Raw genomic sequence first — 40,502 nt, 5'->3', positions numbered from 1 at the left:
GTGGCGGTAGCGTGGAATTATCTGGATGCGTTGAGTAAATTTCATTTTACCCTGCTGATATTACTGAAAATGGTTCTGGATAAACTGTTTAACATTATCTGTGTCTGCGAACAGAGTGATAAAAATAATGAAGCGTAATAAGATATTAATTGTAGGTGCTGGCCTTTCAGGCGCAGTAATTGCACGCCAGTTAGCTGAGCAGGGACATATAGTCAATATTATTGAACAACGTTCACACATCGGAGGTAACGCTTATGATGCCCGCGATGAGCAAACGGGTATCATGGTGCACGTTTATGGTCCTCATATTTTTCATACTGATAATGAAACTGAATGGAGTTATATGAGTAACATACGTAAATAAATCTTACGTGAATAAGCTTAAAACAACACCACTCGGAAATATATTTTCATTGCTTATTAATTCTCATACAATTAATCAGATTTAGAGTACGGTGCCGGCGAGGGCTGTGCCCCAGCCGGAAAATCACATGCCTGATTATTACAAACATATTTTTTTAGTGCCTTTAAAAGAAGTGAATTATGATTTATTGAATAAAATAAAAGAGTTGTCGCGCTATAAAACACAGCAATTTGGTTTTTTAGTCAGTATACAGGACGTGGATAGTTATAAGCAATGCCTGGCATTCTTTCACTCAAATCACAATATTTATGTTATTAATCCTGAGCAAAGCTATAACAGAACTCATCACTGGGGCTATATTATCCAATATGCCAAAGGAAATATAAAATTCGATACTTTTTCATACTATTTTTTTGGTGATGAAATTAATCTTGATAAATTTCCAAATATAACATGTCGGAATGATATATATATTAACGATTATTACATCGATAACTGGGGAAACGTTAAAGAGAATGCTTCCGCGAAGCAGTTGGCTAGTAAATCATTTACATATGTGCTAAAGAAAAACTTTCTTTTTGGTAAGCCCATGCTGGCTCCATTGCAAAAAATTATCTTTAGCCGGACAATGGCAGGTTCTATCTTTTTTGATAGCCAGCATTCTTATGTCAGTGATCAGTTGATGATCTATCATTTAATTAACGATGGGGCAAAAGCAAAGTTTATTAAGCAGCCTTTTTATAAGCTTAATAAAAAGGCTAGAGCATTTTCAAATTGTATAAGCCTTATAGATATGCTTAAGCAGCAAATTTACCTCTATATTAAATTACGCTGCTTCGCTGGGGTCCCCATGATTATGCTACGCACAATAGCAAAGCATATTTTTTACAGAACTAATTAAGAACTATCAGCTATGAAAAAAATTATTATTGATATTGACATGACCTTAACTAAGGGAAAAGGACCTGGAGGTTATGAAGATGCGTTGGTAAATAAAGACCTTGTTGTTAAATTAAAAGAATATAAAGAACAAGGTTTCATGATTGTATTGAATACTAGCCGTAATATGAATTCCTATAATAATAATATCGGGTTGATTAATAAAAACACCCTGCCAATACTTATTAAGTGGCTTGAAGTGAATAGCATTCCTTACGACGAAATTTATGTGGGTAAACCTTGGTGTGGTCATGAAGGCTTCTATGTGGATGATAAAGCAATCCGTCCCAGTGAATTTATTAATTATTCCTATGATGAGATTGTTGAGATTTTAAGGAAAGAAAAATGATTATAATTTTGTCTGCACAGTATGTCGACCAAGATTTACGTGCTGAATTTGGTGAAATTCCGCCTACTTTTCTGCCTGTTGGGAATAAGCGGTTATACAGTTATCAAATTAAAAATATCCGTAATGAAAATTCTGATGAAAAAATCTGCATGACGCTACCCAAAAACTTCCCAATTGGCTCTTGGGATAAACAGGCGCTGACGGAAGCTAATATCAATATTATTCAGATTGATGAAAATTTTTCTCTTGGTCAGTCCATTGCGTTTTGCCTGGCATCAGCCTGTACGGCGGAAGATGATGATGGCGTTATTATTTATTACGGAGATACATTATTAAGAAACCCAGTAAATTTGCAGAATATGGGTAAAAATGTGATCTATACTGCTCGCTCAGATTTTAACTATGTCTGGATGAAGATAAACGATGGTTTCGAAAGCAGCGATGCCGTTTTCTGTGGTGTGCTCAGCATCGGCAACCCGCAGTTATTGATTCGTAGCCTCATCAGTACCAATTTTGACTTTACGAAAAGCCTTTTTAAGTACAATGAAACAAACCAGTTTGTACAAGAGCACAGGAGCGATTGGCTGGATTTTGGTCACTTGAACACCTTCTATGACTCTAAAACAATAGTGACCACTGAGCGGGCATTTAACGAACTTATAATTAACAAATATTTTGTAAAGAAACGCTCACAGAAAAAAAAGAAATTACATGCGGAAGCGAACTGGTTCAGTAACGTGCCGGAAGAGATGGCATATTATGCAGCAATGTTGATTAGTCATGGTGAAGAAGATAACGGCTATTGTTACAAGCTGGAGTATCTTTATAGCCCAACACTGACTGAGTTATTTGTTTATGGCAATCATCCGCAGGCTATCTGGGGACAAATAATTAATTCGTGCTTCCATTTTATTGAGCGCAGCTATGAAATTCGTAACCCAGGACCTTCAGTAGATTTTTATAAATCTCTTATCAGTAAAAATGAAACTCGCCTGGATGAGTTTATTGCGGCTAATCCCCGTTTTGGCAACGTTGTTAAGGATGCCGAAGGGAACCATTTTATGCTGAAAGAGATTTTGGCAGAAATTCATAAAGCCATCAATCCTGAATCCCGTTCATCCTTTGTCCATGGGGATTTCTGCTTCAGTAATATTCTTTATGACTTCAAGAAAAATGATATCAAAGTCATTGACCCGCGCGGTATCGACTTTGACGGCAATTTAAGCATTTATGGCGATATTCGCTACGATCTGGCTAAAATTCTGCATTCCGCGATTGGTAAATATGACTATATTGTTTCTGATCGCTTCCATATACAGGACGACGGTGAAACGTTGATTCTGGAGCTTCCGGAAAGTAGCATAGATTTAACTAAGCTAATTAAGAAACAATTTGAAACGTCCAGTTTTTCTTATACGGAAATTTTGGCTTTAACCGCAACGCTATTTTTATCTATGCTGCCTTTGCATTATGACCACCCAAATAGACAACAGGCATTTGTTGCAACAGCGATTAATTTATACAAGGAATTAACTAAGTGATTATTATCCCAATGGCTGGGCTCAGCAGCCGTTTTTTTAAAGCAGGGTACACTAAACCCAAATATGAATTAAAAGCACACGATAAAACCTTATTTGAGTGGGCAGTCAAAACTTTTGAACAGTACTATCAGTCAGAAAAATTTATTTTTATCTGCCGTGATGTGTACGATACACCACTGTTTGTTAAAGCTGAACTGCAACATATGGGAATTAAAGACTACGAAGTCGTTGTTCTGACTGCTGAAACCCGCGGTCAGGCAGAAACGGTTTTCCTGGCCTTGGATAAGGTGCCTAATAATGAACCTATCGTTATCTTTAATATAGATACCCATAAGAAACATTTTGAGTTTGCAACTGAAGAGAATGATGCTTACCTGGAAGTGTTTAAAGGGGAAGGAGAGCACTGGTCTTTTGCGCTGCCTAAAAGTAATACCACTTTGGTAGAGCGTACAACTGAAAAAGAGCGAATATCTGATCTATGCTCAAATGGTATGTACGGGTTTAAAGATAAAGAAATATTTATTAACGCTTACATTGAGCTGATTCGGAGTGATCCACGTGAACTTTATATTGCACCTATGTTTAATTTTATGATCGCTAAAGGAATGCGTGTACGGTATAAGTTAGTTAAGCACGATGATCATATCTTTATGGGGACACCAACCGAATATATTGATTTTTTAGGTGCAACGAATGTTTAAATTGGCTCTATTAGATATTTATGGGGGACTGAAAAAAATTCAGTTCTGGAATTATATGGCCTGGCAAGAGATTATTATTCGTTATCGTCGCAGTGTGCTTGGACCATTTTGGATAACAGCTAGTACGGCCATCTATGTAGTATCTATTTCAATAGTATTTTCGACATTGTTCAGCCAGGATATAAAACATTACCTTCTATATCTGTCACTAGGTTTTTTAATATGGAGCTATATAAATCAGACCGTAATTGAATCAGCGGATTCTTTCATCGCTTGTGCAAGCTTTATAAAGCAAATAAGAATAGAAAGAAGTGTTTTTATCTACCAATCGATTATAAGAAATGTATATTTTTTCTTACATAACGCGTTGATTCTTGTTGTTTGTCTGATTTTTTCTGATAGCACTTGTACTTTTTATGCTATTAGTAAGGCTTTATTTGGTTTCAGTATTTTAACTATAAATCTGTTCTTCTTATCACTGACATTGGCATGTCTCTGTACTCGCTTCATGGATTTACGCCAGATAGTCATGTCTGTATTACAAATAGGTTTTCTGGTTACGCCAATTATGTGGATTCCAACGGAATCGATGCATTCAAAAGCATTTTTACTTGAGTGGAATCCGCTTTTCCATTTCATTGATTTCATCCGTTCTCCTCTGCTGCCCGTAGATTTTCCAACTGCTTTTATGCATCCTAGTATTGTCTATATAACAGTTTTTTCAATTATCAATATATGTGCTGGATTTTTAATCTTCGCTAAATCTAGAAAAAATATTTCGTACTGGGTGTAATAATGACTGCTTATCTGAATCTCAAAAATGTTTCAGTGAGTTATCCCATCTTTGATGTAAAATCACGCTCACTGAAAGCTAACTTTGTTCGTTTGACAACGGGTGGGAAAATTTCTTCAAATGCTAAGTCTATCAGCGTTAATGCACTGAAGGACATAAATATCGAGTTGAAGCACGGAGATCGTCTGGCTTTAATTGGGCATAATGGAGCTGGAAAGTCTACTTTGTTAAAGACTATGGCAGGGATTTATGAGCCCACATCAGGAAAAGCTAGCAGCCAAGGCAGTATTGCTAGTTTGCTTGATATGAATTTAGGAATGAATCCCGAGTCTTCAGGGAGAGAGAATATCTACTCCCGAGGAATGTTATTAGGGCTTCCCAAAAAATATATTAATACTATTAGCGAAGAAATAATAGATTTTACAGAGTTAGCAGATTTTATAGATCTTCCAGTCAGAACTTACTCATCAGGTATGACCGTGCGGCTAGCTTTCGCAATTTCAACAGCAGTCAAACCAGATATCCTTCTATTAGATGAGGTAATTGGTGCTGGGGACGCTAATTTTATGGATAAAGCCAGAAAAAGAATACAAGAGTTAATTGAGTCAGTTGGCATATTGGTATTGTCATCTCATTCAGAAAATGATGTGAGATCTTTTTGTAACAAGGGTGTTGTTTTGAATGCAGGTGAGATTGCCTTTGTGGGGGCAGTGGATGATGCTTACACCTTTTATGTGAACTCAAGAAAATTTGGATGATAGAGGTTAGCGTGGATTTCGCTATCGCTGATAAGACTGTAGCGAAAGTTGCAGTCTTGCTTTCGGTTTATCAGAATGATAAAGAGTTGCCATTGTACCTGTCTATTAAAAGTATTCTTAATCAGTCTTATCGTGAGTTAGCGATGTTGATACTTATAGATGGATTTGTTAGCACCAACATCTCAAATTTGATAAATTTACTAGGGAAATCAGATCGTAGAATTATTATCTTAAAAAGAGAAAAAAATGAAGGGCTGGCTTCGGCAATGAACACTCTAATAGATTTTGCATTAGTAACATACCCTAATCTTGAATACATTGCCAGGATGGACTCTGACGATGTATCGAAGCTGAATAGAATTGAATTGCAAAAATATTTTTTGGATTCTAATAAAAATATTGATGTTTTAGGTGGCGGGTGTAGAGAATTTGGTATTTATAATAAAATAATATATAAATATGAATGTGATCATGATATTAAAAAAAATATAATCAGGATGACTCCATTTATTCACCCAACTGTTATGTTTAATATTTCAATTTTTAAAAAAGGATTAAGGTATCCTGTAAATACAGTTCTATCAGAGGATTTATCTTTTTGGCTTTTATTATGCCTACAAGGATATCGATTCCATAATCTTAAAATGGTGCTGCTTGATTATAGAATCACAGAGTCAACATTAAAGCGCCGAGTAGGATTGACAAAAGCATGCTCTGAGTTTTATGAAAGAGTCCGTTTTATTTTAATCAGACGTGAACGATTCCTCAAGAATGTACTCTATATCTTAGGGCATTTCATCATAAGACTTATGCCCGTACTTATAGTAAAAAAATTATACTCTATACTCCGGTAATATATTTTTTACGCTTATTGACCAGATGGATCTCAACGTAAAATTCGCTTTAAAAACTTCCGTATACTGACTGGTAAATGACGTATAACTATATGTATTAAATATGAATTAAGAATTGCATTTAAGTGCTTATATATTTTTTTATTCAACCCCATGGCTTTATAATTACTTAGAATGTGCTCGCTTAATTTGTATTTTTCTTTCAAAAACATCAATGAGTCATAAGTCGAATAGCACTGATTATTGACATAATTCATTGCTGAATTGAATTTAGATGCGCGAAGTGAAATATCTTTTGGATGGGCGATAATAAAAAAATCAGGAAAGATATATTCAAAATCTTTGATGATTTTATGCGATATATCATTGTGGTATTTAATTGGAAAGGGCGTATTAACACCAAAAATATAATTCATTGTAAGCCACTGTTCTACTGCATACCTGGAACGAAAAATATTTTCGTTACGATTGCTGTGAGAAGCATATATGTGAGTTTCATACCATACAGAATAATCGAAAGGATATTCTGGCGCTGAATAGTACCGAATTAGGTCTTCTTTAAACCCGAACTGAAGCATATCACTTATATGATAAGGCATCCGCTCACTAAATCTTGGGTTTATTGAGAAAATGCTGGATGTAATTATTCGACCTTTTGTTTTTTTATTATCGTTAGGAATATCTTTTATTAAATTCCATAGTGATATGATATGATTCTGCATCAAAATCTGATCGGTTCTTATTTTTAATACAAGATCATGGCTTGCTTCAAGTATTCCGTGGAGAGATGTCTTTATTTGCTTGTTTATGTTATTGCAAACAATAGGTTGACCTCTATCAGACACTGATTCAAATTTTAGGCTTGGTAATTCCCCAGAATTTTCAACAGTAACAATTTTATCAAAAACGCCTAATCGGTTAGCATGTGTTAATAGTAAATGGTCATTTGAGCTAAGAATAATCTCTGATTCGGGGAAATGAGTTCGAAGTAACTTGATAGAGTAATAAATATCAAATTCTCTATATGCTGGCCCAGCGATAACTATACTGATTTTATTCATGCTATACTCCATGGGTAATTTGTAAAACAATATAAGTGAACATTGTGGAATAATCAAGTTATAGTCTGAATCGCTGAGGCTAAAATAAAAATATCTTTGCGTGCGGCATTTTTATAATACTTGGAATAGGGTGGGATTAGTTAATGGATCCGATAAAGAAAAAAACAGCAGTTATATTATATGGTTACATGAGGACATTTAAGGATACTGCGCCACATTTAATTAAGAATATACTTATGGTTAATAATGCTGATTTGTTTATTTTTTGCTATGAAAATGAAGGCACATCGAATATCATTAATATGGAAAATGTAAACAATGAAAAAAATAAAAATGCTGTAAAATGGGATTCAGAAGGTGGTTTAATAACAGAAACTTTGTTAAGAAGTATTTACGAGGATTTCCTTGTTGAGTTTAGCATCAATAAGTATAACCGTAATTTCTTTATGGAAGAGTCAAAAAATATATTTAGCCCGGTTCTACCTATTGAAAGATTTTATTCACTTTACTGGAACATGAGTAATTCAGTAAAAATGCTTAATCGCTATTGTGAAAAAAACAATATCGAATACGAATCAGTTTTAATTACTCGTCCCGATCTAATTTTTTACGATATAGTCGATCTCTCTGTATGTGATAGAAAAAAAATATCAGTTCCGACTCATGGCGGAAACTTTTTGTTTGGGGAAAAGCCTAAACCATACTTTGCTTGCTATTATAAGAATGTTGAGCGAGGTGAGTTGATACCATGGAATACAGTGGTCTTTTCTGATCAATTTATATACTCAAGCTTTGATAATATTATTAAATTATTAACTCTGTATGAGAATTTATCATTCTATAATAAAATTGGTGTGCCAGTATGTCACCCGGAAACAGTACTATATTATCATCTATCTCTTTCTAATAAAATTCCCGTAAATACAATAGATATTGTATATGAAATTTTACGTTCTACTACTGTAAAAGTAAGTAATGAATTACTCTTGGCATTCCCACCTCAGAAGGACAGCCTTGATATACATAGCAATACTAAGCAAGTAAATCTGCCTGTTAGGTCTCTTTTTATCCGTTATTTGAAGCGCGTTGCTAAAACTATTTTAAATCAAAACTAAAGGGAGTAAAAGGTTCCACATGTATGCTTTGATTACACCAACATTTGACGGACATCTTTTTTTTATTGAAAAGTATTTGAGAAGTCTCGATGTATATCTTTTAGATAAAGAGATAAATATATATTTCACGACAGAAGAAAAAAACGTAGATCAGTTATATGATATAACATCAAAGTATAGTAATCTCAATATTACAATATTTTCATTTGATACATTACTAAAAAAGAATGGAATTGATTTAACATCGATCGAGTTATTAAATGATTATGGTAAATTTTCTTATCAGACTTTGAAAAAACTTCTTACTGTTGCACATATACCAGAACAGTATTCTATAGTTATAGACTCAGAAAGTATGATGATTAGGCCGGGAAGAGTTTCTGACATTATTGAGACTTTTATTGCAAATCCTTTTCTGGCATATTCACGTTTATCTGAGCGTAAAGTTACATCTCCTTTTCTGACTGGAGTTGTAGAAAATACAGCACGATTGCTTGATACTGAACCTAATGAGTATTTTTTAGAACACTTTGTATGGGTTTATGACAAAAGTATCCTGAATGATATGTTTCATTCATTTGACGGGGTCTTTTCATTGGTAAAAAAAGCGAAATTGAATTGTGGAGAAAATCTATTTGAAATACAGACATATCTTGCTTTTATTTTCTTGAATAATGAAAAGTATGGTTATGATATTATCAATGTTTTGGATGCTGTGAAAAACATAGACGAAGGGTATCTTGATAAATACTATAAAACATTTAAAGGGAATTTTGGTGTTTTGGAAATGGCTGGCGCAATTGTAACTCGTGATAACTATCAGAGAATTGCAGAATTATTCGATAAGCTTCATATTACGATGATGCGCTCTGAATATCATGGACGCATGAAGTATCACAATAAATTAATTGAATTGATTCAGCCAGTTTTTCTTTGTTCCTCGCAAGAACACTCTTTCGGAATAAATGCAACGATTAAAAATCGCTTACTGGATGCGACTGATACCAGATGGGAGGTACATATTATAAATCATCATCTCGATGTTTTGAAAATTAAACATATAGTGTCTTTAGCTTATCACCTATGCCGAGTGATTGTTAAGATACCTGTTAATTTCATCCTAAATAAATTCAGATAATAATGTATTTAATAATTATACTGGGTTTCTTTTTGTTGATAATTTTACCGCCTTCAATGAATACAGTTTGTGCACCAGTCTTCTGCATCTGAGGGGCCGGGAATTGCTCCAGCGCCAGCCATTATCGCTGAGTATAAAAACTATTATTTGTAACTTCGGTATCAAGGAGAAATACTGAAATTGCGAATGCTAATATCTTATATGCTATGCATAAATCATCTGGGCCAAAATCCTATTAGAATAGGATTTTAATGCTGTCGCTATTACTTTTATGGGGAATTATTTTATTAATTATGAATAACAAGTTTCTGTTCGCTCACTATTTGAGGGGAGGAGCCGCATTGTGTGTGCTATTTTCACATTACACAGCATCATTCTTTATTTCTAATGACTTTATTTCATCTGTACTAAATATACCTAAGGCGAAAAATTTAAGCTTTCCAAGAATTATACTTGATTTTATTCCTGTCGAGTTTCCTGGCTTCCTTTCAATTTTTGGTGTCGCTACATTCTTTTTAATTAGTGGTTTTTTAATTCCAATTTCAATTGAAAAGTATACTGTAACGACTTTCCTTAAAAAAAGATTCTTTAGGCTATACCCAACATATTTTATTGTTTGTATCATTAATTTGTTTTTTGTATTCTTGGGGTTCTGCATTTTTCATTATTCAGGGAAAGACTATCACTACGGTTTAGACAAAATATTAAGTATTTTTAGTATGGGCCTTTCTCAGTATGTTAAAGATACTATATCAATGGATCCAGTAGCCTGGACTCTTGCGATTGAAGTATTATTTTATTTATCTACGTTATTTTTTTTCAGGATATCCTTCCTCTTTAGAAGGAAAGAAAAGATATCATTGAGTGATGTGCTTTTGTTATCACTTATTTTAAGCGTATCAGTAGTCTGGTTATCTCATCATATTGATAAAGTTTCAGTTTTCTTGAAGGTTATAAATGTCGGATTTTTAATAAAAGCTATTTATTTAACCACTTTTATGTTGGTTGGGACGACATTTTCTCTTTATGCGAGAGGGCGGATCGATATTAAAAGGTTAGTGTTTGCAGTTATACTTCAGTTTTATATGTTTGTATATATAACGATGCATCTTGCAGGACCTGCATTTTATATATCAACAGTAACTACATTTAGTTGGTTTGGTTTAGCGATTGTGGTATTTGCATTTTTATATGCTATCAATGATAAAATATCATATAATAAAAGTCTGAAACTCTTAGGTGATATCAGTTATCCGCTTTATCTGTGTCACTCGTATGCTGGGTATTTTATAATTGGAATGATGATAAATTTAAATATTCTCCCTAGATCTCTGGTTGTTTTTATGCCATTGCCCTTTGTGCTGATTTTGGCGTATTTTATTCATGCGAAAGTGGAAAATAAATTTGTTTCATAATAAATTGTAAATATCCCGTATAATTGAGTCATTCACATTTAGCGATCATCAGCATCATGACCTGACTAATCAGCTTGAGTAGGTTATCCCTCCCTCCTGCATTTTTATATAGAGCGTTCAATTTAAGTTATTTTCAGCTCAGCACCTTTGCGGATCTGGAGAGAAGAAATAATTCTATCAACGGAAGAAGATGAATAATTATTACGCCAAATATAATCCTACAGAAGATACTCCTGAATATCACCTTAGAAAGTTGAACTTCCGTAAATTACTATGTGGAAAAACCCATGATAAGCCACCATAAAGAGCTAAATTCTAACCCCATCATTACTGTGATTTGCCGGAGCGTAGCAAAAGGTAATGGCGGTATTTTTTGTTTTAATTCCCATAATCCACGTAGTAGTGGCGGACATAGTTGCTTCGCGACATGTTTTTAAACGCCTGTTGGAAGGCGCTAAGCTGCTGAAATGTAGTGAGTCTGGCGACGCAATCATCAAAAACATGTAATTCAGAACCTGTGTTAAACAAGAACGGGAGCCGGTGGGCTCCCGTTTTTTATGGTCTTCTTACCTGGCTGAGAACTCACTATGCCCATTGTGGCTTCAAAAGATGTTCCTGGTCTGTTTTAGCCAGCACGCGTTCAGTCGCGGAGTTGAACAGGCGCAGGTTGAGCTCCCTCATCACTTTTACGCCAGCCGTTGCATCGACCGCGATATCATCACTTCTGTCTGGTAACCTCAGTTCATCGCTGACGCGGGCGATGAATTCCCCTGTCTCCACAATTCGGTTTTTCTCAGTGCTAATTTCAGTACAGATTTCTGGTGCTATCCGCTCAATGACTTTATGCCATGGTTCCCATAGTGTAAACCATTCCCGAAACTGTTTGTCTTCAGCCATTCGGACCAGATAGTTTCACTTATCCAACGAGGACAACAGCACCGTGTCGGAAATAGCGCTACCCGCCTGTGGATGAGCGATATCATAGCTATACATCATCGTGACCCCATCCCATGTAATGGTATAATGGTTAGGTTCAATGATGAGTACTAACGCTTCTCGGCTGTCTGTATCCAGGATACAAACCTGATTTAATCCCTCTGTGTGGCTCTGAATGTTGTCCATCAGCGCCGGAAAAGCCAATTCTCTCAGGCGGTTAAACGTACTGCTGATATTTTCTGGTACTATTGCTTGAGGGGGACAAAGTTCCATCAGGCAATTCCACGCTTCCGTCTGGTTTTCCTCAGAAAAAAACGTGCTAACTTTCCTCCGGCGACGGCGTTTCTGTGCTGGAGGGGAGGGGGAGCCCAGTTCTGATAGTAGAACGTAAGTTGTTTATGTTAAACATAATTTCGTCTGCATTAAGTATAAAAAACATACTATGTCTTATACTTACGGCCTTTGTCTCTCAAAAAAAGACCTTTTTCTGGATCATTAGTACGGCGATGTGATTGCTGAATTTATGTATTGTAGTTAATAACGGGGTAGCGGTTTTTTCCTGGATAACTCCCCACATTTTCCCCGTACAGAAAACAGGCGTAAAAAAGCCAACAATGTGTCTAATAACCCTAGATAACACACGGCATTTAAAATCACTTGCAGCGTGCCGCATACTCTTCCCCAAAACCAAACACCGGGTTTTGATAATCAAAGAGTGGCAAAAGGATATTTTATTCTCCTTCCGAAGAAGGCGGCTCCTCCTTTACCTGCGTTGGGCGTAGCGTTTCACCTGGCTCAAAATGCTGGTAGTCCGGCCCGTAATCAAACCACAGTTCATCCCCGGCGTGGACGTCGCGTGTGGTGAGGAAAAAGTTGATATTCTTCCCGACAAGCACCGCGCTGACGTTCTGTCTTACTTCTGCTTCCGCCGTCCGATGGGTAAATACCGGACTGTTAAGCAGGCTGAGGAGATTTCCCTGCGGGAAGCCGGATACAATGCGTTCCTGGCTTCGCGTGGCAAAATAATAATTACCGGCTTCCTTCCCATATTCTTTTTCGTATTCACACCGTACCTTTTCACTGTCCAGCAGGCGGCCGGAGTAGGGGCCCAGTACGGTAAACGCCGCCAGATCGGTTCGCGCGTAGACTGTACGCCCTCTGTAACCGTCGCTGTCATCAAGGGGAATAGCGACGGACATCATGGCATTCATTCGCGCATCATGACTTCCTTCATTTTGCAGAAACCAGCGAATATCCTGATTAATTCTGGCTTTTATCTGCCGGGGTAATGGGTTAAAAAGAGGCCCCCACCGTGTAACCTGCAAGGTTTCAATCTTGCCTTCCGCCTGCGCCATCACCGATATCGTCGGGTCACGCCAGTGCTGCAGAATGGGCAGGTTATTGTTTATCTGGTGTGTTCGCCAGGTCACGGCGTCTTCCTCTTTCTTGATCTGTTTTGCCGGCGGGGCTGAGATATCCTCTTTGGTCGAGGGAAGCGACCGTTTTTCCCCGCTGCGCTCCGGGAGGATACCCACGCTGGCGGTTATCTCATCGCTTGCGCCTGCGGACATCGATGTTTGTTGACTGTCACTCGTGACGGTAGCAGACAGCGACTGCTGCAGTCGCAATATGCCATTATACTTCAGTCCTGTGTTTGTCAGATAACCACTGGCGCTGCCGATGGCTATCCCCTGAGCCAGCGCCCACTTTATCCAGCCTCCCGCCTCGCGTTTCGCCTCCTGCGACATGTCCCGCCATGTCCGAATCTGTGCATTTGTAATAGGAGCGCCTCTTTCTCCGGGCGGTTTCAGTCGCTCTATACCAAAGAGGGTCAGCCCGCTGTTGGTCAGAAAGGTTTCGGCACTTCTGAAGGTTATTCCCCGTGCCTCCGCCCATCTTCTCCAGCCGCCTGTCTTTGTGCGCTCTTCCTGTGACATATTAAACCACTCCAGGAGTTGCGCCTGGCTGATGGTCGAGCCCCTCTCTTCGGGTGGCTGCAGCCGTTTCCTGCCATGGTGGGTCAGTCCTGTGTTTGTCAGATAGCTGCAGGCACTACTGATGGTTATCCCCTGAGCCTGTGCCCACTTTATGCAACCGCCTGCCTCGTTTTTTGCTTCCTGCGACAGCTCCTGCCACGCCAGAATCTGTGCATTTGTAATAGGCGTTCCTCTTTTTTCTGGCGGTAGCAGGCGCTCTATACCAAAAAGAGTCAGCCCGGTGTTGGTCAGAAAGTTTTCGGCACTTCTGATAGCTATCCCCTGCGTCTGAGCCCACTTTATTCGGCCGCCTGCCTCCTTTTTCGCTTCCTGCGGCAGATCCCGCCAGGCCTGAATTTGTGCATTTGTAATAGGAGTCCCCCTTTCCTCGGGCGGCAGCAGACGAACTATACCAAAGGGAGTCAGTCCGGTGTTTGTCAGAAAGTTTCCGGCACTGCTGAGAGGTATCCCCTGTGTCTGCGCCCATGCTTTCCAGCCACCTGACTCAAGTTTTGTCTCCTGCGGTAGGTCTCGCCATGCCTGAATTTGTCTGTCCGTAATGGCGCGGCCCCTTTCTTCGGCGTGCTGCAATCGTTCCATGCCGCGGGGGGTCAGTCCGGTGTTTGTCAGATATTTTCTGGCACTGCTGGTTGTTATCCCCTGCGCCTGCGCCCACGTTATCCAGCCGCCTGCCTCGCTGTGTTCTTGCGCTGACATGTTAAGCCACGTCAGGAGCTGCGACTCAGTGATGGGAGCGACTTTATCTCCGGAGGACCGTAACAGCTCCATGCCACGAGGGGTCAGCCCGGTATTTGTTAGATATTTTTTGGCGCTGGTGATAGAGATTTCCTGCGCCTGTGCCCATTTAGTCCAGCCGCCTGCCTCGTGCTTCTTCTCCTGCGGCAGGTCCTTCCATGCCTGAATTTGGCGGTCCGTGATGGGGAGCCCTCTCTTTTCGGGAAGTTGCAGTCGTTCCATGCCGCGGGTAGTCAGCCCTGTGTTTGTCAGACAGCTCCTGGCGCTGCTGGTTGCTATTCCCTGCGTCTGTGCCCATGTTATCCAGCCGCCTGCTTTGTTGTGCTCTTCCTGTGACATGTTAAACCACGTCAGGAGTTGCGCCTTAGTGATGGGGGCCCCCCTCTCCTTAGGATGCTGTAGCCGTTCCATGCCATAGAATGTCAGTCCCATGTTTGTCAGATGTTTTCTGGCGCTGGTGATAGAGATCCCCTGGGCTTGTGCCCATGTTACCCAGCCGCCCGCCGCACTGCGCGCCTCCTCAGAGAGGTCACGCCACGTCTGGATCTGGCCGACAGTGATAGGGCGGCCTCTCTCTTTGGGAGGGTGTAATCGCTCCCTGCCATAGGGGGTCAGCCCAGTGTTGGTCAGATAGAGTGCGGCACTTCCGAGAGTAACCCCCTGCGCCTGGGCCCATTTTCTCCAGCCGCCAGCGTCGCTTTTTGCCTCCTGCGGCAGGTCCAGCCATGTCTGTATCTGCGTACGTGTAATGGGGGGGCCTGTTGGGCCTCTTCCGGGGCTTTCTGTTGCCTCTGCTAACGGGGCTACTGCTTCCTGAGGCTGCGCCGTGTGCCATTCCTGGTCGCTCAGGTGAAGTGTGACGGAGGGAAGGTCGCTGCTTTTACCGGAGGCTATCATGCAGATGGTTTTACCGGTACCGAGTATTCGCTCTGCGGTGAAGTTATCCTGCCGTCCCGGAGACGCCAGCGCCTTCAGTCTTAAAAAGTGCTTCAGCCTTTCCGGCAGCGACGTTCCTTCATCCGGCTGATAAAAAACGTGAAAGCACAGTGCGGCCTCATCCTGAACGGGCAGTGAGAACCAGTCCCTGATACTGTTCCACATCCCGCTGAAGTCAGGGGAAGGGGCGCTGCTACCTGTCGGTGAGGAAAGATGAGTGACGGCCCCGATACCCCGCATAGCGCCTCCTGGTGGTGCTTATCTGGTTTTAAGGTTAACAAGGGGACGCTACCATCGCTCATTATTTTTTGCTTTTAGATTATGACCATCAGACCTCATGTACTCCAGCCTGGTCGGTTATGCCAAAAAAGGGAGCCTCAGGTCGCTATTTGATATTCGCAGACGCTAATGATTTAAAAGTAGATTTATTCGTAATGAATAATCAATCGTTTAAGCCGTCGGGCTGAGTGGCCCGACGAACGTGTTTAGAAGGTATATTTAAGACCGACAGTGGTCATAAAGTTATAATTTTCAATACCTGCGGTGTTTTTACTGTGTTCAGAGGTATTATCGCTGCGGTCATAAACCGTAGTATCCCCTTTTTTGTTGGTGATGCGATTCCATGTTCCTTCAACATACACTTTCGCGTTAGGAGTAACATAGTAACCCGCGTTTGCTGCAATAGAGTAGTAGTTCTGGTTTTTAACTTTACTACGGAAAGTGAGCGCCCTGGCGTAGTGCTCATCGTTATCAGATGCCTTTACCCAACCGCTGTATTTAAATGCGCCGCTAAACTCAAAGTTATCGTAACGGTAGTTACCCGTAAGACCGATATAAGGCATTTTAAATTGTTGTTTATAGCCTATCCCTCTTTCTCCATCAGAGAATGCCCCAGTTTCATTCCGGAAACCGCCATTCTCGCTGTAAATATAGGTACCCCCGGTGGCATTGAAGCTGTAACGGCTTTCCTGGTAGCCAGCCATAAGACCAAGTCGATAGTCTGGCTCATTTAAAAACCAGCCTTTAACATTCAGATCGAATTCATTGGCGTAATTAAGACGTGTATTAGGATGTCTACTTTCATCTGTCCATGTTCCGGCGTGATTGGCATCCTGCCAGTCCTTATCAACCATATTGGCTCCACGGCTGTCGATTGTACTCCATCCGGCAGCGCCGACAGATAACCATGGCATCAGATCCCAGTTGATTGCACCTTTAATAATTGCAGCGTTATTGTATTTCCAGTCAAGTTGGCTAACTTTCCGCCCGCCTTCTGCTGGGTCGTAAACGCGTTCTTTTGTTTTTCCGCTTAGCGTTCCTAAACTGATATCCGTGCTTACCTTTTCAGGGGTAAGGAAATTGAATTCGGTTGAGGCTAAAGAGTTGAATGCCACAGGGGCGGTGAGAGCGATTCCCAGAAGTTTTAAACGTATAAAGATGACTCCATTCGTCATAGTTAATTATCAGGTAGATATTCTTTTTATCCAGATCAATTAGTCAATAATGGCTCACTGCTTTGTTTACCTTTTGTTTAATATTGGGGGTTGATTTGCTGATGGACTATTATGTGTCAGGTATAACAATGGACAAAATGACCATGGGATGTCATACGGCGTGTCTTTTGCCATGGTGCATTATTCCTTCGTCGGCTCGTATATACATGATGAGCGAGGCGGAAATCGAACTTCTTAGTAGCGTTCGAGTGTGTGCAATGAGTGTCTAGCGGCACTCTCCTGAGGATGATTTTCCTGACGGACATATATCAGAGTTTGCTGGCGTGACTCCCCATGTCACTCCTCGAGGGCCGGAACACGCGGATAATAAAAGCACAGAAATTAGAATAATATATTTCATTCAATTAATTCCTTTGTTTTAACTTATGGCTTTTGTTTTTTCTTCAGTAGCCCGCCAGCACGGGCTACAAGGTTAATTTGAACAATACACTCGGGCTTCAAGGGGCGTGTAAATTCCAAGAGTGACAAAACCTAATAGGCCGTTCACAAAGGTTTGCTGGGTTTCCGTACGCATCACTTTATCTGCGCCACCGCAGATTGCAGCGGCATCAACGGTTTTTTTCTGCCCCAGTCCTGAAATAAAGAAATGATGGGTGATAACCTTTTTGGGTGAGGCAACGGGTTCAGAACTCATTTTAAATGTTTGTTGAGCGCAACCTGAGAGGAGAAGTACCAGCGCAAAAGCGGATACAGTCTTAATCATAAATTACCTCCATGGTAATAATGTCAATCGAGTCATTTTTAGTCTGTCCGTTTGTAACGGAAGGGGATTATATACAATTCTTTTATGATTGGAAATGATAATTTTTATCATTTGATTGAGGCCAGCATATGAGGGGCCCGGCTCAAGGGGCTGGGTATTCCTGTATTACCGGGAATGTCAGTTCAGGCACATAGCTCATTATCGTATATGGCTACGGAGCATTGTGCAGAATGGGCATGAGCAACCAGGAACGGGGGAGGCGTCACACGTCCCAAGGATAGTTACCTGCGGTAGAGTGCCATGCTGACTGTAAAAGCTGCCCAGAATCTTACTTTCGAGAGCGTTAACTTTATCAGGAGTCGTGGATGTCACGTTGGGCGGCGCTTTGAACGCCAGGCAACTAAACGATGAGGCAGCCAATGATATGGCGAATATTTTTCTGATTTTCATTTGATGATCTTCTCCGCTTAATTTTGCACAATTGTCATCGGTATACCCGGTCGGAGCCAGGTTATGACGGGAGTGACGCCGCTGGATTCATGTCTACTTTATCTGAATACTGACCCTGTATTTTTTAGCTTTGTTTTTACGGGCATCATTGCGCGTTTGAAGTATTCTCAGTTCATAGTGACCGGATGCGGGGAGCGTGTACTGTCCGCTATCACTAAGTGCTGGTGAGTATCTGGAAAGATCAACTGAGTCGCTTATCCCGGGCCCGAACAGGTAAGTATCTGCGCCTTCATTCGAAATACTGACATGGAGCTGTTGTCCTTTTTTGGCCTGAAACTTATAGGTATCGTAATCGTATCCCTTTATTATTCCTGAGTATTGGGCACTGTAATGTCCTTTATTGAACTCGACATTTACGTTCTTACCAGCAGCAAAACACGTTGAGGTTAGGAGAGCTAAAAGAAAAACGGCTTTACCGATGCGCTTGCTTTTCATATGTCAGTTTCTCCATCAGGATTAGCATGAAGCTTTGTTATACTATAACAATATGTCGTAGTGATCCAGAGCCTTGCCGTCGTTTCGGAGCATTAAGTGAGTAACTTATTCCCATCGTCAGGAGAATTAAGGACTTTTGAAGGTGATGATAAGGATAGATGCATCCCTGATGATATGGATGCCTTGATATATAATTTCATCTGAATGCGTTTTGTTTTGGCTTTGTTTTATCTGAATCGTTTTATAGTACTGAGTTGTAATCTGTATATTTCATGGGTTATGCGAATTTTAAACTAAAAATGATCAGATGTGCAGGTTGTATAAAAACTAATTTTTAATCCTTAGTGAGAAGCGGAAATTTTTTATATTCCAACTGAATAGCCGCCATCTACAGTAATTATCTGACCTATGATAGAGCGGGCAGTATCAGAAGCCAAAAATAACGCTATACCAGCAATTTCTTTTGTAGTTATGATTTCTCCGGAAGGCATCCTGTTGAGAAAGGCTGCCTTTTTCACCTTGTCGCGCCCAACAAAGCGATCGAATAAATCTGTATCTACAGGGCCCGGTGCAATAGCATTTACTCTAACGCCTTTAGCTGCAACCTCTAATGCCGCAGAGCGGGTTAGTCCGTTAACAGCATGTTTACTGGCAGCATAAATACCCCCTCCGGAAACACCTGCTTGCCCGGCTCGTGAGGAGATATTTATCAGACTACCAAAGCACTGTTTACACATAATGGGTAAGGCATGTTTCATTACAAGCTGAGTTCCAAGTACATTAGTATTAAATACATGATGAAAATCATCAACAGTGGTGTTTTCGTGCGTTGAGGGATGGCCTTCTGTTCCTGCGCTGTTGATCACTACATCAACTCTTCCATATATTTTTATGGTGAACTTTATCAGATTTATAACCTGCTTTTCGTCAGTTACATCCGCCATGATAAAATGGCACTGAGGGTGGACTTTCCGCAGTTTTGTTTGCAATGCCTCACCTTGCTTAATATCTAGTCCTGAAAAAATAAGGTTATATTTTTCATATGCAAACTGGTAGCTACATTCCTCGCCAATACCAGAAAGTGCTCCAGTGATCACAATTGTTTTTGCAGACATACCGAATACCTCATGAACAATAATGAAAAATACAACGTAAACCTATCTAACCAGATATCAAGGAATTATAAGTGGTTGATTTATTGTTATTAATGTGTAGGCGTGGGGTTATATATCGTGATAAAAGCTTTTTTTGTGAAAAAATAGATGAAAATACCGGATGGCTTTAATGTTTTCTATATTTATATGTAAATTATATTGCAACAAGATGATAAGTTTTAGTAACGCTAAGAATAGTTTCGAGAAATTGATTGAAAATATTTAAAAGTAATATTATGTGATAGCTAAAGGTTAGCGCTATCAAATATACAAGCCATAAAATTTATTCAGAACAACGTTTTTATATATTTGTGCTATTGGTGTGCGTTGTATGAGAAATTGCTGCTTGATAAACTAATGTGGGCCATTGCTTATAATGAGAAGTAAATTCTTTATCAACGGAGTCATTATATCGCTATGGCAAGGAAATATCTCTTTTACTCTTATTCTGGGGTGGGGGTGAACAAAGTAGAATGTCGTTCGGAGGGATTATGTATACAATTAAATTTATGTGTCTGATATTTTCAGTCTTCATGGGGTCTGTTTTTTCCGTACCAGCACAGGCGATGACGTGTTTGAATGAATATCACTCGGTAGATTTATGCACGGAGATATGTAGTGGTCTTGATCCATTCGGATTTATATTTTGTTTATAAACATTAAGTTGTGCTCAACACTGGTCTGGAGTGTAAGTTCACTCCAGGCTGGGTAAAGACAACGCGAACCGGCCTTCGGAGAAGGTGGTGGTTCCTTAACCTGCACTGAGCGTAGCACTTCACTTGACTCAAAATACCGATAATCTGGCCCGTAATCAAACTCGTCGGGTCACGCCAGCACTTTCCGGAGGTTGTGTCGAATACTATTCCTGGTCGCTCAATGAAAGTGTGACAGGGGAAGGGGCGCTGCTTTTACCGGAGGCAATCGTGCAGATGGTTTCACCGGTTCCGGGCATTCGTCTGCGGTGAGGTTATCCTGCTGTCCCGGAGATGCCAGTGTTTTCAGCCTCAAAAAGTACTTGCCTGTCCGACGGCGACGTTTCTTCATTCGGCTGAAGTCGGGGAGACGCTATTGCTTGCCGGTGAGCGCAAATGAATGGCGGCCCCGATACTTCGCATAGCGCCTCCTGCTGAGGAAGTCTGCCACCGTTTATTATTCTCTTCTTTTACATTATGTCCATCGGCACTCGCGTGTCCTGGCCGAGTGGCTTGCCAAAAACGAAGAGCATCAGGTCGTTATTGGGGCTGGTACTGTGGCGATTTATGAAATATGTACTGGGATCGGAAAACCAGAACTATATTATCTTCCAGGTATGTGTTTTTTGATGAAACAGTATTTCGGTGATTTTATTTTATGAGATTTTTTTGTCTGTGGCGATGTGGTAAATCGAGTGCTTTAATGCAAACTCTATTTACTACCATTTTTGGTAGTGTGTGATATATTTTCGAAAGTAAAAACTTACGAATGTAAAAAAATATTTTTCATTTATGGTATTCTATTGCCAATCATTTTTATAGCTGGTACGTTTTCTAATGTCAGGACTGACATCCAACTCGTATTGTATAATAAAATATACAGGGATTATCCATGAATAAAATATACGCTCTGAAGTATAGTGTCAGACAAGGTGCTCTTGTGCCTGTTTCAGAACTGGCAACTCATGTAAAAAAATCTTCTCGCACAGGTCTGATAAAAAAACTTATTCCATCAGTTATTATTAACACCCTTCTTTTAGGATATTCAATTACATCGCTGGCCTCAGTCGTCAGGTATGATATCCCCTACCAGACAATAAGAGATTTTGCGGAGAATAAAGGGCAATTTACGCCAGGCAGTATGAATATCCCTATTTACAGCAAAACAGGCGCGGTTATTGGCTATTTGAATAATGTTCCAATGCCCGATTTCAGCAGTGCCAATCATCAGTCAGCGGTTGCCACACTTGTTTCGCCACAGTATATCGTGAGCGTAAAACATAATGGCGGCTATCAGAGTGTCAGTTTTGGTGATGGCGAGAATGGGTATCGTCTTGTTGACAGGAATAATCAGCCTGGACGAGATTTTCATGCCCCACGTTTAAATAAATTAGTCACAGAAGTCGAGCCTTCTTTGATGACACAGTCGGGGATGGTGTCTGGCGCTTATAGTGATAAAAATCGTTATCCCGCATTTTACCGGGTAGGGTCCGGAACCCAGGAAATTAGAGATACAAATGGCCATATCACCTCAATTTCCGGCGCATACAGTTATCTGACCGGCGGAACGGCGGGCTCACTGGGGTCTTATGATCAGGGCAAGATGATCAGTACCAATACCAATAACCAGTTGTATAGCCTGGCGCAGGGGCCGATGGGAACACACCCACGCAGTGGTGATAGTGGTTCACCTTTATTCGCCTATGATTCTGTTTTACAAAAGTGGGTCATTGTCGGGGTGGATAGTTCCGGCGGCGGCGGCGGCACTAACTGGGCAGTGGTTGATGCGAATTTTGTAAATCAGGCCATTCAGGACGATACCGATGCGCCAGTAACTTTTATGGCCGGACAAGGCCCCTTGCGCTGGGCGTTTGACTCGACAGATGGTACAGGAACGCTTACCCAGCAAGAGACTGTCTATCAGATGCATGGCCAGAAAGGCGCCAACCTGAATGCGGGTAAAAATCTGGTATTCAATGGTGTTGACGGTCAGATTGTACTGGAAGACACGGTTAACCAGGGCGCGGGGGCGCTGTCCTTTAACCATAATTATACGGTATTCACCACGAACGGTTCCACCTGGAAGGGCGCAGGTCTGGATATTACCCGGGATGCAGAGGTGAACTGGCAGGTGAACGGGGTTCAGGGCGACAACTTGCATAAGGTCGGCGAGGGCGTGCTAAAGGTCAATGGTACTGGTATTAACCCGGGCGGATTGAAGGTTGGGGATGGTACAGTTATTCTGGCTCAGCGTCCGGATGAGGACGGAAATGTTCAGGCCTTCAGTTCGGTGAATATCGCCAGTGGCCGACCCACGGTGGTTCTTACCGACAGCCGACAGGTGAATCCTGATAACATTAGCTGGGGCTTCAGGGGAGGCCGGCTTGATGTCAATGGCAATGACGTCACTTTTCATAAAGTTAACGCCGCGGATAATGGTGCGGACATCATTAATACCAGCGATACCTTTGCCACAGTTTCAATTAAGCCCCTCACGGACATGACGGTGACTATTAATGACTGGGATAAAAATAAATCTTCCGGCGGTGCTGCCGGGTTATTGTATAAATATAATAACCCTTACGCCCATACAGTGGATTATTTTATCCAGAAGAAAAAAGGATATGGATATTATCCTGTCAATCAGTCAGACAACGACAGTTGGGAGTATGTTGGACACAATGAGACGCAGGCCGTTGAGCGGGTAAAATCACGGCGTCCTGTCGATGATCGAATTTATCACGGTAATATCACTGGCAATATTCATCTTAATATTGATACCTCTCACAGTAACGGCGGCCTTATTTTTGACGGCAATATAGATACGCCAGATGGCAAGTTGATGCAATCTGGTGGTCAACTGACGTTCCAGGGCCATCCAGTTATCCATGCTTACAACGGTAAATGGTTGACTGATAAACTAAAATCCCTTGGTGATGATTCTGTCAGAAATCAACCCACGTCTTTTGATCAGCCTGACTGGGAGAACCGGACATTTCGTCTGAAAACGCTGTTGCTGAACAATACCGATTTCGGCCTGGCCAGAAACGCGTCGCTGAATGGGGATATTGAGGCTGTTCATTCGTCCGTGACGTTGGGTACGCCAAATTTGTATATCGACCTGAATGACGGGAATGGCACAAAAGTGACGCCACAAAAGGGAACCTCGGTTGCCGGACAGGAGGCGGACATGAGCCGCTATGTCGGGAAAGTGACGCTTAGCAAGCAGTCAACTCTGGACGTACGTGAAATTTTCACTGGCAGTATCCAAAGTCAGGATAGCGTCGTCACCGTTTCCTCGCGTCATGCGAAGCTGGATGATTACAGCCGGTTCGGCAACACGTCACTGACTCTTCAGGAGGGGGCTCGATTGACCGCCACCGGGGGGTGGTGGAGTGATTCAGACGTTATTGTCGGACCAGCCGCTACGCTGAGTCTGGCAGGCGCGCCTGCAGGTAGCCAATCCGGACAGATGAGTCCGGCGTTTTATTCCACCAATTATGGCGCGGGTTATCAGTTGGGTGCCGCGAGTGAACTACAGTTCTCTCCTTACACCTTTGTTACCGGCGATATCCGGGCAGAGGGTGATGCAGGTATTACCATTGGCAGTAGTGAAAATGTCGCCCTGGCGGATAATCTGCCCCTGGAAGAGCAGATGATGTACAGTCTGTTCAATGGCTTTCGTAATGTTTATTCGGGTAATGTCAGCGCCCCGCAAGGGCGAATGGCGATGACGGATACGCAGTGGCAGATGCCTGGTGATTCTCGTATAGGGGCACTGAGTATGACCCGGTCGCTGGCCGGCTTTACCGGGCGCGGATTTCACACTCTGACTACCGACACATTACAGGCCAGCCAGTCTGCTTTTGCACTCAGAACGGACCTGAAGGACAGTGACAAGATTGTAGTGAACCAGAAAGCAGAGGGTCGGGACAACACCCTGTTTGTGAACTTCCTGAAAAAACCGTCCGGACAAGAATCCCTGAATATTCCACTGGTCAGCGCCCCGGCGGGGACAAATCCAGCGATGTTTAAGGCCGCAGAGCGGGTGACCGGTTTTAGTCTGGTGACGCCGACCCTGCACACAACAGAGCAGGATGGCAAAATACAGTGGGTACTGGACGGGTTTAAATCCGCGCCGGACAAAGGGTCAGCCACGTCGGCCAACAGCTTTATGGGCATGGGATATAAAAACTTCATGACCGAAGTGAATAATCTGAATAAGCGTATGGGGGATCTGCGTGATACTCAGGGCGAGGATGGGATGTGGGTACGTATCATGAACGGCGCCGGAACCGGTGACGCCGGATATTCTGATCGCTACACCCATTTGCAAACGGGGTTTGATAAAAAACACCGGTTGTCAGAGGCTGACTTATTCACCGGTGTCCTGATGAGTTATACCGATAGCAGCGCCAGCGGTCGGGCCTATAGCGGCGACACGCATTCGCTCGGCGGTGGGTTGTACGCATCTGTGATGTTTGATTCGGGGATATATATGGACGTTATCGGTAAGTATATCCACCATGATAATGACTATAATGCCGGATTTGCTGGTCTGGGCAAACGGAATTACGGTACACACTCATGGTATGCCGGTCTGGAGGGCGGATATCGCTACCACCTGACAGAAAGTTTGTACATTGAGCCACAGGCGGAACTGGTATACGGAACCGTGTCCGGAACGACGCTGAAATGGAATGATAACGGCATGGATGTGTCGATGCGTAGCAAGACCTATAATCCGCTGATAGGGCGTACAGGCGTGGCTCTGGGGAAAACGTTCAGTGGAAAGGACTGGAGCGTTACGGCCCGTACTGGCGTGGATTATCAGTTTGACCTGGTGGCCAATGGCGAGACGGCGCTACGCGATGCATCCGGAGAGAAACGTTTTACCGGTAAAAAGGACAGCAGAATGCTGTACAACGTGGGGTTGAATGCGCAGGTGAAGGACAATGTCCGTTTTGGTCTGGAACTGGAGCAGTCGGCATTTGGCAAATATAATGTTGATCATGCCATAAACGCTAACTTCCGCTATATGTTCTGAGTGGCGGCGTTTGCGTTATATCCTCACAAACAGCGCCTTAGGGCGCTGTTTTTTCCCGGACATACTGTACTTTCGCAGGGGGCGAAAAATAGTTATTCTGCAACCAGCCACATATCGGCCTCTTCAAACATCTCTTCCAGCATACGGTTCAGCCGTTCTTTCTCGGTTTTTGTACAGTCACTGTTTAATGCGTTTGCCTGCATTGGTTTAACTTTCACTTGTGCCGCGGGAAAGAGCCGGTGTACGCGCTTTGTGAGTTCATTAAGGATAATTTCTCGTGCCCCCGGCAGGCCTTCAACGTTTCGCTTGTCATAAACGAGTTCGACGAACATCGCCATTTCCTTTTTACTGGTTAGATAAACAGTATTTAAACTGGGTATATAACCAGTGTCAAGGTCTGGCCACCGTTTTGTCATCCTGATGGTGGTTAACGGTGCGGACATCAAATTAAATTAACAGAACATAAAAGTGAAAGCTGCCAACCTGTTGCTGTGCTATGACGTTAGCCGCTCTGTTTTCACGGAGGTATCCTGTAGGTACCTGCTACCTGATGGTAAATTCCAGGGCGCGGCTGAAATCGCAATCGGCCAATACAACCGGGTCGCCTTTTCTGACAATAATGCTATTCGTGCCCAGGCATTTTCGGCTCTGTTTCCCCTTAATGTTGTTATCATCTGTGAACCAGCGCTGGTTATCATTACCCGTGCATGAATAAAGAATGACTGGCGTGCCTTCTTTCGTACCCTGTCCCGCAGCATCCAGGCATTTCTCACCATGCGTGATTTTGTCGCGGTGAAATGAGAAAAGCTGAGATTGCACATGTTTACACTCCTGCAGCGTCAAATGATTCTGTTGCTCTGAGCCAGCATCAAGGCACAAACCATCTGTTGTCCGAATCTGTTCCGCATCATTTATGTAATAACCGCCGGAATTAATCTGGTTTTGTGTAATGACCGGGAACGATAAATTAATACTATAAGGGGCGGGTAAGCCGTTAGTCGTACACCCACATAAAATAGAGGAGAGGCAGAGAACCAGAGTGGTTTTTCCTGAAAGTAATGCCATTCAATTATTACCCTAAAAATAAATAGCGTTATAACTATATTAAGTGGTTTATACCCACTGGATATCACCTGGTGTCGAGGTGGCAATAGAGAGAATTCTGATAGACTTACATAAATAATTCGGTTAATTGCACGCAGTCAACCAGGAAGCAACTCAGACGACGATAGGTATATAGCATTGGATACTGTTGTAATATTAAATGTTATCACAGCGGAAAACGGTTGTACATTTCTCTGCGTTAAACAACGCGAGAGGATTTGCTGACATCCGATATGCGATAAAAGAGGGGGTGGGATATCACTGATAAAATAAACCCTTTAGATTTTTGTCAATGACGATATCCTGCGGTATTTTTAAGCAAAATTTCATTCCAGACTACGGAGCTATATGTATGTGCTTATGATCAGGCAAAAGTAAAGGTAGTTCATTAATTTCTAACGTATAATATGAACGATTAGCACTATCAGCCAGACACCTTAAATAAACAGCCGAACGCCCGGGCCATAACGACCTTATTCACTTTTTCTGAAAAAATGCAGAATTATGAATTATGAAAGATAAACGTTGGCGGCAGTAGGTCCACGGAGGCCATTAATACGACAGAACTCAACGCGTATACCTGGGATAAGCGCTTCTGCTTCGTGTTGGTTACATGCTGAAATGTGGACCTGAACATCTTTACGGCCATCGGAGGGGGTGATGAGACCTTTACCGCTCTTACAATCAAAAGTTTTGACAATTCCTGTCATTTTACGAGACAAACAAATTCCTTAAAGGGGATAACGAGGCGCACTATACACGTCAGGAAAAATAATACCAGCTATATTTAATAGCAATAAAGATTTCTGGACGGCTAAAAGTAGTCTATTGACACCATCGCAAATAATGGCATTACGTTCTGGAGAAAGTATTCTCTTTTTTAGATCCGTTAATTGGCGTGGGCATCATGGGTTTTGTAGTAGAGCAGGACGGTGAACTGATTTTCCTGGTTTGCTTTTTATCGGTATTTGCAGGTGGTTGCGGGGTCTTACTACCAAAATCGTAGATAAAAATTTCCCATGATGCCTGTTGTAAACTGACGGAACGGTATGAATGGGCCAAAACAGGCAATGAAAAAATAATCAATGACCAAAGCATAAAAGCATGATGTTTCATAACACCTCCTGTTATATGCAATGACTTATGTATTTTATATACTGAATTATGGAACATAACTACCATCTTTTATTAAACGAAGAGTTAATCGTTTTTAATATTAATGTGCTTTATTGTAGGGGTGGAATATTTTATTGAACAATCAATATTTGCATCCGTTATTATTTTTATAGAATGTAAACTCTCTCTCAACACGGGCGATATTTATGTTGGAATTGTGGTGTTGATTCTATTCTTATGACAAGAAATGTTGTAATTGATAGATATATTAAAAATTACATCGGAGAGGCAATGAAGCGTATCGTGAAGTTTTTTCTGGCAAGTGAATATGGTCGCAGCGCCAGCGATGGCATATAACTGTATTTCGTCTGGAGAGTCAAGTGAGGACTGTGAAGCACAATGCAATATGTTATGGTTATATGGAGAGTTTGCTTACTGGACATGTTTTTAGCTGGTCGGCGTCAGATATTTCGGTATGCGAGTGGTGTGGGTGTTTATGTTTGCATATCAATGGGTTATGTTAGTGGTTGGTTTTTCTGTAATGGCCAGACGTTTCATGGGACCTCTTAAATTAGTGTGTGTGAGAAAGATTAGAATGTAAATCTATAAAAAAAAGATGACCTTGGAGAACGGGTTTCCTTAATAGACGGTACGGGTTCTCGTTAGTAAAAATGTCTTTTAAGAAGTAAACGCATCGGGAGCGATAGCGGTGAATTATTCCTGGTTTTGTCGGTTCGGCATAGTGGCGATAACTGAATGTCGGATCGGTACTGCGGGTGTTTAAACGCACCGTAAATAAGAAGTAGTATTAAGGAGTTGTTATGAAAAAGCTTATTTTTTCCACTTTAGTTATTACTACAAGCGTTTTGGTTGTAAATGTTGCACAGGCCGATACTAACGCGTTTTCCGTGGGATATGCACAAAGTAAAGTTCAGGATTTCAAAAATATCCGTGGGGTAAATATGAAATACCGCTATGAGGATGACTCTCCGGTAAGTTTCATTACTTCGCTAAGTTATTTATATGGAGATAGCCAGGCTTCCGGCTCTATTGAGCCCGAAGGCATTCATTACCATGACAAGTTTGAGGTGAAGTACGGCTCTTTAATGGTTGGGCCGGCTTATCGATTGACCGACAATTTCTCGTTATACGCGCTGGCAGGTGTCGGTACAATGAAGGCGACGTTAAAAGAGCATTCCACTCAGGGTGGTGACACGGACTCTGCCAAAATATCCTCAAGGAAAACGGGCTTTGCGTGGGGCGCGGGTGTACAGATGAATCCGCTGGAGAATATTGTTATCGATGTTGGGTATGAAGGAAGCAATATTTCCTCTACAAAAATAAACGGCTTCAACGTTGGGGTTGGATACCGTTTCTGAAAAGCATGATCTATGCGGAAGGTTCGCCTTCCGCACAGCCAGTTAATAAAATAAAGAGGATTTTTTTACTGTAAACAAGTATCTTCTTGTCTCTTCTCGTTTCGTGATATCGCTCTGAACATAACATTCCACAGCATGAGCGCAGGTAGGTGATTGTTGCAAGGAATCAAGGTAGTTCAGGTATGTGGTAAGCATGAAGGCCTGGTGTAAATAACGACAGATCTAACAAGATTCACCCTGAAAAATTTTCTCTGAATTAATCACAATGTCATCAAGATTTTGTGATCCCCTTCGCATATTGTACCCGCCGTTGACAGACTTCTGAAAAGTAGCAAGGGATGTATTTTATATCCAATAGAGTACCATTTTTGCTCCTGGCAGGAGTCTCCAGCCGCCACTAGCTCAGCTGGATAGAGCATCAACCTCCTAAGTTGATGGTGCGAGGTTCGAGACCTCGGTGGCGGTCCAATGTGGTTGTCGTATAATGTTATTACCTCAGTGTCTGGCTGATGATGTGGGTTCGATTCCCACTGACCACTTCAGTTTTGAATAAGTTATGTCTTGCAACTCTGTTACAGAATAATTTCATTTATTACGTGACAAGATAGTCATTTATAAAAAATGCACAAAAATGTTATTGTCTTTTATTCCCGGTGAGTTGTAGATTTTTCTTATGCGGTGAATCCCCCTTTGCGGCGGGGCGTCCAGTCGAAATAGTTAATGTTCCTCGCGAACCATATTGACTGTGGTATGGTTCACCGGGAGGCACCCGGCACCGCTATTTTTTATAAAACAAAATTTACCCTCTACGGTTCAGTAGGGTGGGCTTTTTTACATCAGGCAGGTCAGAATAATACTGGTTAGCTTGAAAGGTATGATCAATAGCAGAAATAAATGGTTCCGTTCGCGGTCTGAAGGTTTAACCGCGCCAGAGCGTATGCAAGACCCTGGCGCGGTTGGCTGGTGATCGTTCGATAGTGCGAATATGAATGGTTACCAGCCGCTGCGAATTCTACCTATGCCACCTAATAAAGCAAAACATTTAGACGCTAAACAACGACAATTCAGATAGTTCGAACTTTTCTTTAAAAATGGGACTAACCATGATTAAAAATGGCTATTAATTAGCCATGATAACACCGTAGTGATTCACGTATTCTGTCAGGAAAGGTTGAAGAGGAAATGCCTGATGACAAGACTTCAGGCATTTCTAAAGATTAGTTAGCTAAGGAACAGTTGCTGAGAACAGGTTTATCATCACCTTCTACCAGTTCAGCCGTTTTGCCTTTTGTATAAAGCTTATATGTATAATTTTTGTCCATAGCTTCATAGTTTGCTCCTGAGGCCATTTTCATTATCCGCATCGGGATCATCTCGTTTACCTGATTGATAATCGCATAGGCATTTCCAGCCTCGGTGTTGATGTAAATCACCTCCATCACCTGGTTATCATTACAGGTGTATATAGATTTAGAAATTTCCTGCGAAGCTGCCATAGATGCGGTACTGACGCTAAGCGCCGCAAGAAAGAGGGTAAATGGGATCAATTTACGTTTCATCATTAGTATCCTTTGTTCATATTGTTGTAGTTAATTCCCTGAAGAGCGGGAGATAAGACAGCATCAATATCATTAATGCTGTAGTATTCCTGTTTACTGGCGAAAAGTAGCGCCAGAAAAGCGAGTTATAATTTATCCGTCATTGACATATGCGATGAGCAGATAAATCTTAAAATCATAAACTATAGGCTGCAAATCATTATGACACGATGGAAAACGATCTTCGCCGCTGCTCAATACTATGGCATAGAAACCGAAGAAAGCAGTGCTGTTCACTATCTTGCTTCATACAGAATCTATCAGTGAAACTATTTCTTCAAATGGTGGTCTTTTTATTATCGATCAGGTAATGGAATCAACAGGGATTATTCAGGAGTATATGTGAAAAAGTGGCTTATAGGAGGGATTTTGATCGCAAGTTTTCTGACAGGTTGTCTGATGTGGCACAATATTGATAAATGGTTTAACAAAGATATCGAAGTTTTTTACGCCGGAGACGATAACTAAATCTCCTGTCGGTTGGTAACGGGTAGCATATCTTCAGGTGTTGCGCCCAAGAGTTGCCGGGCGCAAATGGTAGATGCATGAATACCATTTCATTAAAGTCTTAGTATCACGTGAACAGTAGTTATCGCGTATCCACTGAAGTCACAAGATGTATAAGCCAGGTTTTTGTTTCAGAAGTGACTGAAACATATTTTGTTCCGGTTGGGTTTACCGCCAGTTGCTGAAAAAAACAATGTTTGTGTAACCGTTGTAGAGGTTGACACATGCGCCGACCGTGAATTTTATTTTTGGCGACCATATTTCCTCCCAAAAGGCCGCCCGAAGGCGGCGCTGGGTCTGATAATGGAGAAGGGCGTTGGTCACTGCCATAACCAACCTCCATACACTAATACAAATGATAATCATTATCAATTGTGTCGATGATGAAAAAATTGTAAAGATGAAAAGATGTCAGAAATTACGATGAACGGAGGGGCATTTTTCGTTAACCGCTTAAATTCATAACTAAAAAGATGCTTTTATAGGCTTGAAAATGGTTTATCCGTCCTTATGTAGTCAGTGGACAAGCAATGCTTGCCGTGATGTTGAACTTTTGAATAGTGATTCAGGAGGTTAATGATGGCACTCAGTACCTTGTCAGCACTTCCCGGGTTTGCTGATTCTCTTTTCTCGGACCGTTTCAACCGTATTGATAGACTTTTCAGTCAATTAACAGGAGATACGCCAGTCGCTGCGACGCCAGCTTACGATCTGAAAAAGCGCGATGCGAATAACTATCTACTTATCGTGAGCGTTCCTGGCTGGAAGGAGGAAGAGTTTGAAATTGAAACGGTTGGCAGCAACCTGAATATTACGGGTAAACACACTGAAGATACTGTAGAGGATCAGACGCACTGGATTTATCGTGGTATTCGTAAGTCGGATTTCCAGTTGAGTTTTTCTTTGCCTGAACATGCTAAGGTGAATAATGCGAAACTGGAGCAGGGGCTCTTGTTGGTAGAGATTTACCAGGAGATTCCTGAAAGCGAGAAACCGAAAAAAATTGCCATAGAAAGCAAACCAAAGGCGATTGAACACAAATCATAATCGCGTTAATGAAGGCCCGTTTAGACGGGTCTTCATTGTCTGTAGCAAAAAGGGTTTCGCCTTGCTTGTAGGCACAGATCGCTAAATATTATAACCCTGACCTCTATATTATCCCGTGCCACTGACCTCGTCGCCATTGGACGGCGGTAGGTTGGAATTATCCGCGAGGTCAGTCCAATTTTTGTCCATTCTCTATATCCTGCCTGTTATGGTGCGGTGTCTGAACGTAACTTCGTATAACGATGCATCGTTTTAATTTTGTTGATGCTATTTCTGCTATGACTGCTGTCATACGTGAAAAAAGCTGATGCCTTTCTACATCATTTATCAGAGGCAGATATGAAATTAGAGCTCGTTAATCGGCAGGTCATTATACCTGAAAGCGAAACCGAGCCTTTCCAGTGCCATGCCTCTACGCTTGCGCGCTTACCGTGCGGTACGCTCGTGGCCGCATGGTTCGCGGGGCTGTGCGAAGGAAGCAAAGATACAGCCATCTGGTTATCTCGCTATGAACATAATATCTGGACAAAACCGCAGCGAGTGGCGGCACGCGAGGGGGAAGCACACTGGAATCCGGTGTTATTTTACCCGTCGGATAAATTGTGGTTATTTTATAAAGTAGGCAGCGACGTACACGTGTGGAAAACCTGGTTTATCACCTCCAGCGATCGAGGATTTACCTGGAGTACGCCAGCTGAGTTGGTCAACGGTGATATTCTGCCGCGAGGTCCCGTAAAAAATAAACTCCTGCTGGCATCAAATGGCGCCTGGATTGCGCCAGGGTCGATTGAAAATGCTGAACGTTGGGAAGCATTTGTGGATCGCTCCTGTGACGAAGGAAAACATTGGAATATCTCTTTTGTGCCGTTGGAACCCTATGGCGCTATTTCCGGGAAAAACGTAGCGTTGTGGGATGGTGTAAAAAAGGGCATGCTGTGGGAGTGTTGTCTGGAAAACCTCCTGCGCTGGGATGGCGTTATTCAGCCTACGCTGTGGGAATCTTCTCCGGGGCATATCCATATGTTGTTACGAAGTACACGTGGGGCAATTTTTCGCAGTGATTCAATCGATTATGGCGTTAGCTGGTCTATTGCCCGCGCCACATCTTTACCGAATAATAATAGTGGTATCGATCTGGTTAGTATGCAGGACGGTACGCTGATTCTTGCTTTAAATCCTGTCAGTGGCAACTGGGGAAAGCGTTATCCGCTTTCACTTATTGCCTCCCATGATAATGGCACATCATGGCTACCGTTACTGGACCTGGAAAGTGACCGTGGTGAGTATTCTTATCCCGCTATTATTAGCGAGGGGGGAGTCATACATATCACCTACACGTGGAACCGGAAAAATATCGTATATTGTCGATTACAAACTGTGTAAGGCGCTATAAGTCGAGACCGATAGCGCCGGAATAATAACGCCTTGCCAGGCGTGGTCTGTCACGCCGAGATGGCCGAATAATTACGATTTACCGGGCAACATTCTTGAAAATGTATCGTCTTTTTGTATGTAATGGTGAAACAATGCCGCTGCTGCATGCATTGCAATCAGGAAATAACCGATATTGGCCAGCATTTCATGAATGCGCTTTATATCCGATTTTAGCGTGCTATCTGGCGTCAAAAATACCGGTACAGTAAAACCAAAAAAGCTCCAGTTTTTTCCGCCTAACGTCATCATCGCGACGCCCAGCAGCGGTAAAGCGAGAAAAGTGAGATAAAGCGCGATATGCATTAATTGGGCGGCCACATGCTGCCAGCGAGGAGGGGGAGGCGTAATGACCGGGGTTGGGTATTTGTGTTTAAGATATAACCGTAAAAACATCAGCGCCCAGACCAGAGCGCCCATATCATAGTGCATGTCTTTCATAAACAGGTAAACGCTGGAGCCTTTTGGCGCCCACCCCCGTAACTCGATGGCGGCATAAGCGATACCTATCAGGAACAATGTTAACCAGTGGAGCGTTATTTGCAGTCTTGAGAAATGTGCCATTATTATTATCCTTTATTAACAACCGCTTGTAGGGTATGCGTAAAATCTTAACAGAACCTTAAAACGGGGCTCTTAATCGCGAGGAACGGGCATAGATAGCGGCACGTAAAATGGGATAAAAAGCCGGCGGCATCGCCGGCTTACTGTTGTTATTGTCCTCTTACGACAACACAGGTTTTACCATAAAACGGATATGAGCCTGTAGTTTCATAATCAACACTCGAAACTAAAGAAATATCCCCCGATTTTTTCGCTGAATCAATAGATGCATCCCCGGTATTCACAATACCCAATACCGTTTGCGCACACGCTTTACCGGTTTTGGTCGCCGGGAGACTGGTGGCCGTAATAGGCCCTTTAACATCCGTATATAATCCAATCCCTGTCGGTGATGGTCCTGTAGCACAACCAGTTAAAAGAGAACTAATAAAGATAATTGAAAAAATGTGTTTTTTATTTTTCATGGAAATAGTCCATTATAAATTAATAGAAAGCCTACCGTCCGAAATCGTCCGGACAGCCATTTAAAAGATAATGTATATTAAATATGCGATATTACTCTTTGCATCCTCCTGTTGATGTCGTACCTGATGGACAAATATCTGTAGAGGCCGGATATATTCCCCACGCAGAGTTTTTATAACTTGCACATCCTGTTAGCAATGAGAATAGTACGGCTAAAAAAATCATTATGAGCCTTGTCGGCATTAACATTTTCGGCTGGACTCCATAGCATGTCATTTCATTGAGTTGCCATATGACCGGCATTCTGATGGTAAGTTTCATTAATGCCCGGCTCGTTTAATAATGGTTTAGGTTTAAAGCCAGGAGGCGCTAATTACGATAGGTTCTTACGCTTCAGTACTGACTAATGATGATGATAAAATGTACAGCACAGGATGAGAAGGCTTAGTACGGAATATTGATGAAATAAGATAGCGTTAATTAACCCGGTGTTGCTGGCGCTATTTTTCTTTCGTTTTATACCTGCCAAAAGCGACCTTTCATCCACGTGACGCTTCCTGCATTGATACCCTGTGGGTGTCAACATTTTGCGTATGATGTTTTTAGGAGATCATCATACTTTCTGTTCTGCATCATTTTTTTCATCATAAAAGCTCGCCATAATGCCGTCCTCAGGAGGCCTCCCGATGTTTACGCTTCGCCGGGAGGAACAAAAACAACGTATAATCTGGGGTAAACTGATGATTAAAGGCAAACTGGCGCTCATAACGTGCGCGATGGCTCTGGCATTCACCTCGCCGCTTTTCGCTGCGTCGGACACGGCAGATGGCCATACCTTAAAGCTGGCCATTGGCCCTGAGCCAACGGAAGGATTTGATCCTATGCTGGGCTGGAGCCACGGCAGTTACTTATTGCTTCATGCGCCGTTGCTCAAGCAAAACGCCGATATGAGTTGGGGTAATTTACTGACGGAAAAAGTGGATACCAGCCCCGATGGTAAAACCTGGATACTGACCTTAAAACCCGATCTGAAATTCTCCGATGGCTCGCCATTAACTGCCGAAGATGTCGTATTTACATATAACAAAGCGGCGAAGAGCGGTGGTAAAATTGACATGGGCAACTTTAGTCATGCGCGAGCGCTGGATGCGCGCCGAATTGAGATGACGCTGAGCCATCCGCAGAGCACCTTTGTGAATGTATTAGGGTCGTTAGGGATTGTTCCTGCCAGCCGTTATGATGAAAAAACGTTCGCCCGCGAACCGATAGGCGCCGGTCCGTACCGACTGGTCAGTTTCCAGCCTGGTCAGCAACTGATTGTTGAAGCCAACCCCTGGTATGCAGGTAAAAAGAATGATTTTAACCGGCTAGTTTTTGTCTTCCTGGATGAAGATAATGCCTATGCCGCCGCGCGTAGCGGACAGTTGGGGCTGGTGCGCATTGCCCCTTCTATGGCGGTGGCCCCGCAGCAGGATAATCTTAAACTCTGGGTACGCGATAGCGTTGAAAACCGAGGCATTGTCTTCCCGATGGTTCCAGCCGGTAAAAAGGATGCTAACGGCTATCCTGTCGGTAACGATGTGACTGCTGATGTCGCTATCAGGCGCGCAATTAACTATGCCATTAATCGTAAGCAACTGGCGGAACAGGTGATGGAAGGCCATGCGATACCCGCCTATAGCGCGGTACAGGGATTGCCGTGGCAAAATCCTTCGGTGGTATTCAGCGACGGCGATATTGCAAAAGCGCGCGCCATCCTGGAAGAGGCTGGCTGGAAGATAAACAGTGCGGGCGTGCGTGAAAAAGCAGGTAAAGAAGCGCGTCTGACCTTATGGTATGCCAGTGGCGACAGTACCCGGCGGGATCTGGCCGAGGCGGTGCGCGCCATGTTGCAGCCTTTAGGCATTGTCGTCTCGTTGCAATCAGGAAGCTGGGAAACTGTAGAGCGCCATATGCACGCTAACCCTACTCTGTTTGGCTGGGGAAGTCTGGACCCGATGGAACTTTTCCATCACTACAGCGGGAAAGCCGCTGGGGTGGAATATTATAACCCAGGCTATTACAGCAACCCTGCGGTAGAAGCACATCTGAAACAGGCTATAGATGCGCCTGACTGGCAAAAGGCGATTCCTTTCTGGCAGCAGGTTGAGTGGGACGGGAAGCAGGGCGCGGGCGTCCAGGGCGATGCGGCATGGGCATGGCTACTTAATATTCAGCATACCTATCTGGCAAACCCCTGTATTGATCTGGGGAAAGGCGCGCCAGAAATCCACGGTAGTTGGTCGGTGTTAAACAATCTTGATGACTGGACCTGGACCTGCCGGTAATGAAATTGTTCTTCAGTCATTTTTTGCGGCTGATTATCCTGTTGGTGCTGGTGGCTGCCGGCACCTTCATTCTGCTCAGCTTTTCGCCCGTTGATCCTATTCGCGCTTATATCGGCAACGATCTGCTCCATGTGCCGCCAGAACAATATGCGCGAATAGCGGCGCGTTGGGGACTTGACCAGCCGCTGTGGCAGCGTTTCGGTCACTGGTTTTGGCGTCTGCTCCAGGGCGACATGGGCTATTCCATGCTGTTCAATGCGCCTGTCGCCAGCGTGATCCGGGAACGTTTTGCGACGTCATTCGCGCTGCTGGCAGGCGCCTGGCTATTGTCTGGTGTCCTGGGCGTGGCACTGGGTTTTCTGGCCGGACGTTTTCTCCACCGCTGGCCGGATAAGATGATTTGCCGTATCAGCTATTTATTATCATCGTTGCCCACCTTCTGGATAGCAATGCTGTTGCTGGCGCTATTTGCCGTCCGCTGGCCGGTATTGCCTGTCTGTTGCGCCTGGGAACCCGGAAATAATGCAGTAACAGCTCTGTTATCGGAACGTTTACGCCATCTTGTGCTGCCGGTATGTGCGTTGAGTCTGTTGGGCATGGGGCAAATCGCGTTGCATACGCGGGAAAAAATAGCCAGTGTGATGAAGAGCGAATTTATTCGTTTTGCGCGTGCTCAGGGAGATAAAGGATGGTCGCTATTACGCCATCAGGTGTTACGTCATGCGATCACCCCAGCGATCTGTTTACAGTTTGCTTCTCTGGGCGAGCTGCTGGGAGGGGCGTTACTGGCGGAAAAAGTCTTTGCGTATCCGGGGCTGGGGCAGGCCACTATCGATGCCGGCCTGCGCGGCGATGTTCCGTTGCTCATGGGGATCGTCCTATTCAGTACGCTATTAGTGTTTGCCGGAAATACGATTTCAGCCTGGCTTGTGGTGGTACTTAATCGATCGCTGGAGCGTCCCTATGCTCTATAATCCTGCCCCGACGTTGCTGCGTTTGATTCTCTCCGTCGCCTGCCTGCTGTTTATTGCCGGATACGGTTATGCCACATTGAGCCAGCCGCCAGAGGTTAATTTGCTTGCCCGGCATCTGTCGCCTGATATCCAGCACTGGTTTGGCACCGATAATCTGGGGCGCGATGTATGGCTTCGTTGCTTTCAGGGCGCCTTCACCAGTTTACAAATTGGCATTGGCGCCGCGCTGTGCAGCGGCGTTATCGCGCTAGTGATGGCGGCAGCGGCGCGTATTCATACCCGACTGGATCTCCTGATGCGGCTGATAACGGATGCCATGCTCGCCATGCCGCATTTACTTTTGCTGATCCTTATCTGTTTTACGCTTGGCGGTGGTAAAAGCGGCGTCATTGCGGCCGTGGCGTTAACGCACTGGCCCCGTCTGGCGCTGATTCTGCGCGCCGACGCGGAGCGGGTAGCGCAGAGTGACTACCTGACATTGACGTATCGTCTGGGGCATGGACACCTTTATTGCTGGCGATACCACTATCTTCCGGCGCTGTTGCCGCAATGGCTGACGGGGACGTTATTGATGTTTCCTCATGCGGTATTGCACAGCGCGGCGTTAAGTTTTTTGGGGTTTGGGCTGGCGCCGCATGAACCTTCACTGGGGCTGTTGCTGGCGGATGCGCTACGGTTTATTAGCCATGGTAACTGGTGGCTGGTGCTGTTTCCGGGGCTAATGTTATTCACGCTGGTGATGCTCTTCGACCAGTTTGCGCGCGCCGTTCAGCGGTTGTGGCTAAGGAGTGACGTATGCTGAGCTTACGACAGGTCACGCTGGAGAGCGCGCGTTATCGCTGGTATGGCGCGAGACGCTGGTCAGCGTTGTTACAGAATGTCTCTTTTGATATCGCGCCCGGCGAAATGGTGGCATTGGTTGGCGGCAGCGGGGAGGGCAAAAGTCTGCTGCTGCAATGCCTGCTCGATCTGTTGCCGGAAAACTTACGCTTTCGTGGTGAGATTATGCTTGATGGCAACCAACTGGACAGACATACCATCAGGCAGCTTAGAGGGAATACTTTTAGCTACGTGCCGCAGGGAGTACAGGCGCTTAATCCCATGCTGAATATCAAAAAACATTTGAGCAGAGCATGTCATCTGACCGGACGCACCTGGGATGAGGCACAGATGGTACAGCTATTACAGCAAAGCGATCTTGAACCGACGGTCCTGGAACGCTTTCCCCGCCAGCTCTCCGGCGGGATGGCTAAACGTATTCTGGCCTGCCATGCCTCGCTCAGCCAGGCACGTTATATCCTCGCGGATGAGATCACCGCCTGGCTTGATACGGCACTGGCAAACCAGTTGCTTGAGCACTTGCGAGGTCTCTGCAAGCGGGGATGCGGCGTGCTGTGGGTGACTCATGACCTGCTGCTGGCGGCGCGGTATGCCGATCGCATTGTGGCGCTGCATCAGGGCCATATTACGGACAATATTCGCCGCGAACGATTACAGCCGGAAGAGATGAGTGAGCCGTTAAAACGGCAATGGCAAGCATTGCCTGAAATCAACTCGTTATTTATGCAGACCGGAGAGAACGTAGAATGCTGAGCTGCCGCGACCTCGTTATTCGTCAGGGCGGGAAAGTCTTATGGCAGAACCTGACGTTTGCGATTTCTGCCGGTGAACGGGTAGGAATTCATGCGCCAAGCGGAACGGGGAAAACGACGTTGGGGCGCGTCCTGGCCGGATGGCAGAAGCCGACGGCAGGCGACATTCTGCTGGACGGCAGCCCGTTACCCCTGCATCAGTATTGTCCGGTGCAGCTTGTCCCCCAGCATCCTGAACTAACGTTTAATCCCTGGCGAAGCGCCGGAGACGCTGTACGTGATGCCTGGCGCCCCGACCCGGAAACGTTGAAGCGTCTGTGCGTGCAACCCGAGTGGCTGACGCGTCGGCCAATGCAGCTCTCAGGCGGGGAGTTGGCGCGTATTGCGATATTGCGCGCGCTTGACCCGCGTACGCGTTTTCTGATTGCTGACGAAATGACGGCGCAACTCGATCCGTCTATTCAAAAAGCAATATGGGCATACGTGCTTGAGGTGTGCCGCAGCCGTTCATTAGGGATGTTGGTGATTAGTCATCAGTCCGCGCTGCTTGATCAGGTCTGTACCCGCCATTTACGGGTGGAATAGTAGCAAGTCGTTTCCCCGCATAGCAGAGTCGCCGTTAAGGCACCGGGAACCCATTGGTTCCCGGTATTGTTGGCATAATTTTTACTGGATGACGCGTTTATCTGCGTCTTTTGCATCAGCGGTATT

The 40,502-nt window shown here is 43.5% G+C and carries 39 protein-coding genes, 1 tRNA gene and 2 pseudogenes (1 of these 42 cut by a window edge); 25 read left to right on the top strand and 17 right to left on the bottom strand.

The window, feature by feature from the left end:
• Positions 1–127: 127 nt before the first annotated feature.
• The 8 genes and pseudogenes from AC3G3F_RS17900 to AC3G3F_RS17865 all read left to right on the top strand — a co-directional run.
• Positions 128–443, top strand: a pseudogene (locus AC3G3F_RS17900) (FAD-dependent oxidoreductase); the annotation flags it as partial.
• Between the two features lie 27 nt (positions 444–470).
• On the top strand, positions 471–1,265 hold the full coding sequence (locus tag AC3G3F_RS17895) for a hypothetical protein (RefSeq protein WP_129382405.1): 795 nt from the start codon (positions 471–473) through the stop codon (positions 1,263–1,265).
• A gap of 12 nt (positions 1,266–1,277) precedes the next feature.
• On the top strand, positions 1,278–1,652 hold the full coding sequence (locus AC3G3F_RS17890; protein WP_023247931.1) for an HAD family hydrolase: 375 nt from the start codon (positions 1,278–1,280) through the stop codon (positions 1,650–1,652).
• Entirely contained in the window at positions 1,649–3,193 is a 1,545-nt protein-coding gene (locus tag AC3G3F_RS17885) for a phosphotransferase (RefSeq protein WP_488395448.1), read from the top strand. The genes AC3G3F_RS17890 and AC3G3F_RS17885 overlap by 4 nt, the downstream gene beginning before the upstream one ends.
• Positions 3,190–3,894 (top strand): glycosyltransferase family 2 protein, encoded by a 705-nt coding sequence (locus tag AC3G3F_RS17880; protein WP_023247933.1) that lies wholly within the window; start codon positions 3,190–3,192, stop codon positions 3,892–3,894. Before AC3G3F_RS17885 ends, AC3G3F_RS17880 begins: the two co-directional genes overlap by 4 nt.
• Positions 3,887–4,687 carry an ABC transporter permease gene (locus AC3G3F_RS17875; protein ID WP_023247934.1) on the top strand — a complete coding sequence of 267 codons (801 nt, stop codon included), beginning with the start codon at positions 3,887–3,889 and terminating at the stop codon, positions 4,685–4,687. Before AC3G3F_RS17880 ends, AC3G3F_RS17875 begins: the two co-directional genes overlap by 8 nt.
• Positions 4,688–4,689: 2 nt before the next feature.
• Positions 4,690–5,445, top strand: a complete 756-nt coding sequence (locus AC3G3F_RS17870; RefSeq protein WP_023247935.1) for an ABC transporter ATP-binding protein — start codon at positions 4,690–4,692, stop codon at positions 5,443–5,445.
• On the top strand, positions 5,442–6,299 hold the full coding sequence (locus AC3G3F_RS17865; RefSeq protein WP_023247936.1) for a glycosyltransferase: 858 nt from the start codon (positions 5,442–5,444) through the stop codon (positions 6,297–6,299). Before AC3G3F_RS17870 ends, AC3G3F_RS17865 begins: the two co-directional genes overlap by 4 nt.
• A gap of 32 nt (positions 6,300–6,331) precedes the next feature.
• On the opposite strand, the gene AC3G3F_RS17860 is transcribed toward AC3G3F_RS17865, so the two are convergent.
• Positions 6,332–7,360, bottom strand: coding sequence for a WavE lipopolysaccharide synthesis family protein (locus AC3G3F_RS17860; protein WP_023247937.1), 1,029 nt, complete (start codon positions 7,358–7,360; stop codon positions 6,332–6,334).
• 143 nt (positions 7,361–7,503) lie between these two features.
• Between AC3G3F_RS17860 and AC3G3F_RS17855 the strand changes: the two genes are divergently transcribed.
• The 3 genes from AC3G3F_RS17855 to AC3G3F_RS17845 all read left to right on the top strand — a co-directional run bounded on the left by AC3G3F_RS17855 (position 7,504) and on the right by AC3G3F_RS17845 (position 11,028).
• Positions 7,504–8,475: a hypothetical protein gene (locus AC3G3F_RS17855; RefSeq protein ID WP_121767740.1), complete on the top strand. Its 972-nt coding sequence runs from the start codon at positions 7,504–7,506 to the stop codon at positions 8,473–8,475.
• Positions 8,476–8,494: 19 nt separating this feature from the next.
• On the top strand, positions 8,495–9,613 hold the full coding sequence (locus tag AC3G3F_RS17850; protein ID WP_079796783.1) for a hypothetical protein: 1,119 nt from the start codon (positions 8,495–8,497) through the stop codon (positions 9,611–9,613).
• Positions 9,614–9,864: 251 nt separating this feature from the next.
• Positions 9,865–11,028 carry an acyltransferase family protein gene (locus tag AC3G3F_RS17845; RefSeq protein WP_023247940.1) on the top strand — a complete coding sequence of 388 codons (1,164 nt, stop codon included), beginning with the start codon at positions 9,865–9,867 and terminating at the stop codon, positions 11,026–11,028.
• A gap of 271 nt (positions 11,029–11,299) precedes the next feature.
• On the opposite strand, the gene AC3G3F_RS17840 is transcribed toward AC3G3F_RS17845, so the two are convergent.
• Complete coding sequence (locus AC3G3F_RS17840; protein ID WP_219914862.1) at positions 11,300–11,398, bottom strand: hypothetical protein; 99 nt, start codon at positions 11,396–11,398, stop codon at positions 11,300–11,302.
• A 62-nt stretch (positions 11,399–11,460) separates the two neighbouring features.
• Between AC3G3F_RS17840 and AC3G3F_RS17835 the strand changes: the two are divergent.
• Positions 11,461–11,535, top strand: a pseudogene (locus AC3G3F_RS17835) (isocitrate dehydrogenase); the annotation flags it as partial.
• A gap of 78 nt (positions 11,536–11,613) precedes the next feature.
• On the opposite strand, the gene AC3G3F_RS17830 reads toward AC3G3F_RS17835, so the two are convergent.
• From AC3G3F_RS17830 to AC3G3F_RS17800, 7 genes are all read right to left on the bottom strand, one after another.
• Entirely contained in the window at positions 11,614–11,925 is a 312-nt protein-coding gene (locus AC3G3F_RS17830; RefSeq protein ID WP_023247942.1) for an E3 ubiquitin--protein ligase, read from the bottom strand.
• Positions 11,926–11,940: 15 nt separating this feature from the next.
• Positions 11,941–12,150, bottom strand: a complete 210-nt coding sequence (locus AC3G3F_RS17825) for a hypothetical protein (RefSeq protein WP_080153673.1) — start codon at positions 12,148–12,150, stop codon at positions 11,941–11,943.
• A 545-nt stretch (positions 12,151–12,695) separates the two neighbouring features.
• On the bottom strand, positions 12,696–15,872 hold the full coding sequence (locus tag AC3G3F_RS17820; RefSeq protein ID WP_488395444.1) for an SET domain-containing protein-lysine N-methyltransferase: 3,177 nt from the start codon (positions 15,870–15,872) through the stop codon (positions 12,696–12,698).
• 245 nt (positions 15,873–16,117) lie between these two features.
• Positions 16,118–17,065, bottom strand: a complete 948-nt coding sequence (locus AC3G3F_RS17815; protein WP_023247945.1) for an omptin family outer membrane protease — start codon at positions 17,063–17,065, stop codon at positions 16,118–16,120.
• Positions 17,066–17,558: 493 nt separating this feature from the next.
• Complete coding sequence (locus AC3G3F_RS17810) at positions 17,559–17,849, bottom strand: Bor family protein (RefSeq protein ID WP_023247946.1); 291 nt, start codon at positions 17,847–17,849, stop codon at positions 17,559–17,561.
• A gap of 543 nt (positions 17,850–18,392) precedes the next feature.
• Positions 18,393–18,794 carry a g-type lysoyme inhibitor PliG gene (pliG, locus tag AC3G3F_RS17805; protein WP_023247948.1) on the bottom strand — a complete coding sequence of 134 codons (402 nt, stop codon included), beginning with the start codon at positions 18,792–18,794 and terminating at the stop codon, positions 18,393–18,395.
• A 362-nt stretch (positions 18,795–19,156) separates the two neighbouring features.
• Positions 19,157–19,909 (bottom strand): SDR family NAD(P)-dependent oxidoreductase, encoded by a 753-nt coding sequence (locus tag AC3G3F_RS17800; RefSeq protein ID WP_023247949.1) that lies wholly within the window; start codon positions 19,907–19,909, stop codon positions 19,157–19,159.
• A gap of 818 nt (positions 19,910–20,727) precedes the next feature.
• On the opposite strand from AC3G3F_RS17800, the gene AC3G3F_RS17795 reads away from it, so the two are divergent.
• Together AC3G3F_RS17795 and AC3G3F_RS17790 are read left to right on the top strand one after the other, a co-directional pair.
• Positions 20,728–20,913, top strand: coding sequence for a hypothetical protein (locus AC3G3F_RS17795; RefSeq protein ID WP_136058236.1), 186 nt, complete (start codon positions 20,728–20,730; stop codon positions 20,911–20,913).
• A gap of 619 nt (positions 20,914–21,532) precedes the next feature.
• Positions 21,533–25,687 carry a S6 family peptidase gene (locus tag AC3G3F_RS17790; protein WP_070802420.1) on the top strand — a complete coding sequence of 1,385 codons (4,155 nt, stop codon included), beginning with the start codon at positions 21,533–21,535 and terminating at the stop codon, positions 25,685–25,687.
• Between the two features lie 92 nt (positions 25,688–25,779).
• Here the strand turns inward: AC3G3F_RS17790 and msgA are convergent, their stop codons facing one another.
• The 4 genes from msgA to pagD all read right to left on the bottom strand — a co-directional run bounded on the left by msgA (position 25,780) and on the right by pagD (position 27,907).
• Entirely contained in the window at positions 25,780–26,019 is a 240-nt protein-coding gene (msgA, locus tag AC3G3F_RS17785) for a virulence protein MsgA (RefSeq protein ID WP_023247951.1), read from the bottom strand.
• A gap of 211 nt (positions 26,020–26,230) precedes the next feature.
• Positions 26,231–26,752, bottom strand: coding sequence for a ricin-type beta-trefoil lectin domain protein (locus tag AC3G3F_RS17780; protein ID WP_023247952.1), 522 nt, complete (start codon positions 26,750–26,752; stop codon positions 26,231–26,233).
• A gap of 548 nt (positions 26,753–27,300) precedes the next feature.
• A complete protein-coding gene (cspH, locus tag AC3G3F_RS17775) occupies positions 27,301–27,513 on the bottom strand; it encodes a cold shock-like protein CspH (protein WP_023247953.1) in 213 nt (70 codons plus the stop codon).
• 130 nt (positions 27,514–27,643) lie between these two features.
• Positions 27,644–27,907 carry a virulence protein PagD gene (gene pagD / locus AC3G3F_RS17770; RefSeq protein ID WP_053509474.1) on the bottom strand — a complete coding sequence of 88 codons (264 nt, stop codon included), beginning with the start codon at positions 27,905–27,907 and terminating at the stop codon, positions 27,644–27,646.
• An 821-nt stretch (positions 27,908–28,728) separates the two neighbouring features.
• Between pagD and AC3G3F_RS17765 the strand changes: the two genes are divergently transcribed.
• Both AC3G3F_RS17765 and AC3G3F_RS17760 read left to right on the top strand, forming a co-directional pair.
• Positions 28,729–29,286, top strand: a complete 558-nt coding sequence (locus AC3G3F_RS17765) for an Ail/Lom family outer membrane beta-barrel protein (protein ID WP_023247955.1) — start codon at positions 28,729–28,731, stop codon at positions 29,284–29,286.
• Between the two features lie 391 nt (positions 29,287–29,677).
• Positions 29,678–29,754: transfer RNA gene (locus AC3G3F_RS17760), tRNA-Arg, on the top strand.
• Between the two features lie 749 nt (positions 29,755–30,503).
• Here the strand turns inward: AC3G3F_RS17760 and AC3G3F_RS17755 are convergent.
• Positions 30,504–30,848, bottom strand: a complete 345-nt coding sequence (locus AC3G3F_RS17755) for a c-type lysozyme inhibitor (protein ID WP_023247956.1) — start codon at positions 30,846–30,848, stop codon at positions 30,504–30,506.
• Between the two features lie 378 nt (positions 30,849–31,226).
• On the opposite strand from AC3G3F_RS17755, the gene AC3G3F_RS17750 reads away from it, so the two are divergent.
• From AC3G3F_RS17750 to AC3G3F_RS17735, 4 genes are all read left to right on the top strand, one after another.
• Entirely contained in the window at positions 31,227–31,352 is a 126-nt protein-coding gene (locus AC3G3F_RS17750; RefSeq protein ID WP_000758947.1) for a lipoprotein, read from the top strand.
• 192 nt (positions 31,353–31,544) lie between these two features.
• Positions 31,545–31,775, top strand: coding sequence for a hypothetical protein (locus AC3G3F_RS17745; RefSeq protein WP_044136291.1), 231 nt, complete (start codon positions 31,545–31,547; stop codon positions 31,773–31,775).
• Positions 31,776–31,970: 195 nt separating this feature from the next.
• Entirely contained in the window at positions 31,971–32,438 is a 468-nt protein-coding gene (locus tag AC3G3F_RS17740) for an Hsp20 family protein (protein WP_488395458.1), read from the top strand.
• A 339-nt stretch (positions 32,439–32,777) separates the two neighbouring features.
• Positions 32,778–33,821 carry a sialidase family protein gene (locus tag AC3G3F_RS17735; protein ID WP_053509468.1) on the top strand — a complete coding sequence of 348 codons (1,044 nt, stop codon included), beginning with the start codon at positions 32,778–32,780 and terminating at the stop codon, positions 33,819–33,821.
• A gap of 81 nt (positions 33,822–33,902) precedes the next feature.
• Here AC3G3F_RS17735 and AC3G3F_RS17730 read toward each other — a convergent pair whose 3' ends face one another.
• On the bottom strand, positions 33,903–34,433 hold the full coding sequence (locus tag AC3G3F_RS17730) for a cytochrome b (RefSeq protein WP_023247959.1): 531 nt from the start codon (positions 34,431–34,433) through the stop codon (positions 33,903–33,905).
• Between the two features lie 149 nt (positions 34,434–34,582).
• On the bottom strand, positions 34,583–34,897 hold the full coding sequence (locus AC3G3F_RS17725; protein WP_023247960.1) for a TRL-like family protein: 315 nt from the start codon (positions 34,895–34,897) through the stop codon (positions 34,583–34,585).
• Positions 34,898–35,584: 687 nt separating this feature from the next.
• On the opposite strand from AC3G3F_RS17725, the gene AC3G3F_RS17720 reads away from it, so the two are divergent.
• From AC3G3F_RS17720 to AC3G3F_RS17700, 5 genes are read left to right on the top strand one after another with little or no spacing between them, the layout of a single operon-like run.
• Positions 35,585–37,225 (top strand): ABC transporter substrate-binding protein, encoded by a 1,641-nt coding sequence (locus tag AC3G3F_RS17720; RefSeq protein ID WP_077950772.1) that lies wholly within the window; start codon positions 35,585–35,587, stop codon positions 37,223–37,225.
• Positions 37,225–38,199, top strand: a complete 975-nt coding sequence (locus AC3G3F_RS17715) for an ABC transporter permease (protein WP_121767736.1) — start codon at positions 37,225–37,227, stop codon at positions 38,197–38,199. The genes AC3G3F_RS17720 and AC3G3F_RS17715 overlap by 1 nt, the downstream gene beginning before the upstream one ends.
• Positions 38,189–39,001, top strand: coding sequence for an ABC transporter permease (locus AC3G3F_RS17710; protein WP_023247963.1), 813 nt, complete (start codon positions 38,189–38,191; stop codon positions 38,999–39,001). Before AC3G3F_RS17715 ends, AC3G3F_RS17710 begins: the two co-directional genes overlap by 11 nt.
• Positions 38,995–39,792 carry an ATP-binding cassette domain-containing protein gene (locus AC3G3F_RS17705; protein ID WP_023247964.1) on the top strand — a complete coding sequence of 266 codons (798 nt, stop codon included), beginning with the start codon at positions 38,995–38,997 and terminating at the stop codon, positions 39,790–39,792. The genes AC3G3F_RS17710 and AC3G3F_RS17705 overlap by 7 nt, the downstream gene beginning before the upstream one ends.
• Positions 39,786–40,376: an ATP-binding cassette domain-containing protein gene (locus AC3G3F_RS17700; protein WP_023247965.1), complete on the top strand. Its 591-nt coding sequence runs from the start codon at positions 39,786–39,788 to the stop codon at positions 40,374–40,376. The genes AC3G3F_RS17705 and AC3G3F_RS17700 overlap by 7 nt, the downstream gene beginning before the upstream one ends.
• Positions 40,377–40,457: 81 nt before the next feature.
• Here the strand turns inward: AC3G3F_RS17700 and AC3G3F_RS17695 are convergent, their stop codons facing one another.
• Positions 40,458–40,502, bottom strand: partial view of a mechanosensitive ion channel family protein gene (locus AC3G3F_RS17695; RefSeq protein WP_053529819.1) — the final stretch only. Its footprint extends 1,089 nt past the window's final position; 45 of the gene's 1,134 nt are visible here — the last part of the coding sequence; its start codon lies off the right edge, out of view — the gene reads right to left on this strand; the stop codon is at positions 40,458–40,460.

Source organism: Salmonella sp. FC25216, assembly GCF_057751355.1.
Note: the sequence above shows the minus strand (reverse complement) of the source record. Positions and strands in the feature narration are given on the sequence as shown.

Excerpts from the sequence above, each read along its gene's own strand:
- AC3G3F_RS17800 (WP_023247949.1), bottom strand. The coding sequence starts at position 19,909 with ATGTCTGCAAAAACAATTGTGATCACTGGAGCACTTTCTGGTATTGGC.
- AC3G3F_RS17735 (WP_053509468.1), top strand. The coding sequence starts at position 32,778 with ATGAAATTAGAGCTCGTTAATCGGCAGGTCATTATACCTGAAAGCGAA.
- AC3G3F_RS17850 (WP_079796783.1), top strand. The coding sequence starts at position 8,495 with ATGTATGCTTTGATTACACCAACATTTGACGGACATCTTTTTTTTATT.
- pagD (WP_053509474.1), bottom strand. The coding sequence starts at position 27,907 with ATGAAACATCATGCTTTTATGCTTTGGTCATTGATTATTTTTTCATTG.
- AC3G3F_RS17875 (WP_023247934.1), top strand. The coding sequence starts at position 3,887 with ATGTTTAAATTGGCTCTATTAGATATTTATGGGGGACTGAAAAAAATT.
- AC3G3F_RS17720 (WP_077950772.1), top strand. The coding sequence starts at position 35,585 with ATGTTTACGCTTCGCCGGGAGGAACAAAAACAACGTATAATCTGGGGT.
- AC3G3F_RS17715 (WP_121767736.1), top strand. The coding sequence starts at position 37,225 with ATGAAATTGTTCTTCAGTCATTTTTTGCGGCTGATTATCCTGTTGGTG.
- AC3G3F_RS17780 (WP_023247952.1), bottom strand. The coding sequence starts at position 26,752 with ATGGCATTACTTTCAGGAAAAACCACTCTGGTTCTCTGCCTCTCCTCT.
- AC3G3F_RS17755 (WP_023247956.1), bottom strand. The coding sequence starts at position 30,848 with ATGATGAAACGTAAATTGATCCCATTTACCCTCTTTCTTGCGGCGCTT.
- AC3G3F_RS17870 (WP_023247935.1), top strand. The coding sequence starts at position 4,690 with ATGACTGCTTATCTGAATCTCAAAAATGTTTCAGTGAGTTATCCCATC.
- AC3G3F_RS17820 (WP_488395444.1), bottom strand. The coding sequence starts at position 15,872 with ATGCGGGGTATCGGGGCCGTCACTCATCTTTCCTCACCGACAGGTAGC.
- AC3G3F_RS17730 (WP_023247959.1), bottom strand. The coding sequence starts at position 34,433 with ATGGCACATTTCTCAAGACTGCAAATAACGCTCCACTGGTTAACATTG.
- AC3G3F_RS17710 (WP_023247963.1), top strand. The coding sequence starts at position 38,189 with ATGCTCTATAATCCTGCCCCGACGTTGCTGCGTTTGATTCTCTCCGTC.
- AC3G3F_RS17740 (WP_488395458.1), top strand. The coding sequence starts at position 31,971 with ATGGCACTCAGTACCTTGTCAGCACTTCCCGGGTTTGCTGATTCTCTT.
- AC3G3F_RS17845 (WP_023247940.1), top strand. The coding sequence starts at position 9,865 with ATGCTGTCGCTATTACTTTTATGGGGAATTATTTTATTAATTATGAAT.
- AC3G3F_RS17830 (WP_023247942.1), bottom strand. The coding sequence starts at position 11,925 with ATGGCTGAAGACAAACAGTTTCGGGAATGGTTTACACTATGGGAACCA.
- AC3G3F_RS17855 (WP_121767740.1), top strand. The coding sequence starts at position 7,504 with ATGGATCCGATAAAGAAAAAAACAGCAGTTATATTATATGGTTACATG.
- AC3G3F_RS17865 (WP_023247936.1), top strand. The coding sequence starts at position 5,442 with ATGATAGAGGTTAGCGTGGATTTCGCTATCGCTGATAAGACTGTAGCG.
- AC3G3F_RS17810 (WP_023247946.1), bottom strand. The coding sequence starts at position 17,849 with ATGATTAAGACTGTATCCGCTTTTGCGCTGGTACTTCTCCTCTCAGGT.
- AC3G3F_RS17790 (WP_070802420.1), top strand. The coding sequence starts at position 21,533 with ATGAATAAAATATACGCTCTGAAGTATAGTGTCAGACAAGGTGCTCTT.
- AC3G3F_RS17825 (WP_080153673.1), bottom strand. The coding sequence starts at position 12,150 with ATGGACAACATTCAGAGCCACACAGAGGGATTAAATCAGGTTTGTATC.
- msgA (WP_023247951.1), bottom strand. The coding sequence starts at position 26,019 with ATGTTCGTCGAACTCGTTTATGACAAGCGAAACGTTGAAGGCCTGCCG.
- pliG (WP_023247948.1), bottom strand. The coding sequence starts at position 18,794 with ATGAAAAGCAAGCGCATCGGTAAAGCCGTTTTTCTTTTAGCTCTCCTA.
- AC3G3F_RS17860 (WP_023247937.1), bottom strand. The coding sequence starts at position 7,360 with ATGAATAAAATCAGTATAGTTATCGCTGGGCCAGCATATAGAGAATTT.
- AC3G3F_RS17885 (WP_488395448.1), top strand. The coding sequence starts at position 1,649 with ATGATTATAATTTTGTCTGCACAGTATGTCGACCAAGATTTACGTGCT.
- AC3G3F_RS17700 (WP_023247965.1), top strand. The coding sequence starts at position 39,786 with ATGCTGAGCTGCCGCGACCTCGTTATTCGTCAGGGCGGGAAAGTCTTA.
- AC3G3F_RS17725 (WP_023247960.1), bottom strand. The coding sequence starts at position 34,897 with ATGAAAAATAAAAAACACATTTTTTCAATTATCTTTATTAGTTCTCTT.
- AC3G3F_RS17705 (WP_023247964.1), top strand. The coding sequence starts at position 38,995 with ATGCTGAGCTTACGACAGGTCACGCTGGAGAGCGCGCGTTATCGCTGG.
- AC3G3F_RS17765 (WP_023247955.1), top strand. The coding sequence starts at position 28,729 with ATGAAAAAGCTTATTTTTTCCACTTTAGTTATTACTACAAGCGTTTTG.
- AC3G3F_RS17890 (WP_023247931.1), top strand. The coding sequence starts at position 1,278 with ATGAAAAAAATTATTATTGATATTGACATGACCTTAACTAAGGGAAAA.